The 57,671-nt window shown below is 61.6% G+C and carries 40 protein-coding genes (2 of these 40 cut by a window edge); 23 read left to right on the forward strand and 17 right to left on the reverse strand.

All coding sequences use genetic code 11. The annotated features are described in order from the left end of the window. On the reverse strand, positions 1-1,015 hold the 5' portion of the coding sequence (locus tag HS122_15710) for an acetylxylan esterase (protein ID MBE7539841.1). The gene continues 908 nt to the left of window position 1, outside the view; only the first 1,015 of its 1,923 coding nucleotides appear in the window; its start codon is at positions 1,013-1,015; its stop codon lies beyond the left edge, outside the window. 312 nt (positions 1,016-1,327) lie between these two features. Between HS122_15710 and HS122_15715 the strand changes: the two genes are divergently transcribed. The 8 genes from HS122_15715 (at position 1,328) to HS122_15750 (ending at position 12,167) form a co-directional block, all read left to right on the forward strand. Beyond that, the gene (locus HS122_15715) at positions 1,328-4,582 is read left to right on the forward strand and encodes a DUF1553 domain-containing protein (protein ID MBE7539842.1); all 3,255 of its coding nucleotides are present in this window, start codon (positions 1,328-1,330) and stop codon (positions 4,580-4,582) included. A gap of 21 nt (positions 4,583-4,603) precedes the next feature. Beyond that, positions 4,604-6,151 (forward strand): DUF1501 domain-containing protein, encoded by a 1,548-nt coding sequence (locus HS122_15720; protein MBE7539843.1) that lies wholly within the window; start codon positions 4,604-4,606, stop codon positions 6,149-6,151. Between the two features lie 48 nt (positions 6,152-6,199). After that, a complete protein-coding gene (locus HS122_15725) occupies positions 6,200-7,726 on the forward strand; it encodes a hypothetical protein (protein MBE7539844.1) in 1,527 nt (508 codons plus the stop codon). Between the two features lie 9 nt (positions 7,727-7,735). Next, positions 7,736-8,653 (forward strand): ABC transporter ATP-binding protein, encoded by a 918-nt coding sequence (locus HS122_15730; GenBank protein MBE7539845.1) that lies wholly within the window; start codon positions 7,736-7,738, stop codon positions 8,651-8,653. Continuing rightward, positions 8,650-10,110, forward strand: a complete 1,461-nt coding sequence (locus HS122_15735) for an ABC transporter permease (GenBank protein MBE7539846.1) — start codon at positions 8,650-8,652, stop codon at positions 10,108-10,110. Before HS122_15730 ends, HS122_15735 begins: the two co-directional genes overlap by 4 nt. Before the next feature lie 33 nt (positions 10,111-10,143). Further along, positions 10,144-10,797 carry a hypothetical protein gene (locus HS122_15740; protein ID MBE7539847.1) on the forward strand — a complete coding sequence of 218 codons (654 nt, stop codon included), beginning with the start codon at positions 10,144-10,146 and terminating at the stop codon, positions 10,795-10,797. 128 nt (positions 10,798-10,925) lie between these two features. Beyond that, positions 10,926-11,099: a hypothetical protein gene (locus HS122_15745; protein ID MBE7539848.1), complete on the forward strand. Its 174-nt coding sequence runs from the start codon at positions 10,926-10,928 to the stop codon at positions 11,097-11,099. A 99-nt stretch (positions 11,100-11,198) separates the two neighbouring features. Beyond that, positions 11,199-12,167: an RluA family pseudouridine synthase gene (locus HS122_15750; protein MBE7539849.1), complete on the forward strand. Its 969-nt coding sequence runs from the start codon at positions 11,199-11,201 to the stop codon at positions 12,165-12,167. A gap of 42 nt (positions 12,168-12,209) precedes the next feature. On the opposite strand, the gene HS122_15755 is transcribed toward HS122_15750, so the two are convergent. Next, positions 12,210-13,847 carry an alkaline phosphatase family protein gene (locus HS122_15755; GenBank protein MBE7539850.1) on the reverse strand — a complete coding sequence of 546 codons (1,638 nt, stop codon included), beginning with the start codon at positions 13,845-13,847 and terminating at the stop codon, positions 12,210-12,212. 196 nt (positions 13,848-14,043) lie between these two features. Here HS122_15755 and HS122_15760 point away from each other — a divergent pair, with 196 nt between their 5' ends. Further along, positions 14,044-15,234, forward strand: coding sequence for a metallophosphoesterase (locus HS122_15760; GenBank protein MBE7539851.1), 1,191 nt, complete (start codon positions 14,044-14,046; stop codon positions 15,232-15,234). Positions 15,235-15,302: 68 nt separating this feature from the next. Continuing rightward, a complete protein-coding gene (ndk, locus tag HS122_15765; GenBank protein ID MBE7539852.1) occupies positions 15,303-15,719 on the forward strand; it encodes a nucleoside-diphosphate kinase in 417 nt (138 codons plus the stop codon). 34 nt (positions 15,720-15,753) lie between these two features. On the opposite strand, the gene HS122_15770 is transcribed toward ndk, so the two are convergent. From HS122_15770 to HS122_15785, 4 genes are all read right to left on the reverse strand, one after another. Beyond that, positions 15,754-16,941, reverse strand: coding sequence for a trans-2-enoyl-CoA reductase family protein (locus HS122_15770; GenBank protein ID MBE7539853.1), 1,188 nt, complete (start codon positions 16,939-16,941; stop codon positions 15,754-15,756). Between the two features lie 59 nt (positions 16,942-17,000). Further along, positions 17,001-18,341, reverse strand: a complete 1,341-nt coding sequence (locus HS122_15775) for a sulfatase (GenBank protein MBE7539854.1) — start codon at positions 18,339-18,341, stop codon at positions 17,001-17,003. 171 nt (positions 18,342-18,512) lie between these two features. Continuing rightward, positions 18,513-19,886: a sulfatase gene (locus HS122_15780; GenBank protein ID MBE7539855.1), complete on the reverse strand. Its 1,374-nt coding sequence runs from the start codon at positions 19,884-19,886 to the stop codon at positions 18,513-18,515. 23 nt (positions 19,887-19,909) lie between these two features. Next, complete coding sequence (locus HS122_15785; protein ID MBE7539856.1) at positions 19,910-22,978, reverse strand: sugar lyase; 3,069 nt, start codon at positions 22,976-22,978, stop codon at positions 19,910-19,912. Between the two features lie 234 nt (positions 22,979-23,212). Here HS122_15785 and HS122_15790 point away from each other — a divergent pair, with 234 nt between their 5' ends. The 4 genes from HS122_15790 to HS122_15805 all read left to right on the forward strand — a co-directional run bounded on the left by HS122_15790 (position 23,213) and on the right by HS122_15805 (position 28,351). After that, complete coding sequence (locus HS122_15790; protein ID MBE7539857.1) at positions 23,213-24,355, forward strand: aminoglycoside phosphotransferase family protein; 1,143 nt, start codon at positions 23,213-23,215, stop codon at positions 24,353-24,355. A 1-nt stretch (position 24,356) separates the two neighbouring features. Beyond that, positions 24,357-25,292 carry an NAD-dependent epimerase/dehydratase family protein gene (locus HS122_15795; GenBank protein MBE7539858.1) on the forward strand — a complete coding sequence of 312 codons (936 nt, stop codon included), beginning with the start codon at positions 24,357-24,359 and terminating at the stop codon, positions 25,290-25,292. Positions 25,293-25,433: 141 nt separating this feature from the next. Then, entirely contained in the window at positions 25,434-27,320 is a 1,887-nt protein-coding gene (locus HS122_15800; protein MBE7539859.1) for a Na+:solute symporter, read from the forward strand. A 140-nt stretch (positions 27,321-27,460) separates the two neighbouring features. Further along, entirely contained in the window at positions 27,461-28,351 is an 891-nt protein-coding gene (locus HS122_15805; protein ID MBE7539860.1) for a helix-turn-helix transcriptional regulator, read from the forward strand. 48 nt (positions 28,352-28,399) lie between these two features. Here the strand turns inward: HS122_15805 and HS122_15810 are convergent, their stop codons facing one another. Further along, positions 28,400-29,467, reverse strand: a complete 1,068-nt coding sequence (locus HS122_15810) for a hydroxyacid dehydrogenase (GenBank protein ID MBE7539861.1) — start codon at positions 29,465-29,467, stop codon at positions 28,400-28,402. Positions 29,468-29,532: 65 nt separating this feature from the next. Between HS122_15810 and HS122_15815 the strand changes: the two genes are divergently transcribed. Further along, positions 29,533-30,570 carry a LacI family DNA-binding transcriptional regulator gene (locus tag HS122_15815; GenBank protein ID MBE7539862.1) on the forward strand — a complete coding sequence of 346 codons (1,038 nt, stop codon included), beginning with the start codon at positions 29,533-29,535 and terminating at the stop codon, positions 30,568-30,570. Between the two features lie 112 nt (positions 30,571-30,682). Beyond that, positions 30,683-33,364, forward strand: coding sequence for a TonB-dependent receptor plug domain-containing protein (locus HS122_15820; protein MBE7539863.1), 2,682 nt, complete (start codon positions 30,683-30,685; stop codon positions 33,362-33,364). Here the strand turns inward: HS122_15820 and HS122_15825 are convergent. From HS122_15825 to HS122_15835, 3 genes are all read right to left on the reverse strand, one after another. Further along, positions 33,283-33,783, reverse strand: a complete 501-nt coding sequence (locus HS122_15825) for a hypothetical protein (protein MBE7539864.1) — start codon at positions 33,781-33,783, stop codon at positions 33,283-33,285. The genes HS122_15820 and HS122_15825 overlap by 82 nt on opposite strands. A gap of 96 nt (positions 33,784-33,879) precedes the next feature. Further along, complete coding sequence (metH, locus tag HS122_15830) at positions 33,880-36,582, reverse strand: methionine synthase (GenBank protein ID MBE7539865.1); 2,703 nt, start codon at positions 36,580-36,582, stop codon at positions 33,880-33,882. Positions 36,583-36,617: 35 nt separating this feature from the next. Next, on the reverse strand, positions 36,618-37,694 hold the full coding sequence (locus HS122_15835; protein ID MBE7539866.1) for a homocysteine S-methyltransferase family protein: 1,077 nt from the start codon (positions 37,692-37,694) through the stop codon (positions 36,618-36,620). A 467-nt stretch (positions 37,695-38,161) separates the two neighbouring features. Here HS122_15835 and HS122_15840 point away from each other — a divergent pair, with 467 nt between their 5' ends. Next, on the forward strand, positions 38,162-40,060 hold the full coding sequence (locus HS122_15840; GenBank protein ID MBE7539867.1) for a TonB-dependent receptor: 1,899 nt from the start codon (positions 38,162-38,164) through the stop codon (positions 40,058-40,060). Positions 40,061-40,079: 19 nt separating this feature from the next. Here HS122_15840 and recQ read toward each other — a convergent pair whose 3' ends face one another. The 4 genes from recQ to HS122_15860 form a co-directional block, all read right to left on the reverse strand. Further along, positions 40,080-41,912 carry a DNA helicase RecQ gene (gene recQ, locus HS122_15845; protein ID MBE7539868.1) on the reverse strand — a complete coding sequence of 611 codons (1,833 nt, stop codon included), beginning with the start codon at positions 41,910-41,912 and terminating at the stop codon, positions 40,080-40,082. 126 nt (positions 41,913-42,038) lie between these two features. Continuing rightward, a complete protein-coding gene (locus HS122_15850; GenBank protein MBE7539869.1) occupies positions 42,039-42,875 on the reverse strand; it encodes a sigma-70 family RNA polymerase sigma factor in 837 nt (278 codons plus the stop codon). Between the two features lie 221 nt (positions 42,876-43,096). Further along, positions 43,097-44,572 (reverse strand): peptide ABC transporter substrate-binding protein, encoded by a 1,476-nt coding sequence (locus HS122_15855; protein MBE7539870.1) that lies wholly within the window; start codon positions 44,570-44,572, stop codon positions 43,097-43,099. 200 nt (positions 44,573-44,772) lie between these two features. Next, positions 44,773-45,588 carry a hypothetical protein gene (locus HS122_15860; GenBank protein MBE7539871.1) on the reverse strand — a complete coding sequence of 272 codons (816 nt, stop codon included), beginning with the start codon at positions 45,586-45,588 and terminating at the stop codon, positions 44,773-44,775. Between the two features lie 110 nt (positions 45,589-45,698). On the opposite strand from HS122_15860, the gene HS122_15865 reads away from it, so the two are divergent. Continuing rightward, on the forward strand, positions 45,699-46,025 hold the full coding sequence (locus tag HS122_15865) for a hypothetical protein (GenBank protein ID MBE7539872.1): 327 nt from the start codon (positions 45,699-45,701) through the stop codon (positions 46,023-46,025). 451 nt (positions 46,026-46,476) lie between these two features. Next, positions 46,477-48,015: a PhoH family protein gene (locus HS122_15870; protein MBE7539873.1), complete on the forward strand. Its 1,539-nt coding sequence runs from the start codon at positions 46,477-46,479 to the stop codon at positions 48,013-48,015. Positions 48,016-48,047: 32 nt separating this feature from the next. On the opposite strand, the gene HS122_15875 is transcribed toward HS122_15870, so the two are convergent. From HS122_15875 to def, 3 genes are read right to left on the reverse strand one after another with little or no spacing between them, the layout of a single operon-like run. Continuing rightward, positions 48,048-48,587: a cob(I)yrinic acid a,c-diamide adenosyltransferase gene (locus HS122_15875; protein ID MBE7539874.1), complete on the reverse strand. Its 540-nt coding sequence runs from the start codon at positions 48,585-48,587 to the stop codon at positions 48,048-48,050. Positions 48,588-48,646: 59 nt separating this feature from the next. Next, entirely contained in the window at positions 48,647-49,726 is a 1,080-nt protein-coding gene (locus HS122_15880; protein ID MBE7539875.1) for a Gfo/Idh/MocA family oxidoreductase, read from the reverse strand. A 46-nt stretch (positions 49,727-49,772) separates the two neighbouring features. After that, complete coding sequence (def, locus tag HS122_15885; GenBank protein MBE7539876.1) at positions 49,773-50,342, reverse strand: peptide deformylase; 570 nt, start codon at positions 50,340-50,342, stop codon at positions 49,773-49,775. A gap of 61 nt (positions 50,343-50,403) precedes the next feature. Between def and HS122_15890 the strand changes: the two genes are divergently transcribed. From HS122_15890 to HS122_15905, 4 genes are all read left to right on the forward strand, one after another. Then, entirely contained in the window at positions 50,404-52,089 is a 1,686-nt protein-coding gene (locus HS122_15890; GenBank protein MBE7539877.1) for a hypothetical protein, read from the forward strand. Continuing rightward, positions 52,086-53,423, forward strand: a complete 1,338-nt coding sequence (locus HS122_15895; GenBank protein ID MBE7539878.1) for a hypothetical protein — start codon at positions 52,086-52,088, stop codon at positions 53,421-53,423. The genes HS122_15890 and HS122_15895 overlap by 4 nt, the downstream gene beginning before the upstream one ends. A gap of 225 nt (positions 53,424-53,648) precedes the next feature. Beyond that, a complete protein-coding gene (locus tag HS122_15900; GenBank protein MBE7539879.1) occupies positions 53,649-56,633 on the forward strand; it encodes a TonB-dependent receptor in 2,985 nt (994 codons plus the stop codon). 27 nt (positions 56,634-56,660) lie between these two features. Continuing rightward, positions 56,661-57,671, forward strand: partial view of a VCBS repeat-containing protein gene (locus HS122_15905; protein MBE7539880.1) — the 5' portion only. The gene runs 978 nt beyond the window's last position; only the first 1,011 of its 1,989 coding nucleotides appear in the window; its start codon is at positions 56,661-56,663; the stop codon falls past the right edge of the window.

A 57,671-nucleotide genomic window follows, 5' to 3' on the forward strand; every position in this document is an offset into this window, starting at 1 on the left:
GTTTCGACCAACCGTGGGTGTCGTCGAACTCAAAGAAGGCGACGCGTTCCGCGGCGCCGAGGGCGGTGTAGATGCGCTGGGCTTCCGCAAACGTGGCCTTTGCGCCGGCGATGGGAAAATAGTCGCGCGTGGCGGTCGCCATCTGCAGGGGCTTTGGTGCAAAGGAAATCAGGAAATCCCCGAAGTTGAAGCCGTCCGCAATGAAGCCTGGAAAGACTTGCTCCGCGTCCTGCGGTCCACGCGTGGGCCACAGCGTTTCCCAGGAGGTGAGATAGCAGGAAGGAGCCGCCACGGCGATTCGTGGTTCGAAAGCGGCCAGGTAGCTCGTCATGGTGCCGCCCCCTGAGTTGCCCGCAGCGCCGATCCGGGCGGGGTCCACGTCGCCTCGCGTCAGCAGATAGTCCAGCGCGCGCATCCCGTCCCAGATAAAGTACCGCGCGACGCTTGTTCCCGTCAGCAGGCATTGGATGCCGGCCATGGTGTGCTCACCCGGGCCGCCTCCCTCGTACAGGGATTTTTTCCCGCTGGCATCCAGATATTGGAATCGCTCCCCCTGGCCGGGCGGATCCCAGGCAAGGACCAGGATGCCACGCTTGACCATTCCGACCCAGGCCCGCTGGTAGACTTCAGCCGCCTTGCCCGAGCCGCTGTGACCCGCCGCACCGAGTACGGCCGGAAACGGTGGACGCGCGTTTTTGGGCACGTAGACATTTGCCGTCACGTAGTATCGGGGCAGGCTTTCAAAAACGACTTTTTCCACGGTGTAGTCACCGCCATCCAGAACTCCGGTCACTTTTGCACGAAGCGGGGTCCGCTCGTTCGGCAAACCGCCGATCTCGGCCAGGAGCCGCTCGCGGATGTATTGCTGCCGGGCCTCGATGGCCGCCGGTGTTTCCAGGGATTTGACCTCCGCAGCGCGCCGGGCCAGTTGTTGCTCGGCGATCGGCGTGAGGTAGCGGTCGATCATCCTACTGTAATCGGGTTCAGGGGCCGCGCCCGACGCGGCTGCTGCCATGGCCAACAACGGCAGCATTAGGCGGGAGATTCTGTCTGCTCCTTGCCGGAAGCCTGATCGTAGGTCGACGGCTGAGCCGCAAGATGTCCTGGTGTGGGCTGTGTGAGCGGGCGGGTGCATGGGGGAATGGGAGAATGGTTGTGCTTCCGTTGGATCAAGAACGAACTACATTGAGGAGGAAAGGCTCCCGTTGGGCAGCAGCTTGTCGATGAAATTTCATCACTGTGCAGTTTTCTTGGAGTTACGAGGGATAGCGCTTGGCCTTGGACTTGACGACGGTAGGTTTTCCCCGGTTCCTGCCGGCTTGTTTTCATGAGTGATACCCGCTTTTCAGCATCGAATTTTCAACGCGTGCGCGACCCGATTCATGCAGCGTTTGTTTTTCTGGCGATCTTTGCGGTCAGGGGCAGCGGTGCTGCGGAGACCAGTGATGTCAAAGGCAGGCTTGCCTTCAATGAGCACATTCAGCCGATCCTGGCTGAAAACTGCTACCAATGTCACGGGCCGGATCCGGGGTCGCGCAAGGCGGGGCTGAGGTTGGACCGCCGCGAGTCCGCGTACGCGCCGGGCAAGGATCGTGGTCCCGCGATCGTTCCCGGCGACACGGAAAAGAGCGCCTTGGTGCAGCGAATTGAGTCGGAGGATGAGGATGAGCGGATGCCTCCGCTTGAGGCGCACAAGACCCTCAAACCTGCCGAGATCGCGCTGTTGCGCCAGTGGGTCAAGGAAGGCGCCGAGTATCAGGAGCACTGGGCGTTCATCGCGCCGGTTCGACCCAAGGTGCCGGCGGGGACTGCGGTTGCCGGAGCGCGTTCAGCTGTGGATGCGTTCATTCTCGAACGACTCGCCAAGGCTGGCCTCAAGCCGTCGCCCGAGGCCGATCGCTCCAGCCTGTTGCGCCGGGTCACCTTTGACCTCACGGGACTGCCGCCGACACCGGGTGAGGTCGCCGCGTTCGCGGCCGACACGGCGCCCAACGCCTATGAGCGCGCGGTCGATCGCCTGCTGGCGAGCCCGCACTATGGAGAGCATCGCGCCCGCTACTGGCTCGACTATATCCGCTACGCGGATACGCACGGCCTGCATTTCGACAACCTGCGATCGATCTGGCCCTATCGCGACTATGTCATCCGGGCTTTCAACGCCAACAAGCCGTTCGATCGTTTTGTCCGCGAGCAGCTGGCGGGCGATCTCATGCCCGCGAAATCGATCGAGGAGATCGTGGCCACGGGGTTCATGCGCTGCAATCTGACTACCAATGAAGGCGGCACGATTCCCGAGGAAGTTTTTGTCAACCAGACCCGCGACCGCGTGGAGTCCTTTGGGGTCACGTTTCTCGGTCTGACCACAGGTTGCGCGGCGTGTCACGATCACAAATTCGATCCCATCACCCAGAAGGACTTTTACGGCCTTGCCGCATTTCTTGGAAACACGGCTGAAAAGGCGTGGGATCTCAATGTGGCGGATCCGGATCCCGTCATCTGGCTGCCGGATGCCAAGTCCCGCGCCGCGATGGACGGTGCAGTGGCTTGGCGTGGCAGGCTCCAGGCCCGATTGGATGATTTGCGGCGCACCGCTGACGGGCGCTTCGCCGCCTGGCTTGCGGCGGGCAACAAGCTCCATTCGGTTTCAGACGATCAGCTCGAGCTGCGCCTGCGCCTCGATGAAGGCAAGGGTGATGTTGTCGCAAACTCCGCACCCAACGCCGGCACCGCGAGTTTCAAGGCTGACACCAATCCGCTGGTGTGGGGGGAGAACGCACTTTTCTGGCCGAGCATGCGCATGGATATCGCGAGTCAGCTCCCGCTGGGACAGGTCGGCGCGGTGGACGGATCGCAGGCATTTTCCGGTGGAGGCTGGGTGCTGCGGCGCCAGAAGGTCGGCGGAGGCAGCACGGGCTCGGGCGCGCTGATTTCCCGCATGCGCGAAACCGGATCGAAGCAGACCCAGGGGTGGGAATTGTACCAGAATGATCAGCGACTGACGCTCACGCTTTCCCACGGGGAGGGCGAAAAATCCATCGAGGTGACCACCATGGAGCGCGTCATCGCCTTCGACTGGGCGCATGTCTTTTTCACCTACGACGGGTCGGGCAGGGCGGCGGGCGTGCGCATTTACGTGAATGGCAAGCCGGTCGCCATGGAGATTCGAAGGGACAGCCTGGCCGGTGCGAGCATCGCCACACAGGCGACGACGCAACTGGGCCGGCGGGATGATGGGGAACCCCTGCGTGAAACGTCCTTTCAGGATGTGAGGATCTATCGCCGCGAACTCACTCCGGACGAGGTCACCCGCCTGCCCCTTGAGGCTGTCGCCGCGGAAATCGTGGCCCGCAGTCCTGACATGTCCACCTGGACGCCCGAGGAGAAGGACATGCTCGTCGACCGTTTCTTTGAGGGCACGATCGACACGGAGGCGATGGAGACGGCGTCGGAGATCGCTCTGTTGGACGATGCAATCGGGCAGTACGGCAAGGACGGAGTGCCGACTTTGATTGCGCGCGAGAAACCGACACCGGGGTCGTCGGACATCCTCAAGCGCGGCGACTACTATGCAAGAATGGGCCGCGTGCCGCCGCTGACCCCCCACTTCCTGCCGCCGCTCGCCGCCGGCGAGCGCGATGACCGGGCCGGTCTGGCTGACTGGCTTCTGACGGACGAACAGCCTCTCTTTGCGCGCGTCACGGTGAACCGGATGTGGCAGGAGATCTTCGGTACTGGATTGGTGGATACACCCGGCGATTTCGGGGTGATGGGATCCAAGCCCTCGCATCCGGAGCTGCTGGACTGGCTCGCGGTGGAATTTCGCGAAAGTGGGTGGGACGTGAAGCGCATGTACCGCCTGCTTGTGGCATCGGCCACGTACCGGCAGACGTCCCGGGTGACGCCGGAACAGCTTCTGAAGGACCCGGCCAACAGGCTTCTTTCGCGCGGCCCCCGCTTCCGCATGGATGGTGAGATCCTGCGCGACGCGGCGCTCGCCACATCGGGTCTTCTCGTTGACAAGCTGGGGGGCCCTCCCGTGAAGCCGTACCAGCCGCCGGGAGTCTGGGAAGAGGTGGCAATGCCGGAATCGAACACGAAGTCGTATGTCGACGACCAGGGGGCGGGCCTGTACCGGCGCAGCCTCTACTCGTTCTGGAAGCGGGCATCGCCGCCGCCGAGCATGGAAACGTTTGATGCACCGTCGCGCGAGACCGTTTGTGTGCGGCGCGCGCGGAGCAACACGCCCCTCCAGGCCTTTGTGACCATGAACGACACGCAGTGGGTTGAGGCCGCGCGCACAATGGCCGGGCGGGCCATGCATGCACAAACGGGTGCGGAGGCGCGCATCGACATGCTGGCGATGCTGACACTCGGCCGGCGCCTCGACGCTGGCGAGCGCGCGGTGATTGCGAAGTCGCTCGACGGATTCATGCGCTACTTCCGCGAGTCCAAGGGAGCGTCCGGAGAGTTTCTTGCGGTGGGCGAGAGCGTGGCCGACTCCGGGCTCGATCCCGTCGAACTTGCCAGTTGGACGATGGTGGCGAGCCAGTTCTACAATCTCGATGAATTCCTGACAAAGTAATCCTTGGAATTTTCACGGCACATGCACCTGCACGATCAACACGACCCCCATGCCCATCTCTGCTCGGACCATGCCGGGGAGGGGCCGACGGTCTGGGATCTTCCCATTCCTCTTTCCCTGAAGCGGGAGTGGCTGCAACTGGAGACGCGGCGCCATTTTCTCGGGCGCACGGGCAAGGCGCTGGCGTGGGCCGGGCTGGCGAGCATCCTCGGCAGGAGCATGCCCCAGGCCTTTGCGAACATGACCTCGCGGCAGAGCGTCGTGCCCCACTTTGCGCCGAGGGCGAAGCGCGCGATTTATCTTTTCATGGCCGGTGCGCCGTCGCAGATCGAAACGTGGGACTACAAGCCGATGCTGTCGGACCTCTTCGACAAGGACCTTCCGGAGTCCGTGCGCGGCGGGCAGGTGCTGACGGGCATGACCGCGAGCCAGGCGCGGCTGCCGATCGCCCCGAGTCCGTTTGGATTCAAGCAATACGGCAAGTCCGGGATGTGGGTGTCCGATCTCTTTCCCTGGACGGCGAAGGTGGCGGATGAGCTGACGGTCATCAAGTCGCTGCACACCGAGGCGATCAATCACGAGCCGGCGATCCTGCAGATCACCACGGGAAACATGTTTGCGGGCAAGCCCTCGCTGGGATCGTGGCTCTCATATGGCCTCGGAGCGATCAATGACGAACTGCCGTCCTTTGTCGTGCTGACATCGAAGATGCCTGTGACGAAGAACGTGCAGGCCCTTTCAAATCGTCTGTGGTCCTCCGGGTTTCTATCGCCCGAGCATGCGGCGGTGACTTTGCGGCCGGGCGGCGACCCCGTGCTTTATCTGCAGAACCCGGCCGGGATCGATGGGGAGGCCAGGCGGACGATGATCGATGGAGTCAATGCGCTCAACCGCGATCTCTTCGAGCGTGTCGGCGACCCCGAGATCAACGCGCGCATTGCCCAGTATGAAATGGCGTTCCGCATGCAGACGTCGGTGCCGGAGCTGACCGACGTCTCGAAGGTGCCGAAGTCGACCTGGGATCTGTACGGAGAGAAGGCGAAGGAGCGCGGCACGTTTGCGTACAACTGCCTCATGGCGCGCCGGCTGGCGGAGCGCGGCGTGCGGTTCACGCAGATATTCCTGCGGAGCTGGGACACCCACGGCGAGGTGCCCAGCCGCCTCACGGCGCTGTGCGAGGACTGCGACCGGCCCACCTACGGGCTCATCACGGACCTCAGGCGGCGCGGGCTGCTTGACGACACGCTGGTCATCTGGGGCGGTGAGTTCGGGCGCACGGTGTATTCGCAGGGCGGGCTCAAGCGCGACAATTACGGCCGCGATCATCACCCGCGCTGTTTCAGCATGTGGATGGCGGGAGCCGGGGTGAAGCGTGGATTCACGTACGGGGAAACCGATGACTTTTCCTACAACATCACGAAGGATCCCGTCCACATCCGCGATCTGCATGCAACGATCCTCCATCAGTTCGGACTTGATCACAACAAGTTGACTTTCAAGTTCCAGGGGCTCGACCAGCGCATGACCGGCGTTTTGCCGGCTGAAGTGATTTACGATTTGCTGGCGTGACGCCGCGCGGGAAAACGGCAGGGTAGTTGGACTATCCCGTCCTGACGCATGCCCGAGACAGCAGAAATTTCCAAACGTGTTTCCCGCGGAAGCTCCCACCGTCCCCTTGCCGGCGTCTTCTGGTTCTCAGCGATCGTGCTGCTTGCGCTGCTTTCGCTCGCTTTCCCTCCAGACGGCGCGCAACGCTCCACGCTCCCGCAGTTCATCGGACGATTTCATCCGCTTGTCGTTCATTTCCCCATCGCCCTTCTTTTTCTCCTTCCCGTGATCGAAGTCTGCGCACTCTTCCGCCGCGGCCACGCCCTTAGAGGCGCACCCGCATTCCTGCTCTGGATCGCCACCGCGACGGCGATTCTTGGGACCGCACTTGGCTGGCTGCTGGCGCGCTTTGGCGGCTACAAGGGGGACCTTGTCATTGCGCACATGTGGAGCGGGTGCGCACTCTCCCTGATCTGCCTGCTCGCGCTGCTCCTTCGCAGACGGTGGCAGATCGACGGCTTCTGGGGTTTTGGCATTCTTTATGCGCCTGTGCTCATGCTCGCGGTAGGAGTCATGGCGTTCACGGCGCATCAGGGCGGGCAGTTGATCTATGGCGACAAGTACCTGACCGAATACATGCCATCCGCACTGCGATCGCTGCTTGGTCTGCCGGTCGGAGCGCCGTTCCTGAAGTCCGCGCCCGGCCCCTCCGTTCCGCCCGGCGCGTCGGATGGAGCGCCCGTGGTGGAGAAAGCGGACAAAGAGGACATCTCGTTCTACAATGCGCGGATTGAACCTGCCTTGGAGCGGACCTGTCGGTCCTGCCACGGTCCCAAGAAGACGAAGGGAGGACTGCGGTTGGACACCTATGCGCTCATGCTGCAGGGCGGCGACAGCGGCCCTGCGGTAGTCGCGGGAAAGCTGGACGACAGCGAGCTATATCGTCGCATCACACTTCCGCACGACGACGAGGAGTTCATGCCTGGCGGGAACAAGAAGCCGCTCACGGCGACGGAGACCAAGTGGATTGAGCTCTGGATTGCAGCGGGTGCGTCTGAAACCGCTCCGTTGAGCAGCTTCAGCCAGGCGCCGTCTCCGCCGGAGGAAAAACAGAACGAAGCCGTGGCTTGGGCGCCTGACTATCGACCCAGGCTGGAAGTGGCGAAAGCGCTGGCAGAGCGGCTTGGGATCCGGGTCGTCGCCAGGTCGCAACAGCCGGGTGATGGCCTTGTCGTCCGCACGGCGAGCGCACCGGCTCATTGCACTGATGACGCAATCGCGGCGCTGGCTCCGCTGTCGGATGTGATCGTCGAGGCTGAACTCGCGCGCACCCGGGTCACTGACAAGGGGCTCGCCTCGATTTCAACCTGGAAGAATCTGCGCCACCTCGATCTCACGGCGACCGCTGTCACCGCCGAGGGGCTCCGTCCTGTCGCGGCGCTTGACAAGCTTGAGATTCTGAACGTCACGGATTCGCAGGTTGATCCAGCGGGCCTGCCGCCGGGGCTTGTGCGACGCGATGGACTGACGATCTACGGTGCCACGCCCATTTCTGAAGAGACCGCCGGCTCCCAGCCCGCGCCCGCCACGCACTGAGCTGAAATGATGAGTGCGCCGGCAGTGGAGGTGAGGGGGCTGCGCAAACGCTACGGCGCGGTCGAGGCGGTTCGCGGAGTCAGTTTCACGGTTCTACCCAACGAGATCTTCGGACTGCTCGGACCGAACGGCGCGGGAAAAACCTCGACACTGGAGTGCCTGGTCGGACTGCGCGAACCTGACGCCGGGGAATTCTCGATATCGGGAGTCGATGCACGGAAAGATCCCCGGGCCGTGAAGGAAAGGATCGGGGTGGCGCTGCAGAGCACGTCGCTTCAGGACAAGCTGACTTCGCGGGAGGCGCTGACGCTGTTTGGTGCGTTTTACCGTGAGCAGGAGGAGGTGCAGGCCCTGCTTTCGCGCTTCGGACTGGAGGAGAAGGCTGACATGCCCTTCGACGCGCTATCTGGCGGGCAGCGCCAGCGGCTGGCCCTGGCGATGGCGTTTGTGAACCGACCGCAGGTGCTGATCCTTGACGAGCCGACGGTGGGGCTCGATCCGCACGCAAGGCAGGAGCTTCATGAGGAGATCCTGCGCATGAAGGCGGAGGGTCGCACGATACTGCTGAGCACGCATCATCTTGAAGAGGCAGAAAAACTTTGCGACAGGATCGCCATCATCGATCGCGGCGTGGTGATTGCCAGTGGCACACCGGGAGAACTGATGGCGGGTCTGGATACGGCGCAGACAGTTGCCTTGAAGTGTGACCGCCCCGTGCCGAAAGCATGGATCGAGGCGCTTCCGGGGGTTGGCGAGATAACCGGATCGGATGTGGAGTATCGTTTTCTCACGGCGTCAGCGAGTGAGGCAGTGGCCGGACTGGCGGAGAAACTCGTGCGCGAGCGCGTGGAAATTGTCGAACTGCAGGTTCGAAGGTCCTCGCTTGAGGATGTCTTCCTGAAACTCACCGCCCGGGGAAAATCATGAGCGGATTCCTTCAACACCTGAACGTGTGCATCCGCCTGCATTTTCGGAATCGCATGGCGCTGATCTACGGCTACCTGTTTCCGCTTGTTTTCCTGCTGGCATTCTGGGTTCTCTATCGGCACGAGAAGATTCCCCTGCTTCATCACATGGGCGAACTGCTGACTGTGAGTGTGCTGGGCGGGGCGTGCTTCGGACTGCCGACCACACTGGTCAGCGAACGTGAGCGTGGGGTCTGGAAGCGGTATCGCCTGGCTCCGATGTCGACGGGGCTTTTTGTGGCAAGCACGGTCCTTGCGCGATTCGTGATCATTGCAACAGCCGGGCTGGTGCAGCTTGGCGCGGCGCTCGCCGTGGGCATGACCGCGCCGGGGCACCCGCTGGCCCTGGCCGTGGTGTTTTCCTGCGTGACGCTCTCGTTCATCGGGCTGGGTCTGGTGCTTGCGATGATGGCCGACACCGTTCCCGCGGTTCAGGCGCTGGGACAGTGCATCTTTCTGCCGATGCTCATCATTGGTGGTGTTGCGGTGCAGCTTGTGAGTCTGCCGGAATGGGCGCAGCACCTCTCCGCATTTTTCCCCGGACGTTATGCGGTGGGAGCGATCCAGCAGTGCGTGACCGGTGGCGGTTTTTCAGCCGTCGGTTTTTCCCTGATCGTCCTCACGCTGATGGGCGTGGCCGGATTTCTAACTGGTGCGAAGCTCTTCCGCTGGGACACCCAGCAGCGCTTTTCGCGGATGCCTGGAAAGTCATGGCTGCTCGTTCCGCTGGCTGCGTGGATGGCTTCGGGTGCGCTTGCGGAATGGAAGGGTGTGGCTGTTCTGTCAAAGGACGGGCCGGACACGGCGTCCGACGTGGTCCGAAAGCCGGAGCCGGCATCAACACCCGCGCCGGCGCCGGTCCCGGTCCCGACGCTCGCGCCGAGCCCGATCCCCATGCCCACACCCACACCTTCGCCCACGCCACGTCCAACTCCGAAGCCAGTGTGGGCCTCGATCACCCCGGAGCAGACAGCCGGGCTCGATTTCAACGTGCCGCCGGACCGCGGAGTTGTCGCGCCATTTGCCGCAAGCGACGAGCAGCCTGATGACTACTCGGCGCCGGAGATTGAGGCGGTGCGACGCAACATCGCGACCTGGAAACCTGGTCTGGTTCCGGACGAGATTCAGGCGATTCGAAACTATCTCTACATTGCCGCGGTTCCCGATGCGATCCAGATGCCCGTTGAGCGTTATGTTCCGGTCGTTGTATTCGAGTTCCTCTCGGAAACGTATCCGAAGGACGAGCTCATCAAGATCCTCACCTGGATAGCGCTGCATCCGGACGAAGGCACGGTCATGTCAGGTGTGAGTGACATTGGAATTTCAGGAACCGTGGGCGACACTTGGGTCGTGCGGGAGCGGGCGTATCTTTACGCGATCAAGTTCATCGCGCGTTTGACCGGGAGAACGACCGACTAGCGTGCGGTCGGACGCGGTCGGCCTGGAAAATTCATGAAGTCACCTTCCTTTCGTCTGGTCAGAATGGTACTGTTTGTCCTGTTTGTGATGGCGCTGGTGTGCGCGCCCTTTGTGATCTGGGGGGAGGATTTTGTGATGCCGCTGCTCAATGCACAGGAGCACAGGGTGGAGTGGCTGGTGGCGATTGCGATCATCCTGCTTGCGGCGGATTCGGTGGCTCCCGTGCCGGCGACGCTCGTCATCATGTTTCTGGCCGCGAAGGCGGGGACGATCGCCGGCATTGTTGGCGGCACCCTGGGCATGACAGCGGGCGTGCTGGCCGCCGGCTGGTTCGGCCGCGTTGCCGTGGGCCGCATTGCGCCGCGCTTTTTTCCCGACCAGGAGCTCGTTCGCCTGCGCGAGGCATTGCAGACCAGGCTTGCGCTCACGCTTGCGTGTCTTCGCAGCGTGCCGGTGCTGGCTGAGACGTCGGTCATCGTGGCTGCGGCCATGGGCATTCCACTGAAACGGATCGTGCTGCTCACGCTGCTGCCGAACCTCGCGGTGTCGCTGATCTATTCGGTTTCGGCCGACGATTCTTTCCAAACGGCGGTGTTCGCCTTTCTTGGAACAATGCTGGCGTCGGCAATCCTCTGGCTCTGGCTGAGGAAAAAGCACCGGCCTGACGGGGTGAATCACCCGGTGTGATTCCGGGACGACGTCAGGTGGCGTGCGGCGGTTACGCAGGACCGCAGGAATTTTCCTGGGTAATGTGTGCGGGTGTTGTTACCAAACGGGCGGGTTGTGCCGTCATGGACCCTGTAACCAATCATTCCATGAACTACTCAATTCTTCACAACCTTGTGGCCGTAACCCTGTTTGCAGGCATCGTTGCTGCATTCATGGATCACTCGACTCCGACAGCGCAGAATGACGCGGGCGACTATGCCGCCACGGTTCAGGTGCCTGCGATTGATTCGGTGGCCAATCCTGACGCGATGCCGCGTTGATCGGACGGCGCTTGCCCTTGGGTGCATGCATGAGCATGACCATGGGGCTGCGTGTCAAATGACGTAAGAGCCTACCGGCATCCACCCGACGCCCGCCGCATGCGGGCCGACAAGGCGCTCGCGGCCGCCTTTCCCGAGTTCAGCCGCGCCGCGATCCAGCGAACCTTTGACGCGGGACTAGTGAGGCGAGGGGAGAGCGTGCTCTCGAAGGACACGATGCTTCTTCCCGAAGATGCGCTGGCATTCTCGTTCCCTGAAAATCGAACGCTGGAGCTGCGGCCGGTTGAGATTCCGCTGGAGATCCTCTTTGAGGATGAGCACATCCTTGCGATCAACAAGGCAGCGGGCATGGTGGTGCACCCGGGTGCGGGCACGGGGGAGGACACGCTTGTGCATGCGCTGCTCGCACATTGCGCGGGCTCGCTGAGCGGGATTGGCGGGGTGGAGCGTCCCGGCATTGTTCACCGCCTCGATCGTGAGACCTCGGGAGTGATGCTTGTGGCGAAGACCGACGCCGCGCACCGTGCGCTGAGCGCCCAGTTTTCAGAGAGGGCGCTGCGGAAGGAATACCTCGCGCTCGTGCAGGGTGTGCCGCCGCTGCTCAGCGGCGGCATTGTCAAACCGATTGGACGGAATCCCCAGCATCGTCACAAGATGGCGATCCGGGAAACATCCGAGGGAGGACGCGATGCCCACACGGATTGGGAGCGGGTGGAGGCGTTTGGCGGGCACGCGGCTCTGCTTCGTTGCATCATACACACGGGCCGCACGCACCAGATCCGCGTGCATCTCAAGCATCTCGGACATGTCATCGTCGGCGATGCGGTGTACGGGTGGAAACCCGATCTGCGACATCCTGAGCTCGCGGCGGAGCGAGTGATGCTGCATGCGGAGCACCTGGTGGTGACCCATCCCCACACCGGGCGGAAACTGGATTTGAGGGCTCCGTTTCCGAAGGATTTTCAGGCATTGCTTAGGAAGCTTCGAGCCGGGGCGAAAGCGGTTGACAAGTCACCTGGGCCCGTGGGTGCCGGGCGGAAAGCAAAGCAAACCCGAAGACCTGCGTAGCCGAATGCCCCTCGCCATTGGCTGACGACGCGCAATGGTCGGTCAGAAGAGCACCCTGCCGTTTGCTTTGGGAGGCGCGGGGAGCCCGAGCAGATGCGAAAGAGTTGGAGCCAGATCATCGACGCCAACGCGTTCGGTGTGCTCGCCGCGCGGCACGCCCACGCCGTACCAGAGCAATGGCACGTGCGTGTCGTAGTTGTACGGCGAACCATGTGAAATGCCCATGCCGGATTTCTGGAAGTAGTAGGGTTTCACAATGACGAGCAGGTTGCCGCTGCGCTCCTTGTTGAAGCTCAGCAGCACCTGGTGTCCGATCCGGTCATGCACCTCGCCTTGTTCGAGTTGGGTTCTCGTGTAGGCGGCCTGGACCCATGGCAGCGTGAGCGCCGCATCGCGCATCACCGCCTCGACTTCCGCGGCATGAAGATTTTTTTCCTTCAACGCCGAAGGCTGGATCAGCCCGTAGTCGACGAGCCATGCCCCGTTGTCGGCGAGAGGGCCGAAACGCGCGTTGAGCGCTGCCTCCTCCGCGCGGGCGACATCGCGAAAGCGAATGCGACCGCTCGGCACGGGACGTCCGGACGCCTGAATGTATTCGGGCAGGGGCGCGGCTCCGTGATCGGCGGTGAGAATGATTGTGCAACGGTTCAATCCCACCCAGCCGTCGAGGAATTCAAAGAGCTCCGCGAGTATCCGGTCGGTGCGCACCGCGTTGTCCATGACTTCCTGGCTGTTTGGTCCGTAGTTGTGTCCGATTGCGTCGGGAACGGAGAAGCCGAGGCAGAGGATGTCGGTGACACCGCGCTTGCCGAGGTTCTCGCGCGTGATGGCGGTCCTGGCAAAGTCGGCAAGCAGCTCGCTGGCGAACGGCGTTGATCCGAGGGCTGAGTAGAACGCGCCGCCGGGTTTCGAGTCTCCACCATTGACCGTTTTGGGAAATGTGCGGCCAAGTCCGGCTCCCGTGAATTCGCCTTCCATGTCATCCGGTCCCTGGATTTCGTAGGCGGCGGGCGGAAGAATACGGTCCCACACCCTGCCGAAATAGGCATCCGCTTTCGCGGCGCGGTTCCAGTTGGCGACCCAGCCGGGCACCGTGTTCATGTAGTAGGTTGAGGAGACAAACGAGCCCTCCTGCATGAAGTACGCGGCGTCGGCGAGGTGCCCGGCCATGAGGATTGCGGCGCGATCCTTGTTGGCGATTCCGATGACCTTCCGCCTGCCGCCGCGCGCGAGCTTGTACTCGTCGCCCACTGTGGTGACCATCAGGTTGCGCGGTGACCGGCCTTCCGGCGGCTTGCCGGAGAAGGTGCGTCCGACGATCGACACAGAAGGATCCGAGACGCAATTTGTGCCGAGCAGCGTGGTGCGGTCGATCCAGTCGTTGTCGATGATGCCGTGAGTGTTTGGGTACGTGCCGCTGAGCATGACTGCGTGGCCGGGTCCCGTGATTGTGTACGCATGCTTGAAATGGCAGTCCGAATAGACAGCGCCTTCATTGAGCAGCAGGTTGAAACCCCGCGGGCCGAAGAACGGGCGGAATCGTTTCAGGTAGTCGGCGCGGAACTGATCGAGGCTGATCACGACGACGAGCGCGCGGTCGGTCTGTTCAGCAGCAATTGCCGCGATCGGGGAACCGATGACGGCCAGTCCGATCAGGAGGGTGCGAAGCTTGGATTGCATGGGTGAAAGGCGGCGTCAGACGACGCAGAGGGTTCACCATTGTTCCTTTTGCAAACGATGCAAGGCCCTGCCGGGATATTGGAGAAATCGGGTGAATGTCAGCAAGGGTATGAAGCTGCACAGACAGAGCGCATCTCAGCGTGGCGCGGATTGTCGCGTGCTTGAAGTCGCTGGATGGAACCGCTTCCCTTTTCGCATGAAACGCCGTCACTTCATCAGTCAGGTTGCGGGCGGAGCCGTTGGCGCCGCCTTGATTTCGGGTTCGGCACGCGCCCAGTCCGCCGCAGCAGCCGGACGTTTGACGCGGACCCCGATGGTGCTGATGGCACCGCGTCCGGATGGCTTCGAGGCGGTCTGGGGTGTCACGACACTATGCCGCGGGCGCATTGAATGGCTCGATGCGGATGGCGGAAAAGGCGTGGCGGGCACCGATGCATTTGGATTTGTGCCGCAGGGAGACAAGGTGCTGCGTGTCCGGGTCGCAGGTCTGAAGCCGGGCCGGACTTATCGGGTCCGCGCGGTGACGTCCGCAGCCGAAAGCGATCTTGTGGAGACGACGGATTGGAAGCCGTTCCGCACGCTGGATCCTGCAGCGGGTGCGACGTCATTTGTCGTCTGGAACGACACCCACATCAACAACCCTACCATCAAGGCGCTGCACGAGAAGACACCGTCTGCGGATTTTCTCCTGTGGAATGGCGACACCTGCAATGACTGGAAGACGGAGGATCTGCTCGTGCCAACACTGCTGCATCCCGGCGAGTGCGACATCACCGACGGCAGGCCGCTGCTGCTGACCTGGGGGAATCACGATGTTCGCGGCAGGTTTGGTTTTCGGATGCCTGAAATGGTGGCGACGCCGAGTGGGCGGCCGTTCTATGCATTCCGATCGGGTCCGGTCGCTTTCATCTTCATGGACACCGGAGAGGACAAGCCCGACGACCACCCGACATTTGCGGGACGCGTTTCGTTTGACCGCCTGCGCAAGGAACAGGCTCGGTGGCTTGCGAAAACCATCAAGCTTCCGGAGTTCGCCACCGCGCCGTATCGCGTCATGTGCTGTCACATTCCGCTGAGGTGGACTGATGAAAGCCCGCAGGACTATGCCAATCGTGGTTTCGACCGGCACAGCGGTCGCAGTCGGGCCGCATGGCACGACTCCCTTGTGGCGTGGAAAGCGCAGGTGATCATTTCAGGCCACACCCACCGCGCGACCTGGATGCCGGCCACAGCCGAGTTTCCCTATGCGCAATTGATCGGCGGCGGTCCCCAGCCCGAGCGTGCCACCTGGATGGAAGGCGCGGCGGATGCGGACCGACTGCGGATTGTTGTGCGCAATCTCACGGGCGGAACAGCACATGATGTCTCGTTTTCGCCGCTGGTGTGAAAACGACGTGGGTTTGCGGGTAAAATCAGGCTTTCAATGTTGGTCGCCCCGCGCTTGATTGGACGTTTATGCAGAAAACACTCATCATCCTGAAGCCAGACTGCATGCAGCAGAAGCATGTTGGAGACGTGCTGGGCAGATTGGAGAAGGCCGGATTTGAAATTGCTGGCGCGAAGATGATCCGCCTGACACCGGCGGTCCTGCGCGATCACTATGCGCATGTCGCGTCCAAGCCGTTCTATCCGGAGATCGAGCGTTTCATGAGCTCGCGTCCGGTGATCGTCGCGGCGCTGAAAGGCGACAATGTCGTCGCGAAGGTCCGCGACCTTCTGGGACCGACAGACTCCAAGAAGGCGGCGAAGGGGACCATTCGCGGTGACTACGGCACCGACATGATGGTGAATGTCGTGCACGCATCGGACAGCGACGAGAACGCCAGGATCGAACTGGCGCGTTTCTTCAAGCCCGAAGAGCTGTTCGGATAGACTGCGTCCCGGCGAAAAGGCGGGGCGCCGCCTTCTACAGCATCGGTCGATGGGGCTCCACCTCAGCGTCGTAATTGATGCCGGGAAGACCGAATCCGAAAAGCTTGAGGAATTCGGCGCGGTAGCCGGCGATGTCCGTCAATTCATTCAGATTTTCAGTTGTCACGGCTGGCCAGATGCGTGCGACCTCGGCCTGGACCGACGGCCTCATCTCCCAATCGTCGACGCGGACCCGGCCCGCGTCGTCAAACTGTGCGCCCCGACCGCCGAAGAGCTGGGTGGCAAACAGACGCTGCATCTGCTCGATGCAGCCCTCGTGCGTGCCCTGCGCCTTCATGATCTTGTAGAGGATCGAGATGTAGAGCGGCACGACGGGGATGGCGGAGCTGGCCTGCGTGACCAGGGCCTTGTTGACGGAGATGAATGCGCGGCCGTAGCCGTTGGATTTTAGAATTGCATCGATCTTCCGCGCCGACTTCTCGAGGTCGTTCTTCGCAATGCCGATCGTGCCGTTCTTGTAGATCGGCCAGGTGACCTCGGGTCCGATGTAACTGTAGGCCACGGAAGTTGCGCCCGGCGCGACAACACCCGCGGCCATGAGTGCGTCGATCCACATTTCCCAATCCTCGCCACCCATGACGGCAACGGTGTCGGCGACCTCGGCGTCGGAAGCCGGCTCGATAGTCACCTGACTGACAACGCCCTTGTCGGTGTCGACCGTCTTGTTGGTGAAAGTCTGGCTGATCGGCTTGAGGGTTGATTTGTGAACGACGCCGGTTTTCGGATGCGTGCGACGCGGGGAAGCGAGGGAATAGACGATGAGGTCCACCGGGGCGAACTCCCGCTTCAGGAGGTCGATCGTCTGGGCCTTTATTTCGTCGGAAAAGGCGTCGCCATTGATGTTGAAAGCCTTGAGGCCCGCGTTGCGGGCCGCCTGCGTGAACGCGATCGTGTTGTACCAGCCAGGCGTTGCCGGTCGTCCGTCGTCGGACGGGCGTTCAAAAAACACGCCCAGCGTGTTGGCATTTGAGCCGAAGGCGGCGGCAATGCGCGAGGCCAGGCCATAGCCCGTGGATGCGCCGATGACCAGAACGCTCCGAGGTCCCTTGGTCAGGGGCCCCTTCGATTTCACGTAGGCGATCTGCTCGTTTACATGCGCCGCGCACCCCTCGGGATGGGACGTAATGCACACAAAACCGCGAACCTTTGGCTTGATGACCATGGGGGCTTAGATTTTAGGCTGCGCCCATAAGTGCAAGAGCCGAAAAGAACGGGACGCCTTCAACGCGGGCTCGCGGGCGGGGGTGTTGAAGGGCTCCAGCGGTCACCGATATGATCGAGCCAGCGTTGAACCTCCATGGTCAGCTCAGTGACAAGCTTTGGATTGGCGGCTGAAATATCATGAAGTTGGAACGGATCCGCCTTGTCGTCGAAAAGGCGCACGGGGGGTTCACCATCGCGGCCCTGGCTGAGTATCAGAGTATGTAGGTTGGTGCGGATTCCCCGGTGTCCACCATTGGTCTCATCCATGTAGAGCGATGATTTCGGCCTTGCTGTGAAGGGCTGCCCGAGGAGCACGGAGGAATAGTCCGCGCCCTCGACCTGCGTGGGAATGGCGGTCTTGAGCCCCATGAGGCCGAGCACGGTTGGCATCAGGTCAGCGGTGCCGATGAGCAGGTCGTCCGAGGCGCCCGGGGCGATGTGTCCCGGCCAGCGGAAGATCAGGGGAATTTCAAACGCCTCCCTGAAGGCGTAGGGTTTGCTCATCAGGCCGTGACTGCCCATCATGTCGCCATGGTCGCTGGTGAAGACGACAACCGTGTCTTTCGCCAGATTGAGGCGGTCCAGCAGCTCCAGGATGCGGCCGAGCTGTTCATCCACTCCTGAAATGGCGGCGAAATAGTCGAGCACCGCTGCGCGTGCCGCGGAGCCTGTGCCTTCCAGTCGCACATTGTCGCGGTTCAAGAGCTCGCGCCAGGTCCTGCCGTGATAGCGCTCGCGCAGGTGGGGTGGAATCTGCGCGTAGGGCGAATGCGGCGGATTGAGCGACATCCAAAGCGCGAAGGGCTTCGTTGCATCACGCATCCTGCCGTCCCGGTTCTCCAGGTAGCGGAGGGCAAGGTCCGTTTCGTGCGCGGGGGACCATTCGTCGACGTAGTGAAAATCATTTCGCCCGGCATCGGTTGTCCAGTATCGCGGGCGAAGGTGTTCGTCGTAGGCGTTGTAGGCGTACCAGAAATCGATGTGATGCCGATCCTGCTTCGGAGTGAATTCGTCCCATTTGACATCATTCTCCCGTTGGTCCTGGGGCAGGTAGGGCTCATGCGGATGCGTGAGATGCCATTTGCCGATGTAGCCGATGTTGTAGCCGGCCCGATGAAGCACGTCGGTGATGCAGTCTTCGTTTCGCCGCAGGTACACGCTGGGTCGCGTGGAGTTGGCGTTGTGCACGATGCCTGTGGCTGGAGGGTAGCGTCCGGTCATCATCATGCCCCGCCATGGCGTGCACAACGGATAGGTTGACGTCGCTTGCGGCAGGTAGATGCCCTCCCGCGCAAGGCGGTCGATGTTCGGCGTATGGACGGGATCTTCTCCAACAAATCCCATGGCCTGACGGCGCATCTGATCCGGAAAGATAAAAAGCAGGTTTGGGCGCCTGGGGGGAGGGGCGGAGGAATCGTTTCCCGCGCCGAGACCTGAGGGCGCCAAGAACCCCACCGCCAGCAAAAGCACGATGGTGGATGGCGTATATCGTTGGAAGAATTCCTGCATCGGAGGAGGCGTTGTTGTCGGTTATCGTGGTGGGTTCATCTGTGCTCCGACGTCCTTCAGCCAGCGATCAAGACGCGTACCCAGTGCTCGGCGTTTTTCGGAGTGAGTGCGGGCAAGATCCTCCTTCTCGGAGGGGTCATCCCGCAGATTGTAGAGCTCTTCATGATTGTCCTCGTAGAATCGAATGAGTTTCCAGTCGCCCACGTGCGCCACGCTGTAGGGGGACACCTTGCCGCCGAACCAGTAGTGGGGGTAGTGCCAGAAGAGGGCGTCGCGCGACAGGTCGCTGTGTCCTCGAAGCACAGATGCGAAACTCATGCCGTCAATGGCATGGGAGACGGGCGGCAGACCGGCCAGCTCCAGGAGCGTTGGCAGAAAATCATGGCTGATGACGGGCGTGTCGCAGACCGTGCCGCGTTTCACACCGGGCGCCCACATGAGCAGGGGAACGCGCAGCCCGCCTTCGTAGGGGTAGCCTTTCCCCAGGCGGAGAGCGCCATTGGCCGTGGCCGGGGGATTTCCGAAATGCACCGCACCGCCGTTGTCCGAGGTGAAGACGACAATGGTGTTCTCCTCGAGGTGTAAGTCCCGCAGCTTCTGGCGCAGGCGTCCCACGCTGTCATCCACGCTTCGAAGCATCGCGGCATAGACCGCGTTGCCCTGGCCATCGGCAGGCGCGTGCTTGGATGCGTTCTCAATATCCTCCGGCTTGCCCATGAGCGGGCCGTGCACGGCATAGTGAGGCAGGTAGAGGAAGAAGGGCCGGGTGCGATGATCCTCGATGAAACGAAGTGCCTCATTCGTAAGCCGGTCAGTGAGGTATTCGCCTGGACTGCCGCCTCGCTCCGCGAGGCCCGGGACCTCATGGGCCTGGCCTTTCCTTCCGTATGGCCAGAAGTAGGATGCGGGCTGGCCAGTGTCTCCGCCGCCGATGTTGATGTCGAAGCCGTAGTCCCTGGGTGAGTGACCGCCTCCCAGATGCCACTTGCCGATGCTCGCGGTCGCGTAGCCGTGCGCCTTCAAAACCTCAGCCAGTGTGACCTCTGAAAGCGGCAGCGATTTCTGCCAGGCCGGCAGCAGCAGGCGGCTGCCGGCCGGTTCCTTCTCACCCGGAATCCAGTCCGTCAGATGAAGTCTTGCCGGCGCCTTTCCAGTTAGAATCGCCGCTCGGGAGGGTGAGCAGACTGCGCAGGATGCGTAGGCCCGGGTGAATTTGACTCCATCGGCGGCGAGTTGGTCGAGATTCGGAGTCTGATAGTAGCGGCTGCCAAAGCATCCGCCGTCGGCGGCACCCATGTCATCGATGAGAATGAAGATGATGTTCGGCGGCGCGGCCTTCGCGGCTCCAGGAGAAAGCAGCAGCAGGCAGGCAAGTGCGGCGATGGAAGTTTTCATGAAGTTTGGAGATTGAACCATTCTCAGGGCTGTGCGGCGAGTTTGACTTCGACGGGCAGTCCATCCCTGCAGGTGAATTCGAGAGTCGTGCGGCCGGATTCGTGGGAAACGACATGCACGCGGTTTTCTGGTTGAACGACAACGAAGCGGCCGGCGAGTTTCACCTGCACGCGCGAGGGCGAACTGGCGGCATGAAACCACTTTCTCGAGTAGATGCTGACCTCCCGCTGGCTCCCGTCCGGTGTCACCTGATCAGACTCGCGTCCGGCATAGAGGTGAAGATCCGGGTCGCAGACGCTGAGTGTGAGGCCGCTTTCATTTGAACGCACCATGACCAGCGCGGGTGTATCGACCGCTTCCACGGCGAGCCCGGTGTCGGTGACGGGTTCGAAGCAGGCCATCGCAAGTATGCCTGTTTCGAGATCCCTGACGATGTGGGCGTGATTGTCCCGGCGGAGTATTTGGACGGGCGCGCCGCCCTTCTGATGAAGAGACTCGCCGAAATCGCGCAGGCGCTGGGCAGACGGCTGGATAAGAATGGCGTAGGCGTATCCAGCGTCCTGGGGAGCTGTGCCGTGGTCCAGCCAGGCGAGGACGAAATCGCCGGAGGTGGCCTGCTTGTCGTTGTTGCTGCGCGAGGTCTGGTTCGACTTGGCGATGCGGAGGGTGCTGTCCGAGAGGACAAAGTAGGCGTTGCCGATGGTGTCGGCGAGCCGGGTCCCGTATGCGTTGTTCTTTTCGAATCGGGAGGGAAAGTCGGCCATGACCGACTGGTCGTTGACGGGCACCGGTGAGTTTCGCTGCCGGAGGTGATGCTGGAAAAGGGTGGTCCGGGTGTCATGGTTCGCATCGCTGTTTGTGATGCCCGTGCCGAGGAGCACGATGTGGTCCTCAAGGAGGAAGACGGATTTGCGGGCGCGATGCGATCCGTCGTACTTCGCGTGCTCGTGCAGCTTCATGGCGAAGAGTCCGTTGGAATGCTCCAGGCTGCAGCCGCCGGCGAACGCCTCGTCGCTGAGCAGCATTTCCTCGAAGCCGCTGTAAGCATCGACATTCCTGACGCGGGCGCGGAGGAGGTCGAGCGGCAGGTGGATCGTGGTTGTGCCGGGCCAGCAGTTCCAGTCCCAGCCGTTTTCAGAAAAGCCGCTGTCATGGAGGTTCACGGGACTGCCGCCTGCGAGAATTTCAACCTGGCCGTAGGCGAGGTACCGTCCGAAGACGTTGGCGGTGGGATAGATTTCCGAACCCCAGAGGTAGCGGTTGAAGCCGCGCGCGGTGACGAGCCAGTGGGCGCGGCGATGCGCCGCCGTCGTGGCGTAGCTCAGTGTGAGGTGTCCGGTCGGCGCAGGCTCCGGATCGACAGGAGGAAGATTTGGGAAGATGGCGGACGATTCACCTGCGGGGACGGAGTCGGATGCATTGGCGAGGCGACGCCAGACGGCGCCGATCTCCGCATCGAAGGGTTCTCGGCCGTCCGGTGTGCCGGCGTTCGCGAGAAAACGGTAGGGGTCCGGAGACAGGGTGAACGTGGCGTTAGGATGCCGCCCGGAGAGGCTGAGAGGCCACTGCAGAACGTTGCTGTGAAACCGCAGATTGAGCATCGCCTGCCGGAGGCTCGCGTGGCCGGGTTCCGGCACGCGCAGGGAGGTGTTCCCGAAAAGCCAGAGCGCCTGCGCCGCTCCGAGGATTCCGCCCTCGGCGTAGGCGGGGTAGTGATTGGCGTGGTGAAGGATTGATCCGTCGATCTTGATTCCACCGGCGAGTCCGATGCAGGGCTCAAGAGAGCGGCCAAGCCACCGCGAGGTGGCATGCAGCGCACGCGCGCGCTCGTTTTCGTCCCCGATCATCAACTGGGCGGCGATCTGGCCGAGGAGCGTTGTATTCAGAGTGTCGATACTGACACCGTTGACTTCATCGAGCGGACCATAGGCCTTGCCGACGCCGCTGAGCCACGCCATCGCCTTGCGGACTTCGGTGAGACGTCCCGATGCGCTCAGTTCGTCACGCATGAGAAAGAGGGCCGGGTAGTAGAGCCGGTTGTTGTAGCCGAGGTGGTGGAGCGTGCCCATGCCGCTTCCGTCGGCCCAGCCCTGGTCCAGCAGGTGATCGCTGAGGTCCATGAACATTCCGAGCAGTTCCGCGCGGAACCCGGAGTCGCCCGTGCTTCGATGGGCCTGGGCCAGATCGAAAAGAAGCCGGGAGCAGGTCTGCAGCCCGTTCCCTCGACTCGATTCGGTGCGCTCCAATGATCCCGCGGGGTAGGCGGCGTATTCATGGGGATAGGACACGGCGCGCCCGATGATGCCGTCCGGGGTGCGGCGGATTCCCCATTCCTTGAAACGCGCGCGCAATCTGGTCATGGCGGTGGAATCGACTCGTGTCGGGCGTGAGAAGAGCTGCTCGTAGCGCTGGGCAAGGGTGCGTGCGGCATTGACCGCATCGGACGGAAGCGGAAGGGAGGGAATGGGTTCACGGTCGAAGCGGTACAGGCCGAGCCAGTGGTCGTTGGCATCGGTGGGCAGGCAGGAATTGACAAAGGGCACCTGTCTGTCGCGGGTGTGGTGTCGCGCGTCGATCGGCTGCGAGAAGACCATCGAATCGAGGAACAGGGTGCCGCCGTTTCCCCCTTCGGGAGCGACGATTCGCAGGGTGTCCATGCCGTCGACCGGTTTGCCCTGCATGTCGCGTTCGAAGGCGACCCAGCAGGTGCGCCAGCCTGTGAAGTCGAGTCCGAAGTCGAACCAGCAGTTGCGTTCCGAACCGCGTCCGAATTCAAACCTCAGGACGTTGCCGGGCCTTTGAGCGGGATTGTAGACCCAGACTATGAATGTGCTGAGCGCGTTGTTTGCCGCACCGGGCGCATAGGGCGTGAATGCGATGGGGTGGGAAAAGGTAAGGGCGGCGCCGGCCCGCCAGTCCCACCGCAGACTCTGCCGACCGTACTTGGCGTGTTCGGTCGTGACGCGCACCGAGGCCCCTGCATGAAGCGAGGCGGGCGGTGTGGAGTCCTCAAATGAGAGGACCGAAGTGGAGGCGGAGGCCATCCCTGTGCAGGAAATGGCGGCGAGGGCTCCCAGGGCGCGGGGAGGCATCCGAAAAAATCCGGCGGGCATGATCCTCCTGAGTCCTCAATCGGGCGCGGAGTCAAACCTTGCACGACTTGCGCCGTTGAGCCGGCGAATTCCGCGGGATTGGAGCGAAGGGAGCTCGCGGCATGCGGGGTCGCGGGTCCGCTTGTCTCTGCGATGCACCCGATGAACGGAATCTATTATGATAAAAAATATGATAACTTGACATAATCGATTATTTCCCCCGAAGCTAGGCCCATGAGCCACCCCTCCAGCCTTCCGACCGTTGAGCTCGCACGCGTTGCCGGCGCGTTTCAGCTTCACGGTCGTTTTGTCGAGGGTGCGCCCTATGGAAGCGGTCACATCAATGACACCTTCGTCATCTCGATGAACCAGGCGGGGCGGACGGTGCGCTACCTGTTTCAGCGCATCAATCACAGGATATTCAAGGATGTGCCGGCGCTCATGGAGAACATCCAGCGCGTGACCGACCACGCGGCTCGCGGAGCTGAAAAGGGAGGCGGCGACTCGCGCAGCGTGCTGACGCTCGTCCGTGCGCGGGACGGCGCCGCCTGGCATCGCGACCAGCACGGGGCGTTCTGGCGGTGCTACCTTTTCATAGAAAACGCGCGGACCTACGACCTGGTCGGGAATTCCCGGCAGGCGTTTGAGGCGGCGCGCGCCTTCGGGGAGTTTCAGCGAATGCTGGTCGACCTCCCGGGAGCCAGGTTGCACGAAACCATACCGGGATTTCACGACACGCGCGCCCGCCTTGCGCTGCTCAAACGGGCGGTCGCTGCAGACCGGGCGGGGCGGGTGCGCTCGGTTCAGAAGGAGATTGATTTCGCGCTGGCGCGCGAGCCGGTCGCCGGGGTGATCCTGGACCTGATGGCCCGGGGGGAGATGCCGGAGCGCATCACCCACAATGACACAAAGTTCAACAATGTGATGCTGGATGATGCGACCTCGCACGCTGTGTGCGTGATCGACCTGGACACCGTCATGCCGGGATCAGCCCTCTATGATTTTGGCGACATGGTGCGCTCGGCCACCAACGCGGCGGCGGAGGATGAGCGCGATGTCGCCAAGGTCGCGATGCGCATGGAAATCTATGAAGGCCTCGTCGCCGGTTACGCAGCCTCGGCCGGATCATTTCTCAACGCCGCGGAGCGCGCTCATCTGGCGTTCGCGGGAAAACTCATCACCTACGAGATCGGACTGCGGTTTCTCACCGATCACCTCGAGGGGGATGTGTATTTCAAGACGAAGCGTCCGGAGCACAATCTCGACAGGTGCCGGACGCAGTTTGCGCTCGTGGCCAGCATCGAGCGGCAGGAGGCGGAGATGCAGGCGCTGGCGGACCGCGTGTTGAAGGCGGCGGCGGGCGGCGGGGGACGCTGACATGAAGGCGCTCATCACAGGCGGCGCGGGGTTCATTGGCAGCCATATCGCACAGGCGCTCCAGGGGCGCGCCGAGGTGCGCGTGCTGGACAATCTGAGAAGCGGCCACCGGCGCAATCTCGCGGGTTTGAAGGTGGAGTTTGTGGAAGGATCGATTCTTGACCGCGAGGCGGTGCGTGCGGCCGTGCGTGGGGTTGACCACGTGTTTCATCTGGCGGCGATGGTCAGCGTGCCGGAATCGGTGGGGAAGATTCACGAGTGCGTGGCTCTCAATGTAACCGGGCTGCTCAATGTGCTGGAGGCCTCCGCGGATGCGGGTGTTCGCAAACTGTGCTTCAGTTCCTCCGCCGCGGTCTATGGCAACAATCCGATCGTGCCCAAGGTGGAGAACATGCTCCCCGAGCCGCGGAGTCCCTATGCCGTGACGAAGCTGGACGGAGAATACTACTGCCGCCAGTTCGCCGAGGACGGCCGGCTTGAGACCGTGGCGTTGCGCTTCTTCAATGTCTTCGGGCCGCGGCAGGATCCCGGCAGCGCCTATGCGGCCGCAGTGCCGATCTTCATGCAGAAGGCGCTCAGGGATGAACCGCTCACCATTTATGGCGACGGCGGGCAGACGCGGGATTTCGTTTACGTGAAGGATATTGCCGCGGCGAATATTTTTGCGGCGACGACCCCGGGGCTGACGGGGGTATTCAACGCCGGCTATGGCGGCCAAATCACCGTGCTGGAGCTGGCCCGTCAGATCATCGCCTGCGCGGGATCGCGTTCGGAAATCCATCACGCGCCGGAGCGAGCGGGGGATGTGCGGCACTCCCGGGCCAGCGTCGACGCCCTGCATGCCGCCGGTTTTCGACCGGTCAGCTCCTTTGAAGAGGGCCTTGCGGAGACACTGGCGTACTTTCGCGATCGGAGTACGGCCGGGCAAGGGTCATGATTGCGCCTGCGCCATCCCACTCCAAGCTCTGCGTTGACTTCGCGCGCGCCAATTCCGCCCCGCCTTTGGAAACAGAAGAAGTGCATTGAATGACAAGATGGCGCGGCCGTCATTGGACCTCGCTCAAACCCCGGATTACCCATGAAGCTGCTCCTCCTTGACTGGATCATTGTGCTGCTGACCCTGGCCGTTTGTTTCATTCCGGCGCTCTTTTTCGGCAAGCGTGCGGGGAAAAACACGTCGGAGTTTTTTGCCTCGGGGCGATCGGTGCCCTGGTGGCTCGCGGGCCTGTCCATGGTGGCGACCACCTTCAGCAGCGACACGCCCAACTGGGTGACGCAGCAGGTCCGGCAGTATGGCGTGGCGGGAAACTGGCAGTGGTGGGCGTTTGTGCTCACGGGCGTTTCGACGGTGTTTTTCTTCGCCCGGCTCTGGCGGCGGTCCGGTGTGATGACTGACCTGGAGTTCTACGAGCTGCGCTATTCCGGAAAAGCCGCATCGGTCGTGCGCGGATTTCGGGCGGTCTATCTGGGGCTTTTCTTCAACTGCTTCATCATGGCGATGGTCACGCTGGCTGCGTGCAAGATCGCCAACATTCTCTTCGGCCTGCCGCCCTGGCAGACGATCGTTATCTGCGGCGTGCTCAACGTTGCGTTTGCCGCGCATTCGGGGCTGTGGGGAGTGCTGGTCATCGACATGGTCCAGTTCTTCATCAAGATGACGGCGGTTGTCGCCGCTGCATACTATGGGCTCGTGGCGGTGGCGCGGCAGACAGGGGTGGGGGAGGGTGCGCTTGCGGGGCTCAGGAAGCTGGTGGACGTGCTTGGCGCGCAGCAGGTCAACCTTGCCCCGGGCGGACAACCCGTTTTGTCCGCCATCGACGGCCATGGCCAGCCGATGCTGGACATCCTGCCGAACTTCGCGATGAGCGAACTCGCCCTCATGATATTCATCGTGCCGATGGCAATCGGCTGGTGGGCCAACTGGTATCCCGGCGCCGAGCCGGGTGGCGGCAGCTACATCGCTCAGCGCATGCTGGCATCCAAGTCGGAGAAGGATGCGCTGGGCGCCACGCTGTTTTTCAACTTCGCGCACTACGTGCTGCGTCCGTGGCCGTGGATCATCACGGCGCTCTGCTCCATCATCATCTTTCCGGAGTTGAAGGACATCCAGGCGGCTTTTCCGGACGCAGATCCGGCACTGATCGGACATGACAGCGCATTTCCCGCCATGCTGAAGTTTCTGCCGGTGGGCATGGTTGGGCTGATGGTTGGCGGTCTCATTTCCGCCAACTCATCGACCATCCTCACGCACTTGAACTGGGGGGCCTCCTACCTCGTTCACGATTTCTACCGGCGGTTCATAAAGCCGACGGCCAGCGAGGCGCACTATGTGAAGGCGGGGCGCGTCTGCACCGTCGCCCTGTATGTGTTTGCGGCGCTGCTGAGCGGCGTCCTGAACACGGCGCAGGATGCGTTCGAGGTGCTCATTTCGATCGGTGCGGGCACGGGGCTGCTGTATCTGCTTCGCTGGTTCTGGTGGCGCATCAATGCGTGGTGCGAGGTGGTGGCGATGCTGGCGTCCTTTCTGATCACGGTGGTTTTCTTTTTGATGAAGAAGGCGGGTCATGCGCAGCCGTTTGCCCACACCGTCCTGTATTCGGTCGCGTTCACGACCGTCTGCTGGCTAGTCACCGCCTTCGTGAGCAGGCCCACGAGCGAGCAGCGCCTGATTGATTTTTATCGCAAGGTGCACCCCGCTGGGCCGGGCTGGCGCAGGATCCGGCGCGCGGCGGGTGTGAGCGAGTCGGACCCAGCGACGCATGGCGATCACATGGGGAAGGCCGCGATCGGGTGGATTGCCGGATGCCTGGCGATCTGGTCGTCACTCTTTGCGATCGGAAACTTCGTGTACGGTCGCACGCAGCATGCCGTGCTCCTCCTGGGGGTCTTTGTGGTCACCGGCGGGACACTGATCCACGTTACCAGCCGCCTTTGGGACCGAAACACGGGGAGTTCCCGAAACTGAGGCTGTCATTGCATGTGCATCACGCGCGCCATGTTTGAGCGGAACGACGGTTGACGCAGGATCCCATGCAGCGAGTCCCAGGCAAAGCCAGCAGACGAACCGCAATCCCCGAAGCAGACCGCCGCGCCATCAGTTCGGCCATGGAGCGGATCAGCAACCCGGTGGATCTCTTTTCAGGAGTGCGGATCGGGGATGTGCTGCTTGCGGACAACATCGTCGTCTTCAAGCGCACGTCGACGGAGATGCTGAAACCGCATGGGGTGACCCACAACTATCATCATCGCTTCGAGCTTGTTCTTCCGATTGTGAAGGGTGGACAGATTCATGCTGACGGCCTCTCGTTCCGATTGAACCCCGGGCATGCGGCGTTGATTTTTCCGCATCAGTTTCATCATTACCTCGATGTTGAGGCCGGCCCCATCCGATGGCTCTTCATCACCTTCGAATCGGCGCATGAGCGCCTGCTGCAGCCGCTGAGAAATTCTCCGCGTGTGCTTGCGCCTGGAGATTTTGGGGTTCTCCGCGGGATTGTGGACGATCTGTTGAAGTCAAAGCGGATGGTCGAAAGGAAGCTGGACTTGATGCTGAAAGTTTCCGCTTTCCTCCGGCGCATGCTTGATTCCCCTCGGGCCGGGGGTCCAACCCAGCGGAAAGTTGATGACGGTGACGCCTGCGGAGCCCTGCTGGAGTCGATCAACGCCCACGTCCGGGCCCATTTGAACCAGCCGCTCCGGATTGCGGACCTCGCGCGTCATACGGGCTATTCGGTGAGTTATCTGCGGGCGGTGTTCCGGAAGCAGTACGGCGTGAGTCTGGGCGGCTATATGCGCGATTCGCGTCTTTCCGTGGCGGCGTCGATGCTCGCCGGCGACGGACGTCCGCGCATCGAGGACATCGCAAAGGCGTGCGGTTTTGACTCCATATTCGCCTTCAGCCGCGCCTTCAAGAAGGCGATGGGGATCTCTCCGCGGGGATACGGCAGGCTGGTCAATGACAAGGCCGGCAGGAGCAGTGTGAAGTCAGACGCGTGACCTGGAGGAGCGGCGGGGACGCATTTCCCAGGCCTTTTGGTTTGGCGGTCACGTCTGGGCTTCCGCGGCTTCGCGGCTCAAGGCATGCTGCAGGGGTTCACCCTTCACGAAGCGCTTGAACTCCTCGACCATCGACCAGCCGAGCCGGCGGCATTCCGGGCCGAGCGAGCCGGCGATGTGAGGAGTCAGGAAGACATTGGGCAGGTCGTAGAGCGGGCTGTCCACCGGCGGGGGTTCCGGGAAGGTGACATCAAGCACCGCCTGAACATCCGTCCTTTCGCGCAGGAATGTGATCAACTCGGGTTCACGCAACAGACCGCCGCGCGCCGTGTTGATCAAGGTGGCGCCGTGCTTCAGCCGGCGCAGCAGCGGACCGCCGATGAATCCGGTGGTTGCCGCGTTCAAGGGGGTGTGCAGCGAGACGACATCGCTGCGTGCCATCAGGTCCTCCAGTGTGACGGACTCGACTCCGAGCTCTTGAAAGCGTCCCGCAGGCAGGTGCGGGTCGTGGGCGATGATCCTCACGTCGAACGGGCGGAGCAGCCTGAGGACTTCCCGGCCTATCAGACCGAGGGAGACAAGGCCTACCGTGGAGCCGTGCACGCCGGCGACCCTTGGAAAGGTTGCCGGAAAGGCACGCTCCCGGCAGGCCCTCCTGTTCAGGATCCAGGCCTGTTTGAGGGAAAGCAGAATGGCGCCCAGCGTGAACTCAGCGACCGGCACGGCGTTGGCGGCGGCGGCCGTGCTGATGGTGATGCCGCGTTCCCAGAACCCCGCCGTGACCAGGGGGCGAACTGTGCCCCCTCCATGAAAAACCGCTCGCAGCCGTGGCAGTCGACTCAACAGGTTCGCATCCAGTCGCGGACTATGCCAGCCGGTGAAGATCGCCTCCACTTCGCCCAGAAGATCAATCCAGTCCCGGTGCGGCTCGTGCGGGCCGAGCGGCCTGTCGGCGAGCAGGGTGGATTGCGCGCCGACGGCCTTCAGGCATTCCTCGCCATAGACGAGTTCAAACATGTCCGGGGGCAGCAGGAACGCGGCTGCGGGTCTGGTCGCGGATGCCGTGTTGACGGCGCCGGAGCCTGTGGGGCCGGGCAAAACGCTTTGGGCGGGCATGCGCCGACGCTGGGAGACATGAATTTCGCTGACAACACCGCTGCTACTGACACGGTTGAGTGGAAATGAAGCCGAAGCCGACGATGGAGGAGGTGGCACGCGCGTCCGGCTTCTCGCGGGCCGCGGTATCGCTCGCGCTTCGGGGTGACCCCAGCATTCCTGAGAAAACGCGTGAACGGATTGCGTCGATTGCGCGGAAAATGGGCTACAGCACGAATCCGCTGATATCCGCGCTCATGACCCTGCAGCGCCAAAGACGGCCCGTGATGGATGTGACGACCTCGGTCGCCTATCTCACGCACACGCCGTCCGACCTCTGGCGGAGGGCGGCGTTCTACCTCAGCATGTTCAACGGGGCCGCTGAACGACTGTCCGAGATGGGGTGCAGGCTCGAGGAGTTTGGATTGAGGTCCGAGGGAATGACGGCGGCCCGGATGCGCGAGATCTGGCGGACGCGCAACATCCATGCGGTGATCGTTGCCCCCATGCCGCATGGCGAGACGAGGGTGAATTTTGACTTTTCCGGCCTGGCCACGGTTGGCCTTGGCATGAGCGTCAGTTCTCCGGTCATCGAGCGCGTCTCCAGCGATCACTTCCAGTCGGCGGTCCTTGCGGTTCAGGAATGTGCGGCGCTCGGCTACCGCCGGATCGGCCTGGTGCTCAGCCGGGAAACTTCGAGACGCCTCGATCACCGGTGGCTCGGGGGATACCGCTTTGCGATCGAGGAGTGCAACCTGGAGGAGCGCATGCCTCCGCTGGCGACGGAACTGCAGTCGGAGCTTGGCGCCGCGTTGCCGCAATGGCTGCGCAATCACCGCCCGGATGTCGTGATTCTTGGCAATGCCGAGCGCGAGCTGCAGGTGAAACTGCCGGTTTCAATCGGCCTGGTTTCGCTGGGCGTGGACGGGCCGGATGGCCCGACGACCGGGATCTACCAGAATTATTCCCTGATAGGGCGGGTGGCGGCGGAACGCGCGCTGGCGAAACTCTATACCAACAGCTTTGGCCCTTTGGACGAAGCGCATCTGCATCTGGTGGCGGGAACATGGGTCCCAGGGGCGACGGCACCGGGACCGAAGCGCCGGCGATCAGCCTTGGCGTAAGCGTTTGTCACGGTGCACTGAACGGCGTCAGCTACCGGTTGCTTGGCGCGCGGAACGGATGAGCGTAGGTCATGCCTGTCTTCGCAAAACCGGCAATGTGCCACCCCGCCCTATGAAAAAGAATCCGATTCGTTTGAGCGTCCTCAACTGGCTCGCTTCCCTCACCATCCTTGTGCTCGGCTGCCTGGGCCTCCCGGCTGCGCACGCCCAGACCACCGCAGCGACACCGCAGACCGAAGGAGCCGAATCCGACCAGGTCGTCTTTCTTTCAAAGTTCACCGTCACCGGGGAACGCGACACGGGGTATGAGTCCATGCAGACAACCTCCGGCATGCGCACCGTGCAGGAGCTCAAGAACGTGGCGAACTCCATCTCGGTCGTGAACAACCAGATGATCCAGGACCTCGGTGCGCTGACGATCGAGGACATGACGCGGTGGACCGTCACGGGCGAAGTCAATCCGGACCCCCAGGTGGCGGGTGGAACCTCGCGGCTCATTTTTCGCGGAATCCAGAACAACTATTCTATACGCAACGGCTGGATCTGGTATTCGCCCATCGACTCCTACAGCACGGAGCGCGTCGAACTCCTGCGCGGTCCCAATGCCTTTCTCTACGGAGAGGCGGACCTAGGCGGAGCGCAGAACCAGATCACCAAGCGTGGAATTTTCACGCGCAACATCACGCGGGCTAAGCTCTACGTCGGCAGCAACGACCTCCGCCGCGGCGAGATCGATCTCAACCGTCGTTTCAACGACCAGGTGGCTGTCAGGGTTGCGGCCGTGCAGTCGAACAACGACACCTGGTGGGATCACGGCCGGCGTGACTTCCGCGGCGTCTATGGCGCCGTCACCTACCGGCCGTTTCGCAGAACGACGATCAGTGTGATGAGCGAGTATGCCAAGAACACCGAGGTCCGCTCCCAGGGATTGTTTGCCGACGCCTTCACTTACACGACGACATCGACGTACAACAATGCGAACGGAGTGGTTTTTCTCCCGATTGACGGCACCACCTACCGCCTGAACGGACGGAGGCGCAGCCAGGGTCCGAATGTTTCCATAGCGAATGCGCAGATTGTGCCGCGGGAGTATCAATTCAACGGCCCGAACGCCACCAACAAGACGAACCAGAAGTCGCTGGTGCTCGAGATCGAGCAGCAGATCGGGGAGAATTGGAACCTGCTGCTCTCGGCAAACTACTACTCGAGCGACAACGAGATCTGGAATGCGACCACGCGCAGTGTGACGCGCGACCTGAATCCGCTTCTGCCAAATGGCGCGAGCAATCCCTACTACAATGAACTCTACACGGAGTACCAGCGCACCAATCAGCTCAGCGGCAACATCGTGCGCGACATCCGGCTTTCCTCGGTCTATGACTTGAACGTCGGCTGGATGAGGCAGCAGATCGCGGTGAACGTCCAGCAGCACCAGGACAATCCCGGACAGAAGCGCCCGAAGATGGCGGAGTTCGTGTCACCCACGAGCGGTGCCTTCGTTGGAACAATCAATCCCGATGCAACACAGGCGGCGCTTAATGCGAATCGGACGGTGTTTGCGAACAACAAGTTCATTCGCCGCTACTACCTCAAGGATGGAGATGGCGCGCGCCTGACGGGTTCACTGGGCCCGGTCTCAGGCATGTCCGACTACTTTCCCGATCTCGGTTCCGGCGCCCAGGGAGTCGTCGGTGCGACGGGAGCCGTTCTGGACCGGCGGTTTTACACACCATCGATCGGCGTCGGTGCGGCCGGCACGTACTTCAACGGCCACCTCTACACGCTGCTCGGCTATCGGCGCGATGAGTTCAAGATGAAGACCATAAACGGAGTGCCGCGGCCTCTCGCGAACACCTGGGTTGTCGATCCCATCCCGGGAGGTTTTTCGGATCCGCAATACGTGGACTACAAGTTCGATGGGTCCAACTATGGTGCCGTGTATCGCGTGAACGACATGCTTGCATTCACCTTCAATCGCGCGCAATCGTTCCGGCTCTCGCTGGGTGACGGAAGCGACGGCTTCCGCGTGGGTACCAAGCAGGGCATTCCCTACGGCGAAGGCACGGACATGGGCATCCGCCTCACCATGCTGGGCGGCCGTCTCGAGCTCAACAGCACCTACTACAAGAACTATCAGCCCAACTCGCGCATCACACCCCTGGGGGCGGCCCAGCAGGCCGTCACGAGTGAACTGGCGGCGATCTTTCCGACGACGTTCGACGTCAATGGAAGGGACATTGAGAAAGTCACGACTTCCGGCGTTGAGTTCGAGCTCGTGGCGAACCTGACGCGCAACTGGCGATTGATGGCCAACTATGCGACGAACAAGGTCGTGACTCGCGACCGCCTGCCCCAGCTTCATGCATTTCAGCAGGAGGCAAAGGGCCTGAACAAGCCGACACCGTTCCTTGACGCCTTTCTGCCGACGCTGCCCGATGGCGTTCCGAATGCGGGTTACACGAAGGATCGATTCAACCTGTTCACCCGTTACGATGTGAAGCAGGGCGCGTTGAAGGGATTCTATTTCGGCGGAGGCGCGAACTGGCGCAGCGAAACGTTCCGCGGCAATGCCGACTTGGATCGCGATGGAGTTGCCGAGAAGCTGTGGTCACCGTCGTATGCGTTGGTTAGCGTGCTCGCCGGGTATCAGACGAAGGTCTTTGAGCGTCGTGTCACGTACGCCCTGAACATCGACAACATCCTCGACAAGGATTATTTCCGCTCCGGCGCAACCGCCTCGGGCATGTGGGGAGAGCCCCGCTCATTCAAGCTGTCCGCGACCGTGGATTTCTGAGCCTGGCCCGATTGAGGCAGGCTTCGACCTGCCTCTCCGCCTCTGACGTTGCTGAAGCCATCTGCGTCCCGGGCATTGTCGGGTCCGGCGCCGCGCTGTTTCAATCGTTCCTCGAGATCTCGCAGATCCTGCGTCAGGTGCGTCGATACGACGCGCTCGGCCTCGAGGTCATTCTTCAGCGCCAGCGAGTTTGCGCGTTCGAGTTCCGAGGCAATGCGCAGCGCATTGAGTTCATGTTGGCTGGTCCACAGCTTCATGCCCAGCCAGGCGGCGATCATTGCAAAAACAGCAGCGCATGCCCAGGCGAGCGGGGAGTTCAGGGCAAACACAGTGTTCGATCCTGGCCGACCACCCTCCTCGTCCGCTGATCCGGAGCGGCGAGTATCGGCAGGGTCGGCGGGATTGGTGTCTTGGCCCATGGTCTTGCCGTTTTCTCGTCGAGGACCCGCGTTTAGGCAAGCGTCGGAAGCGCGGGAAACGGGTCTTGCGCCTCTGCGGACACCGGCTGGCTCCTCTCAGGATGTCTCGTAGTCGAGGTAGGGCCCCAGCCAGTGCTCCATATCCGGGACAGTCCGGCCTTTTCGTTTTGCGTAGTCGACGACCTGGTCGCGCCCCAGTTTGCCCACTCCGAAATACTTTGAATCAGGATGATTGAAATACCAGCCGCTGACGCTGCTGGCCGGCTGCATGGCGCAGCTTTCGGTGAGAACAATTCCAGCCGTGGCGGTCGCACCAAGGAGCGCGAAGAGGCCGGGCTTTTCCGTATGGTCCGGACAGGCCGGGTAGCCTGGAGCCGGCCGGATGCCGCGATAGCGCTCGCGGATGAGATCCTCATGGCTCAGGTTCTCGGTTCGGCCGAATCCACAGGCTTCGCGTGCGCGCTTGTGAAACATCTCGGCCATCGCCTCGGCAAGTCGATCGCCCAGCGCCTGCGTCATGATCGCCGAGTAGTCGTCGTTGTTCGCCCTGAATTCCGCCGCGAATTCCGCGACACCGTGGCCGGCGGTGACGGCGAAACCGCCGCAGTAATCGATCCGTCCGCATTCCCTCGGAGCGATGTAATCCGCCAGACAGTGATTGAACTGGTCGGCGGGTTTTTCAAGCTGCTGGCGGAGCTGGTGAAAGGTTGTCAGGACCGTCCCGCGGGACTCGTCGTCGTAGACTTCGATGTCGTCACCCACGGCGTTGCAGGGCCAGAAGCCAATGACCGCCTTGGCGGTGAACCGCCGCTCCCTGACAATGCGCGTCAGCAGGGCCTGCGCGTCGTCGAACAGCCGCCTCGCCTCCGTCCCCACCGATGGATCCTCAAAAATGCGTGGATAGCGTCCGTGAATTTCCCAGGCGCTGAAGAAGGGACTCCAGTCGATGAAGGGAAGGATTTCGTCGAGCGGAACATCATTGAAAGCACGGGTTCCGAGAGAATCCGGTTTCGGAATGTCGACGGTTTTCCAATCGAAAATGGGACGACGCGAGCGTGCGACCTCGAGTGACAGAAGCGGTTTGCGGGCCCGTCGGGCGGCAAAGTCCTCGCGCTGTTTCTGCTGTTTCGCCCGCACATCCCCCATGAAGGCGGGCTTGCGCTCGGGCGACAGCAGCGCGCTGACAACATTGACGACTCGCGAAGCGTCGAGCACGTGGATGACGTCGCCCGAATATTCGGGGGCGATCTTCACCGCGGTGTGCGCCGGACTCGTTGTTGCGCCCCCGATAAGCAGCGGGGTGGTGAAGCCTTCGCGCTGAAATTCCCTGGCAACGTGCACCATTTCATCGAGCGAGGGAGTGATCAGGCCGGAGACTCCGATGACATCCGCCTGAATTTCACGCGCCTTGGCCATGATCTTGTCGCAGGGCACCATGACGCCGAGGTCCACAACCTCGTAGTTGTTGCACGCCAGAACGACGCCGACGATATTTTTGCCGATGTCATGGACGTCGCCCTTCACCGTTGCGGTGAGGATCCTGCCCTGGGATCGAGTCGATTCGCCGCGGGCGGCCGCCGCCTGTTTCTCCGCCTCCATGAATGGCGTCAGGTAGGCGACGGACTTTTTCATCACTCGCGCCGACTTCACGACCTGTGGGAGAAACATTTTTCCTGCGCCGAAAAGATCGCCAACGACGCGCATGCCATCCATCAACGGCCCTTCGATGATGTCCAGCGGCCTCGCGTAGCGGGTGCGGCACTCCTCGGTGTCCTTCTCGACGTAGGCATCGATGCCCTTCACCAGAGCGTGCTTCAGGCGCTCCTCGACCGGGGCGTCTCGCCAGGCGAGGTCCTCCCTGGCTTCCGTCCGGGATCCGCCCCCCTGCCTGGCCTTCATTTCATCCGCGAGACGGACGAGGCGTTCCGTCGCATCGGGCCGGCGGTTGAACAGCACATCGTCCACCCTTTCGCGAAGCCCGGGATCGATCTCGTCGTAGACTCCGAGCATGCCCGCATTTACGATGGCCATGTCCAGTCCCTCGCGGATCGCGTGGTAGAGGAAGGCGGTGTGCATTGCCTCGCGCACCGGGTTGTTGCCTCTGAACGAGAACGAGACGTTGGAGACGCCGCCTGACACCCTGGCGTGGGGGAGCGTCTCCTTGATCATCCGGGTGGCCTCGAAGAAATCGACGGCGTAGTTGCAGTGCTCCTCGATACCGGTGGCGACAGTGAGAATGTTCGGGTCGAAAACGATGTCCTCCGGCGGAAATCCGACCTGGTCGACGAGAAGCCGGTAGGCGCGCGTGCAGATGCGAACCTTGTCGTCCCGGGTGGCGGCCTGGCCCTGCTCGTCGAAGGCCATCACGACGGCTGCCGCACCGTAGCGCATCAGCAGACGCGCGCGGCGGAGGAATTCGGCCTCGCCATCCTTGAGCGAAATCGAATTGACGATTCCCTTGCCCTGCAGGCACTGCAGGCCCGCCTCCAGCACCGACCATTTCGACGAATCGAGCATCACTGGGATGCGTGCGATGTCGGGCTCCGAGGCGATGAGGTTGAGAAACTTCACCATCGTCGCCTCGCCGTCGATCAGCGCCTCGTCGACATTGATGTCGAGAATGTTGGCCCCGCTTTCAACCTGCTGGCGTGCGATGTCGAGCGCGGCTGACCAGTCGCCGGACTTGATCGCCTTGGCGAACTTTGGCGACCCCGTCAGGTTTGTGCGTTCACCGATGACAAGAAAACCGGAGGCGTTGCGGGAAGGTGAGGACGACACTGGGAGGGAAAGGGCGTTGATGGATGCCTGTGCGGACGAGCAAATGCGCGGGCAGCCTAGGCGGCGGTGAGCGGTTCAAGTCCGCTCAAGCGCATGGCGGTCTCGGGTGTCGGCGCCCTGCGGGCGGGAATTCCCCTGACCGCCGCGGCTATTGCGGCGATGTGGTCGGGAGTCGAGCCGCAGCAGCCGCCCACGAGGTTGACAAGTCCGGACGATGCGAAATCGCGCATGATGGAGGCCATGTCGGCGGGGGTCTCGTCGTATCCGCCAAAGGCGTTGGGAAGTCCTGCGTTTGGGTAGCAGGAGACATGACAGGTGGCGATGCGGGAGAGTTCCTCGATGTAGGGGCGCATGGCGCGCCCGCCGAGTGCGCAGTTGATGCCGACGCAGAAGGGATTCGCGTGCCGGATGCTGTTGTAGAATGCCTCGGTCGTCTGGCCTGAGAGTGTTCGACCGGAGGCGTCGGTGATGGTGACGCTGATCATCACGGGAAGCCGTGCACCGATTTCGTCGAAGACACTCTCGATGGCAAAAAGGGCGGCTTTTGCGTTCAAGGTGTCGAAGATCGTTTCCACCAGGAGGGCGTCGACTCCGCCCTGAACGAGAGCACGGACCTGTCCGGTGTAGGCGGCGACCACCTGACTCCATGTCACGGCGCGATAGTCGGGTCTATTGACATCGGGCGACAGGGAAAGTGTGCGATTCAAGGGACCGATGGCGCCGGCAACGAAACATTGGCGAGCGGGATTCTCTTTTTCCACGTTCGCAGCCGCGCGGCGGGCGCAGGCGACTGCGGCGAGATTGATGTCGGAGACCCTCGGTTCGAGATGGTAGTCGGCCTGTGCGATTGTTGTCGCGCTGAAGGAATTGGTTTCGACGATGTCGGCACCCGCTTCGAAATAGCGTCGATGTATGTCTTCGATCACGTCGGGACGTGTGATCGAAAGAAGGTCGTTGTTGCCCTTGAGATCGTGCCCGTGACTCGCGAGGGAGGCGTCGCGAAAGTCCTTTTCCTGCAGGTTGAATCCCTGGATGAGGGATCCCATGGCACCATCGAGGATCACGATCCTTTGGGCAAAGAGCGCGCGAAATGCGGCGTCGCGTTCGCGATTGAGTGGAGGAAGCGAGGCCATGGCTGAAGTTGGCGAGAAGATGAATGATCATCCGCCTTATGGCAAGATAACATATCAATATATCCGGATGTGTTGATATGATTTTTTTGTTGATTGATGAGCGGGATGGTCCATGCCTGTGCGCCGTTTGTGTTCTTTGCATCGCTGGAGACCAGGGGAAGGCCGTGAGAATCGGCCACAGTTGCGCTGCGGTATCGCATCACAAACCTCCACCGCGCCCGTCGAGGGCGTGGGCAGAGCCAATCGATTCAGATCGATGAAGGCGGAGGCGAGGCGCTGGCGGTTGCTGAACAAGCATTCGCCGGCACATATGCGGAGTCCGAACATCCTGCCTCCGGCGCTCACGCAGCCGGTGCGAAAATGCGCGGATCGGCTGTGACTCCTTCATCGCATCAATGAAGCGTGAGAGTTCGAGGGAATCCGTTTTATCCGGAGGCCTCTGCTCTTGCCATAGAAAGCAGTCCTCCATGCACCATCAGACGGGTGCCCGCCTTGCGGGCATTTTCCGTGCCGGCGTGCCGGCACTTTTCCCAATCGCGTTTGCGGCGTCGACCGTGAATGCCGCCAATGCGGGTGTTTCAGCCGCCCAGCGCGTCGCCTGGCTTGACCCCTATGTTGTCACGGCCACCAGGACGCCGGCTTCACCCCGGTCCATTGGAAGCGTCGTCGATGTGATCAGTGCGGCGGATCTCGAACGCCGCCAGGTCTCCTCATTTGCGGAGGCGCTTGCCGCCGCGAACGTTCCCGTGCTGGCGTCGGGTCAGCGGGGGGCATCAACCTCCATTTTCCTCCGCGGGGCGAATTCCAATCAGACGCTCTTCCTCGTGGACGGCCTGCGCTTCAACGATCCAAACACCGATTACGCGGTGACGCTTGGCGGGAGCTGCGTGTCCGCATGCGACAGCCTTGAGATTTCGCATGGCCCGCAGAGCACGCTTTATGGCGGCGAGGCGGTGGGCGGAGTAATCTCCCTGCGCAGCCAGCGTGGCGCCGGTCAGGGCAGCTCAAAGGTTGCCGTCGAGGGAGGCAGCTTTGGCACGATTCAGGGGGCCTTGTCCTCGCAGGGCGAACGGGCGGACGGATGGGCGTACAATGTCGCCGTCCAGGGCGGCGTCACGGAAAACGACCGCATCAACAATGATTTCAGGAGCGGCAATCTCACCGCCCGGGTGGACCGCACGGTCTCGGAATCGCTGGCCCTGGGTGCGACCCTGCGCGGATTTCAGGGAGTCTACGGGTCCCCGGGAAGCCGGTTCACGGACGATCCGGACAATGAGGAGCGCGAGTCGAACTGGCTTGGGACTGTATTTGCTGATTGGATACACAGCCGGAGGCTGCGCACGCATGTCGTTGCGGGCGGACAAGACCGACGCTTTGTTTCGGAGAATCCAACGGCCGGGCGGCCGACCTCGACGACGATCGTCAAGAACCGCCGCGCGGTGATCGACTGGCAGACGACCTTTGACGGACTGAATGCGCATCGCATCACGGGAGGTTTCACCGGGGAGGCGAATCACACGCTGAACACGGGTTTTGGCGCGATTGACGACAGCCAGCACCTGCTCGCCTTTTTTCTGCAGGACGAGTTCACGCCCGTCGAGAAACTGCACCTCACGGCGGGATTGAGGCACGACGATTTCGACACCTTTGGACGGCACACGACCGGAAAGGCATCGGCCGCCTGGCTCGTGCTGGATGGAAGGCTGAAGCTGCGGGGAAGCTGGGGGACGGCGTTTCGGTCGCCGAGTTTCCTGGACCTCTATGGACAGAGCGCCTTCTACGTGGGAAATCCGCATCTTCGGCCGGAGCGCGCGCGGGGAGGGGATGTCGGCCTCGACTGGTACCTGGCTGACGATCGGGGAACGGTGAGTGTCACGTGGTTTCAGACACGATTTCGCGATCTGATTGTATCGGACTTTTCCCAGATGCCCAGTTCCGTGGCGAACGTCGGCAGGGCTGAGACGCGCGGAGCTGAGCTGTCGATGAAGTGGGCGGTGTCCGAAGGTGCGCAGCTTCAGTTGGGCTACACCTATCTCGAGGCGGACAATGAGTCGAGCGGACGACGCCTGCTCCGGCGTCCACGCCACAGCGGCAACATTGATCTCTGGCGCGATTTCGGCGGCGGTTTCAGCGCGGGGGCCGGACTGCGCGTCGTGAGCGGACGGGAGGACGTTCATGCCGCGACGTTTGCCACGATCGATGGCGAGGATTACTCAGTCGCCCGAATCTACGCGGCATGGGAGGTGACCGAACGCCTGACGATCAAGGCGCGAGTCGAGAACGTGTTCGACGAACGCTACGAGGAGGTTCACGGCTATCCGCAGCTGCCGGTGGGAGGCTTTGCGGGCGTTGAATGGCGGTTCTGATTGATTGCGCGTGGCGGGATCAGTCGGCGAAACTCAGCCTGCTGTTGCTGCTCAGGTAGTCGGTGATCGCCTGCGCGAAAATCAGGCCGAACTCGGCCCGCTTCTTTTCGCCCATTCCAGAGATGCCTTTCATGGCGTCGACGGTCGCTGGGTAGAGGCGGGCCATTTGTCGCAGGGTGGCGTCCCCGAAAATCACGTAGGCGGGAACTTTTTTCTCGTCCGCAAGACGCTTCCTCAGGGCCCGCAACTGCGAGAAGAGGATGTCGTCGCAGGCAATCTCACCCTGTCGCGGCACGGTGATGCGCGTGACCTTGGGGGCCGCCGGAGCCTGGCTCAGCAGGATTGTCTGCCGGGATTTCAGTGCCTCGCGACCCGGGGCGCTGAGCTCCAGCGTGGCGAATTCGCCCGCGCTCCGCTCGAGGTAGCCTCGTCTGAGGAGCTCCCGGCCGACGCGTGTCCATTCGCTTCGCGGGAGCTCGCTGCCTATGCCGTAGGTGGAGAGCTGGCGGTGATTCCAACGCTGGATCTTTTCAGTGTCGGCGCCGGAAAGCACGTCGGCGATGTGGTTGATGCCAACCCCGAATCCGCTGGCCTGATGAATGCGGTAGACGCATGAGAGGAATTTCTGTGCTACCAGCGTGCCGTCGTAGGTGGAAGGGGGATCCTGGCAGTTGTCGCAGGCGGCGCAGGTTTCGAGGGAAAAAGTCTCCCCAAAATAGGAGAGAATGTCGCGGCGGCGGCAGGTGGTGGACTCGGCGAAGGACACCATCTGGCGCAATTGTGCCCTTGCGACCTGCTGCTCTATGGGATCGGTGATCGCCTCTATGAAATGATTCTGACGGGCGATGTCGCCTGCGCTGAAAAGCAGCAGGCAGTCGCCGGGAAGTCCATCGCGCCCGGCCCGCCCTGTTTCCTGATAGTAGCTTTCGAGGTTTTTCGGAAGATCGTGGTGAACGACCCAGCGGACGTTCGGTTTGTTGATGCCCATGCCGAAGGCGATGGTCGCGCAGATTATCGTCACCTCGTCGCGGAGGAATTTTTCCTGGTTGCGAGTCCGCTCCTCCGCGCTGAGACCCGCGTGATACGGGCGGGCATTGAGTCCGCGGCCGTTGAGCGAATCGGCGAGGCGCTCGCAGGTGGCGCGACTGCCGCAGTAGACGATGCCGCTTTCGCCCTGCCGCTTGCGGATGAAATCGACGACCTGTCGGGTCGGCTCATCCTTCGGAATCACCCGGTAGGTCAGGTTGGGTCGGTTGAAACTTGCGACAAAGACGTCCGGCGAACGCAGGCGCAGGTGATTGATGATGTCAGCCCGAACGCGCTCCGTGGCGGTCGCGGTGAGCGCCATGAATGGGGTGTCGGGCACAAGGTCGCGCAGCCGCGAAACCTGCCGGTAGTCGGGACGAAAATCATGACCCCATTCCGAGATGCAATGGGCTTCGTCGATTGCGATGAATTCAACGTTCCAGGTCCGGAGGTTTTCCTGCCAGTTGTCGAGCATGAGGCGTTCTGGCGAGACGTAGAGCAGCCGCCACTCGTTGCGATGGAGCCCCGCGAGCCGCGACCGCGCCTCGTCGGCGCCCAGGGTGGAATTGAGAAAGGTCGCGGGCACACCCATGGCCTGCAGTTGATCGACCTGATCCTTCATCAGTGCGATCAATGGTGAAACCACCACGGTCAGACCGGGGCGGACGAGTGCGGGAAGCTGAAAGCAAAGCGACTTGCCACCTCCGGTGGGAAGCAGGGCGAACACATCGCGGCCAGCGAGCGAGGCCTCGATGATTTCGCGCTGCAGGGGGCGGAAGCGATTGTAACCAAATGTGGTGGCGAGAGTGTGAAGCAGTTCGGGCACGATGAAGTCCGCGTATGAAACGCGGCCTTGAGCACGGCACAAAGAAGACAGCAGTCGAGCACGCAAATTGGCCGAATCGGGGCGGCCGCCGGCTGCATCGGCCGGCCTGTCGTTGCCTGCGGAAGGTCAGGCGTACGCGATCGACTCGCAGCCGTACACGGGTCTCGATGAGACAAAATAGTCCCTGCCGACATCCGTTTGACTCTGACGGTCAAATTCCGGGGCGCATTCAGCGATGAGTTTGCGAAGGTTTTCCCGGGCCCGGGCGATGCGGCTCTTGACTGTGCCGACATTGATTCCGAGCGTGCGCGCGATGTCCTCGTAGGGCAGATGCAGCGTATTGCGCATCGTGAGGATTTCGCGTTGGCGTGCATCGAGCTTCTCCATGCAGGAGGCGATCAGGTCGGCGAATTCATTGGTCACCGTCTCCTGCGCGGGATCGCCGCGGTCAGCGGCTATGAAGTCGCCCAACGTCGCCCCAGTTTCCTCACCGAAAGGTCGATCGATGGAAATGCTGTCCTGCCGGCGTCGTCGGAAGAAATACCAATAGCGATTGCGGGCGAGATTGAGGGCGATGCGGTAGAGCCAGGTGGCCAGTGAAGAGTCACCGCGAAAGTTTGCGAGTCCGCGGTGCACTCGGAGGAAGGTGTCCTGGGCGATTTCCTCGGCGTCGGCGCGGTTCCGCAGCAGATTCAAAGCGAGACCCATGATCCTGCCATAGTAGCGGTTCATGATTTCGGTGAACGCCGTTTCGTCGCCCGTGGTGAAGCGTTTGACAAGAGCAGCGTCGAAGGCGGCCTCGGCCTTCGTCTCAGGCTGGGTGCGTTCGCGGTCTGCGGTTGCGACTTTGGCACCGGGCGTTGGATGTGCGATGGATGCCTGTCGGTTGGGCTCCGGATTGGAGAATATCTGACGTGCGGAGCGTGAAGGCTTCTGAGGCTGATTTGTGAGTGTGGCGGACATGGCGTGGCGCGCTGCGGATTGAAGCGGAAATGGGCTCGGAATGCCCAACGCGCCTGTAACTCAATCCGTGCCATCACCCATCGCGCATGCGTAAATATACCGCCTCAAAACGCTTACCGAGCTGCCTGTGATTATTCAGTGCGCAGAAAGCGTGCAATCTGAGCGACGCTTGCGCGCCGTTCTTGCAGAATGCATGACGGGGCGCCCAACAACCCGCGCAATCAGCCTTTGGGCTCACCAGCTCCGGGCGCACCTGTCTTTTCCGGCTGGAGGAAAATGCCCTTGAGTGGATGGAGATCCAGAAGGTTGCTATGCCAGCCCTTCACCTCGGGTCGCTGCAGATTGTTCCGCACGTAGAAGTAGATCGGCAATATGGGATTTTCCGCGGCGATGATTTCCTCGCAGCGCTGGAATGCGGCAAAACGTTCGGTGTCGTTCGGCGCCAATTCCGCCGCGGCAATCAGGCGGTCATATTCGGCGTTCGACCATCCGGTCTGATTGTTGCCGTTGTCCGTGGTCATTGTGTCGAGGAAGGTGCTGGGATCCAGGTAGTCGCCCACCCAGGCGTAGCGGGCGATCTGATACGACAGGGTCCGCATGGTTTCCACGTAGACCTTGGCTTCCTGATTGAAGAGGGAGACTTCTATGCCCAATTCGCGGCGCCACATCTGCTGGATGGCCTCGGCGATCTGCCGGTGCCCCTCGCTGGTGTTGTACAACAACTCCATGCGTGGGAAGCCCCTGCCGCCAGGAAAGCCCGCGTCGGCAAGAAGCTGGCGAGCCTGCACGGGATCGTACGGGACATCGGCCCTGGCCGTGAAACCTGCAATATTTGGTGGTGTGAGATGACCCGCGGGAATCTGCCCTCCCTTTGTGACGTGCTCGACGATCTGCCGGCGATTCACCGCCAGCGTGAGCGCGCGGCGCACGCGGGCATCATTGAGGGGAGGCTTCGTGACATTGAACCTGTAGAAGTAGGTGGCCAGCATCGGGTCCTGATTGAGCATCAGCCGGAGAGCGGGATCGTTTCGATACACGGCGATCTTTTCGATGGGTATGCTGGAGGTGATGTGCAACTGGCCGGCGCGGAACATGGATTCCTCGGTCGAGGTGTTCTCGATGGGAAAAAAGACGACGGACTCCAGCTTGACCCGATCCCGATCCCAGTAGGTCGCGGATTTTTTCATGCGGATCAGCTTGTTCGGCATCCATTCGGCGAGCGTGAAATAACCGTTGCCGATGAAATTTCCGGGTCGCGTCCACGCCGAGCCTCGTTCGTAGGTCCGCCCAAATTTCTCCAGTGTGGGCCGATGCACCGGGTACCATGCCGCATGGCAGACGAGCTTGGGAAGATACGGCACGGGATGCGTCAGCGTCAGGACGAGCGTGTGCGGATCGGGCGCCTTTGCGCCCACAGTTGAGAAGTCGGATGTCTCCCGTTTGTAGTAGGCCTCTCCATTCTTGAGAATGAAGAGCATGCCAGCGTACTCCGCGCCCAGGCTGGGCGTGAGCATGCGCTGATACGACCAGACAAAATCATTTGCGGTGACGGGGTCGCCGTTTGACCAGACGGCGTTTTGGCGAAGGTGAAACGTCCAGGTCAGCTTGTCGTCGGAAACATTCCAGCCTTCAGCGACGGCCGGCACGGGCTCGCAGGTGCGTGCGTCGTATTGCGCGAGCCCCTCGATCAATGCCATGATCAGATTGAAAGTCTGCTGGCTGTCGGCGATCTGCGGATCAAGATCGTTGGGCTCGCTGAAATTGCCGACGAGAAGGGTCTGCGTGCGGTTGCCGAGTTCGACAGCGGATTCGCGTGGCGCGCACCCCAAAAACAGGAGCGGGAATGCGCCGATGGCGATTCCCGCAGCCAGAAACCCAGACGAGAAGCTCCGGTGCCTCACGGTGCCGGGCTGGCGGAGGGGACCTCTCGAAGTCTTGATTCAATCGTGTTCATGCGCGCGACGAGATCAGCCTCGATCTTCTTTCGGTCGGTGCTGTTGACGATGCTCATCTTGGAGACATCCTTGATGACATTCGCGGGAAGCGTCAGCAGCCGGGTCAGCACACCCTGGTCCTTGAAGGTGCTGAGGTAGAGGGCGGTGACCTCATGTGAGAGCGAAAGCGATTCCCTCGCGACGGCCTGTGTGGCTGCGAGGTCGTTGTGCAGCTTCTGATTCTTTGCCAGTTCGGCGGTGAGAAGATTGCCGACTTGATCGGAAATCCGCTGGCTGTAGCCGCTGATGGCGTCGCGCGTGAGCGATTGATCGGAAGCCATCTGCTCGAGGATGGGCTGGATGCGCGTGGCAAGGCGGTCGCCTACCTTGTCGACCTGTTCATTCTGCTGAGCTTCCGCCTCCTCGGGAGTCTTGGGGAGCGCATTGTAAGGTTGGATCTTCACCGCGATGGCCTCGGCGAGCTTGTTGACGCGCTCCTCGGCGGCCTTGGACATTTCCGCATCGGTCATGAAAACATCGGCGGAGCGTTTCGAGATGGCATCCTTGAGGATGCCGTTCACGGCATCGATCTGCCGCCGGCTTTCATCGGCCGCGGCACGGATTTCCGCGTTGGTTTGTTCCCGCACGACCGCGAGTTCGCGCTGCTGTGCTGCAATGGTTTCTGAAATCGTGCGTTTATGCAGCCAGTAGGCTGCGCCGCCGATGATCAACACGGTGATGATCACGGCCGGAAGTTGTTCTTTAAGTTTTTGCCACATGGAGGTTTGGAGGGGACTATCGGAGTTTAGCGCAGACCGAAGCGAATGCAATGCCGCGGTGCATGCGGAAAAGGCGTTGTTTTTGGAACCGCAAACCACACCTTCGCCGCATGGGTCTCAATCGGGCAGAGCAAACGCTTTCTGATTACGTTCTGACACATGTGGATGAGAGACAGTATTGGCAGGAGAAGGTTCGAGAGGTCTGTCGAAATTTTTCTGATGAGCACGAAGCAGCCCGCCGGTTGGAGGCAGCAATCAAGGTCTATTTTCGCGAACGAGCGTCAGTGGTGAGGGAATTGGGAGAGGTTGCCGCCCGAGAAGGGTTGACGGCAGTCAGCCTGCGCACGCTTGCCGAATACTGGATTCGCGTCTGGACGGTTCCGCGCAAGAAAGTCGTCCGAAGTCGATCGATTATGGATCGAATTGATCTACAATGATTAACGGTGAAAAGCCAACGGGCAAACCGCGATCGGGCGTGCCTCCTATGCACGACGGGTTGAATCGGTGTTTGCTGCAGCGACGGACGAAAAATGTCATAGGGCGCTTACCAAGAGCTAGTTGTGTATATCGCGCAGAAATCTTAAAACACTTCGAACGTTTCTGAGGCACCAGCGTCTTTCTTTATGGTTCTGGTTATAACTTCTCCCGCTTAGCGGGAGATTTGGGGTAACAAAGAAAGCAATGGGCGGACTGCTTAGGGGTAGGCAGCCCGCCCTCTTTTTTTGTCCGAATAGCGGGATGTCTTCGCGAGAAGATGGGATGCGCATGCCGCGCTGACGCGTCGATTTTTCGTGTAAACCGTTGCTGCTTCAAATTCCTGCATCGTTGGTGAAGTCGAACATCGACACTCCCCTGGCGGCAGGATATCCCCATGTTATTCACAAAGCGATGGAACACTTGAGCGGGACTCCTGCCCTTGAATCGCAACCTGAGGTTTCCACGAAGATCAAGACCTTCGTCCTGGATACCAATGTTCTCCTCCATGATCCTCAATCGATCTTCAATTTTGAGGACAACAACCTCGCCATACCGGTCGAGGTGCTCGAGGAATTGGATGCCATCAAGACTGAGCAGTCGACCGAGCGCGGGAGGAATGCGCGTCGCGTGCATCGCATCCTGCAGGAACTTCTTCCCGATTCGCGTTCGATGCTGGAGGGGGTGCGGCTTCCCAACGGCGGCACGCTTTCGGTCATCATCAATCGCTATTTGATCGAGAATCGAAATGACACGCCGGCGATGCTGCGACTCCGCGCGATCCTGCCGGATCTGACGAAGAAGGACAATCGCATCATTGCCTGCGCGCTGTTCGTTCAGGAGCAGTTTCCTCCTCCAACGATACTCGTGACGAAGGATGTCAATGTTCAGCTCAAGGCGCGTGCCGTCGGTCTGGAATCCGAGGATTACCTGAACGACAAGGTGCCGGAGGTCGATGAACAGTCCTATCGGGAGATTCCCGTCAGCATTTATGAGATGCAGCGTTTCTGTTCCGAGGGTGAGCTCGACATTGGAATCGGATCGACGGAAGGACTGCACTTGAATGAATACGTCCTGCTGCGATCGGACCAGGACAAGACGATGCCCGCCCGCTGGTTCGGAGATGGGCTCGTGCGGCGATTGAAGATTCCCGAATTCGTGAAGGCGCCGGGCGGCATACCAATCCGCGCGCGCAATCTTGAGCAGCAGTTCTTCATGGATGCCCTGCTTGATGACAGCATTTCACTGATCACCTGCTTTGGTAAGGCCGGCACGGGCAAGACGCTGCTTTCAACAGCCTGCGCCCTGCATCAGACCTGCGATGAAAGTGGACGGTATGACGGCCTGTCGATTTCCCGTCCGGTCTTTGCCCTGGGGAAGGATATTGGCTACCTGCCGGGCTCCCTGGAGGAGAAGATGAAGCCCTGGCTGCAGCCCTATCACGACGCCCTTGAAGTGCTGATTCCTTCAAAGCCCCTGAAGGAACCTCAGTTCGCAACCAAGAAGGTCGCAAAGAAGAAGGCGAAGAAACGCGAGTCGGTGATGGCCATGATGGCCGCGCAGTCATCTACGAACGGGAGCCAGCCCAGCACTCTTTCGACGCCGGCCACGCCAATGAAGCCCTATGAACGGCTTCTTCGCTCCGGGATAGTTGAGATTGAGGCGCTGGCGTTCATCCGAGGACGGTCGATCGCGCGCCGCTTCTTCATTCTCGACGAGGCGCAGCAACTGACGCCGCACGAGGTCAAGACCGTGATCACGCGCATAAGCGAGGGTTCGAAAATTGTCCTGATCGGCGATCCGGCGCAGATTGACAATCCGTATGTCGATGCGCGCAGCAACGGGCTGGTCTATGCCCACAATCGCATGAAGGGACAGGCCCTTCATGCGCATGTGCAGCTCACGAAGGGCGAGCGATCGAAACTGGCGGAGCTTGCGGCGGACCTGCTCTGACAACGGAAGTGCGCGCCCGCCAGCTGGCGCCATCAAGCGTCCGCTTCCGCTTCCCGCGCCATGAGCCAGAGCAGATCGGCAAGCCGGTTTGCAATCTGGAGCAGCAGCGGCCTGACTGCGTCACCGCGTTCATCCACCAGCGCGACGAGCCTGCGTTCGGCCCGACGAGCCGTCACGCGAGCCATCTCAAGGGCAGCCGAATGCGGGTTGGCACCGGGGGACGCCCAGCCGTCGAAGCGAAGATTGCGCGCCTCAATGGCTGCAATGTCCGCATCAATGCGGGCGAGCGTGCCTTCATTGACCTTGGGAAAATTCGACGAGGCATACCGCGCCGCGTCAGCGGGATCGCAGGCGATTTCCCCCATGAGCGCGATGAGATCCGATTGCAGCGCGATCAGGTTGTTCCGGCGGCTCTGCACGGCGCAGTTCGCCTTCGCCACGCCGAGAGCGACATTCAGTTCATCGAATGCCCCCACTGCTTCAATGCGTGGATGCGATTTCGAGACACGCTGCCCGTAGATGAGTCGTGTCCTGCCGTCGTCGCCGGTGCGTGTTGCGATCGATGCCGCCATTGTTGGATTGGGAAATTGCCGCGAACCGCCTTCCGATGCGGCTGGTCCCGCGGCTGCAATCAGGCGATCCTTCTCGCGGCCAGCTGGGCGCGCAGACAGAGTTCCGCCGCCTTGAACGTGTGCGCCTGGGTCATCGCCTTGTCAGTGCGATTCAGACAGTCCAGGATCAGTTCACCAAAGAAGCGGAATCCAACCTTCCCGGCAACGTTGAGGTACCGTTCCCCGGAATCATCGACGATGTACACGTTGTCGCCCGTCTTGTCGCGACCGACGTCGACGTACTTGCGAAGCTCGATGTATCCTTTTGTGCCGAGGATGGTCGTGCGCCCGTCGCCCCAGGTGCTCAATCCCTTGGGGGTGAACCAGTCGACCCGAATGTAGTTCGACGTGCCGTTGTCCCCGAGCAGGGATGCCTCCCCGAAATCCTCGAGCTCCGGCGTGTCCGGGTTGTTGAAATTTGCAACCGCGGCCTGGGTGACCGTTGCGTCTGTCGCGGCGGAGAATGTGAGAAACTGTTCAAACTGATGGCTGCCGATGTCGCAGAGTATGCCTCCATACTTTGCCTTTTCGTAGAACCATCGCGGGCGGCTCTCCTTGGCTCCGATGCGATGCGGCCCCAGTCCGATTACCTGGATGACGCGCCCGATGGCGCCCTGGCTGACAAGGTCGGTGGCGAACATAGCGGATTCGACGTGCAGCCGTTCGCTGTAATAAACGGCGTATTTCCGGCCGGTTCTGGCCACGACCGCCTTGGCTTGGTCGAGCTGATTGAGCGAGGTGAACGGAGTCTTGTCGGTGAAATAGTCCTTGCCCGCCTCCATGACCCGGCAGCCGATCGGGCCGCGTTCGCAGGGAATGGCCGCGGCAGCGACAAGGCGCACGGATGGGTTGTCGAGAATCTCATCCAGCGAGCGCGCGGCCCTGGCCTGGGGATAGCGCTCGATGAACGTCTTGACCTTGGCGGGATCGGGATCGAACACGAGCGCGAGACTTCCGCCGGCCTCGATCAGTCCGTTGCATTGTCCATAGATGTGACCGTGATCCAGATGCGCGGCGGCGAAGGTGAACTCGCCGGGTTTGACAACCGGACTTGGCTTCCCCTGCGGGGCGTAATTCATGCCGTCGGATTTCTGGCTCATGCGTTTGGTTCTGGCAGGTGTGGGTGATGCAGGGAAGCGAAGTCAATCAAGTCCGGGTTGCGGAAGCGCGGGTCTCGGCGGCAAGCGCCTTGATTTCCGTGTCGAGGGTCTGGCGGAGCTTCTTGTCCATGCGGTCGATGAACAGGACTCCGTTCAGGTGATCGACCTCGTGCAGGATGCAGCGGGCAAGCAGGCCGTTGCAGACCATGGTGTGAGCGACGCCGTTAAGGTCCTGAAAGGCGACGCTTATCCGGTCGGGTCGAATCACATCGCCCCGGATCCCCGGAAATGAGAGACAGCCCTCCTCGTAGGCGAGGTTCTCCGAGGCCTGGATGCTGATCGAAGGATTGACGAGGGTCATGGGCATGATCAGCTCCAAGGGAGTGGCCACCCCGTCCAGCGACCAGGTGAAATTGCGTTTGGCCGATGCGAGATCGACCACGCAAAGCTGCAGGGCGAGTCCGATCTGCTGGGCTGCCAGCCCTATGCCTTCGGCCACATTCATGGCTGCGACCATTTCACTGGCCAATCTGGCGAGGTCGGCGTCGAAGACCGTGACATTGCGGCCTTTCTGCCTCAGGATCGGGTCGTTGTAATGAACTATTCGCAAGGGCATCGGTCGATGAGTGAAGCAGCGTGGATCTGAGATCAATTCCCGCAAACCAATAGTTGTCCCGATGACATCGAAACGTCGCTCCATCCCTTTGCGAGTAGCGGTGGCCGCATGGATGCTTCTTGCCTTGATGGTGCTCGCGATTTCCTGGGCCTTTCCGATCAATCTGCGGTCCGTCCCTCCCTCATTGCTTGCGGTGGCGGGAGAGGGAGGCCCCTCGATTTCCGAGGCGGGCAGGCAGCTGCTCGAGCGCGAGAAACTCGGCCCCGCGGCCTTGTTTGCCGCCGCTGCCAAACGTGCGGGCGATCCGGGGCTGCCCGCATTTGCCTCCCGACTGGCGGAGGCGAATGCACGCCAGCCGACGCTTGTGCCGTGGGGAGGATGGGATCCGTTTCTCGAGCCGATTTTCAAGCTCGATGAAAACAAGGGGCAGGCGGCGAGCACGCCGGTTCTCACATTCTTCATTGCGGAGAAAGCGCGTGTGGCGCTGCGAACCTACCTTCAGAACTCGCGCTCGCTTGGCGTGCAGGCGCTGCTGCGCACCCGCGAGACTGGCGTCACTTCACAGTTCGTGCCGGTGAAAAGCCCCGGCGGGCAGACGCTGGACGCCGTCATCCTGCTCGCGGCGCTCCTGTATCAGGGCGAGCACTTTTCCGCGCCCCTTCAGCGCGACCTGCGCAACCTTGCCGAGATTGCATCCGGAAGAATGGACATGGGTGATCTCGAGGATGTTTTTCTCGACCTGCTCTCGCTGGGCAAAAGGCTCAATTGGGTTCAGCTTTGTGAGCTGGTGCGGCTGACGGATGACCGCAAGACGTTGAGTGAGTACGCGCATCTTGCGCGCGTGGCGCCGGATGACTTTGCGCTGATTTATGCCGCGGCGATGTTCTCCGGTTCGGCGGACCGGGTCGCCTCCTACCTGCTTCAGTTTGGGAAATCCGGACTCGGCGATCTCGCGCTTGCGGCCCGCGACGGGCAGGGCGCCGTGAAGCTCCTGCTCCGGCTGCAGGTTCCGGTGAATCACGCACGCAGGCCGGCCCTGCCTCCGGTTGCGCGTGTGGCGCTCGCATTTCCCAATGCCGCTCTGGTTGCAAAATGGCTCGGTTTCTTCCTCGGATCCTATGTCCTGCTGCGTGCGATGAGGCTGGCCGCTGTGGGGCGCGCAGCCGGACCGCGACCGTCCGTGACCACGGCGGTCCTCGGTGCGCTGTGCGCGGCGCTGATCGTCCTGTTCACGGAACCCACGCTTTTCAAGATTCCCCCTCCGTCTGAATTCGCCGTCAGGCTCGCGGTGCCCGTACTCGCCACACTTTCCGATCCCGCTTCGCTCAAAACTGTTGAACCCACGATCGCCATGGACACGACCACCCTGATTTCCATCGGGCTTTTCGCCCTGCTCCAGATTTTCTGGTTCCTCATATGCCTGCGCAAGATCTCGGAGATTGCCCGGTCCACGGCGACCCCGCAGCTCAAGCTCAAGCTCATGGAGAACGAGGAGAACCTGTTTGATGGCGGGCTTTATCTCGGCATTGCGGGCACGGCGACCGCGCTGGTCCTGCAGGTGCTCGGCCTGATCCAGCCCAATCTGCTCGCGGCGTATTCCTCGAACATGTTTGGCATCGTGTGCGTGGCGCTGGTCAAGATCCGGCACGTGAGGCAGTTCAAGCGCCAGTTGATTCTCGAAGGTCAGGCTGCCGCCGGTGACGCCACGCCGGCGCCGGTAGCCGCCCAGCCGGGTGGAGCGTCATGAACCGGACCCTCCTGCTGATACTCTGCGACTTCCTCCTGCTCAACCTGCTTGCGCTGACGCGGTGGGAGCAGGCTGAGCCGTCGCGCATTGCGCGGACTCCCGCGCCCGCTGCGCAGGGATCCGCGGCGTCGCAGCGTCAGGACATTCTGGAAACGATGAAGCTTTCGCTGGAGGACGAGCAGGCGGCGCGCGAGCTGCTTGCCCGGCGGCTTGAGAAGACGCAGACGGAACTGGAGTCGAGGGAGCAGAACGTGGCGTTGCTTGAGTCGCAGCGCAGCGACCTCTCGGCGCGCATGGCCGCGGCGGAGCAGGATGCCGCGCTGAATCGCGCGCGTCTCGCGCAGACGCAGCGCGAGCTTGAGGAGAAGCGGCGCCAGGCCGAGGACCAGGCGAGGCAGCTGACCTCGCTCAATGAGCAGCAGGTGCAGGCCCGTGCGAGGATTGAAGGCCTCAGCGTGGCGGTGAAGGTTGCGGAGCGGGAGAAGGAGCTCCTGCGGGAGACAACCGTGACACTGCGGACCCAGGTGGACACTGAGCGCAAGGAGCGGATCCGGGTGCAGGAAACCGCCACGCAGCTGGCGCAGGGGGTGGGGCAGCTTGCCGAGCAGTCCACTTCGCTGACCAAGGAGATTCGCGACAACCGCCCCGTGAGTGCGAACACGCTTTTCAGTGAGTTCCTGGCGGGCCGCGTGCAGATGTCCTTCACCGCCTCCCGCAGGAACCTGCTGGGACCGGTCCAGCGGGACAAGACCGCGGGCACGGTGCTGGTCACGGACGGCCGCGCGACATACGCCGTCCTTCATGTTGAGGACACTGCATTGAGCCTGCGGGAAGTGCCCGAGAACTGGGAGGGATTGACGGCCACATTCAGAAAGGGCGGCTACTCGGCGGGCGCCCCGGAGATGACATTCCTTTCGGTGGATCCCCGGGTGGTCGCGATTCCGGTGACACCCGCGCAGGTCGAGGCGTTGGGAGCCAAGGTCTACCAGGTGGCGCTGGATCCCTTTAAATTTCCCGAGGCGGTGCTGATTTCCAGCGGCGGCGCTGGATACGGCGAGGTGCCTTTCAAGCTTGAGGCCGGCCATGCGAGCTACGTGCGCATGGACAATCGACTCTTCAGACGCCTGTTCGGCGACTTCTCCCCGTCACGGGGGGACCTGGTGCTGAGCAAGACCGGTGAGTTTCTCGGCATCATGGTGAACGCCGAGTACTGCGCCGTCGTGGACAATTTTCTTCCCGCACAAAGCATCCGGATGGGCGAGACGACACCCACGGCAGCCAAACTGAGGGAGTTGAACCGGCGCTACCGGTCGCTGCCACTGCGCCTGCAGTAGGCGCGTTCCCCAACAGGACATCTGCGACCCGGCTCAAACCTGCTTGTTGACCTCCGGGTGCCGAAGGGAATGTTTTCATTTATGCTAAAACGTTTTTAGTTGACGCGGAAACGCCTCCTCCTACAAGGAACCGCAATCCGGGCCGTCGTGGCTCCTCCAAATGGATTTGAGCGGCCCTGCGATTTCACGATTCAACCCCCCCCTGACGCATCTATGCCAAATAACATGAGAACCACACTGCCACCCCATCCCCTTCGCTTCCGAGCCATACTCCTGGGCCTTGGATTTCTGCTGACTTTTGTTGGAGCGGTCGTCGCCCAAACGTCGACAGGCACGATTTCGGGTGCCGTGAACAATTCCGACACCGGAATGTTTCTCAAGGATGTGCTGGTCGAGCTGCCTGAGCTGCATCGTCAGGCGCTCACTGATGACTCCGGCACATACCGGCTCTTTGACGTGCCTGCGGGCACGCACACCGCAAGAGTGTCCTATATCGGTCTCGACACAATCACCCGCCCGGTGACGGTCGTAGCCGGACAGCGCGTGTCCCTGGACTTCAGCATGGGAACGCAGGTCTACAAGCTTCAGGCGTTCACGGTGACAGGCGAACGCGAGGGCAATGCCGCATCCATTACACGCCAGCGCAACGCACCGAACGTGAAGAATGTTCTCGCGCTCGATGCCCTCGGCAACCTGCCCAATGATTCGGCGGGGGAGCTGCTCATCCGGCTCCCCGGAGTCGCCGGCGCGTATGATGATGAGGGAAATGTCACGGGAGTCAGAATCCGCGGCGCGGATACGGGGCTCAACACCGTGAGTGTCGATGGAAACATCCAGGCCAGCGCAGGCGGATTCAACCGCGATTTCCGCACTCACAACATTTCCGGAGCGCTTTTCGAGGAGATCGAAGTGATCAAGGCGCCGACGCCCGACATGCCGGGCGATTCCCTGGGTGGGGCGGTCAATCTCAAGACGCGCTCTCCGCTTGCAATGAAAGAGAAGCGCCGGATCGAATATGGCGCCTCCGCGCGCTGGGCACCCGCCTTCCTCGACAACATCCCGCTGCGTTCCGGGCATCGCATCCACCCGATGCTGAGCATGGGCTACCAGGAAGTGTTCGATGTGATGGGCGAAAGCCGCAATCTCGGTGTCTCCCTCAAGGCGTTTTACAGCGAGAACGTCAACACGGTTGACCAGACGCTTCTCGACTACCAGTCGAACTCGATCAATGCCCCGGCCTATGTCTGGGACTACCGCAGGCAGAATGCCTACAACAATCGTGTGCAGCAGAGCATCAATGCGAAGGTGGAGTTCAAGCTCTCAGATCGATCGCGCTTCTTTCTGGGAAGCATATTGAACGAGGCTCCCGAGAAGTTCAATCGCCTGTACACCGTGCGCGCCTACACCGGCTCGCAGACTGTTGCGGCGATAGGAGCAAACGGCCAGCCCACCGGAAGCAATCCCATTCTTCCCGGGTGGACCGCAGACAGGACTGAAATCCGGGCGGTGCCCAACAGCATTGTCCAAATGAACTCAACCCTGTACAGCTTCTTCGACCGGCAGCGTCAGGTGAATGGCGGAGGCGTGCATGAGTTTGACCGGTTGAAAATCGACTACGACGCGGCCTACAGCCACTCCAAGCCTCTTTTGCAAAGCAGCCGCCGGGCAGGCAATGCTGGAGGCGGTATTTTTACAATGGATACGCGAAACGTGGGATGGATCTTCGACAAGTCGCAGTCAGCAACCGAACCGTCGTTCAAGACTACGGGAACGGTTGATATCCATGATCCGGCTTCCTATTCCAATGGACAGCTCGTCAATCGCGACAACAAGCGCTATACCACGTACACGAATGCCAGCGCCAATGCGACCTACGTGCTTCCGACAAATTTTGCGGCCTCCATCAAGACCGGGTTCCGGTTTCGTGGAGGGAAATTCGAGGAGGAGAGGAACCAGCAGCAATTCACCTACATCGGCAGCAGCTTGGGCTCCCTGGCCGACCGCAGCCTGAAGCTTTCCTATTTCGATGACTTTGGCGGCTACCTTCCGTTCATCGACTCCGCGGCTGCCGGACAGGATATCCGCGCCAATCCGCAGAGCTGGAGGGAGGATCTCTACTACCAGCGCTCGCAATGGTACCAAGGGACACGTGCCGCCGACGAAGACGTCACGGCCGGATATGTACAGGCGAGCGCCCGTTTCGAGAATCTGAGCCTGCTCGGCGGTGTGCGCGTTGAACGGACTGAAGTCAACACGTGGGGCTATGTGCGCTCGCGTGTGCTTTCGACCACCGCCCAGCGAAATGCCGATCCGATTGGATCAGCCGATCGCGACTACAACAATTACACGGAGCTGAACGGCAGCTATACCGACTGGTTCCCTGGGCTGCATGCGGTGTACAAGTTCACCACCAATCTTCAGGCTCGTGCAAGCTGGTCCAACAGCATCGGCCGTCCGACAATCACGAGTCTGCTGCCGTCCCTGTCCTTCAGCGATGCCGCGCAAACGGTGACTATCAGCAATCCGTCCCTCAAGCCGCAGTATGCGGAGAACTGGGATCTCGGGCTGGAATACTATTTCGAGCCCGTGGGACAGGTTTCCCTGGGATGGTTCAGAAAGGATATCAGCGATTTCATCGTCAATGGCACCGCCGGAATTGTGGGGTCGGGACCTGACAACGGCTTCAATGGCGACTATGCGGGATACGAAATCCGCACCACAGCCAACGGAGGGAACGCAAAGATCGACGGGTGGGAGTTCAACTATCAGCAGCAGTTCACCTTCCTTCCCGGCTTCTGGCGCGGCTTGTCCTTCAGCGCCAACTATACGAAGCTGGAGACCAGCGGCGACTACGGTGAGGCAGGGCCTCGCACAACCACGACCGATGTCGCGCGGTTTGTGCCGGAGACGGCGAACATCCGCCTGGCCTATTCCTACGGGAAACTTGGGTTCAACATCCTCTACAATTACCAGAGCGCGTATCTGCAGGACTACAGTGCGACCGACGCCGCGCGCCTGCGCTACAGGAGTGCGCGCGAACTCATCAATGTCGGCGTGTCCTACCGCATCCATCGCAATGCGAGTCTCTCCGTCGATGTGGCCAATATCTTCAACGAACCACAGGAATACTATCGCGGCCTGGCTGACCGGCTCGAGCGCTCGACCACAAACGGAGTTGCCGTGGTGGTCGGAGTGCGCGGTCGCTTCTAGGACGATTCAACCTGCATGCGCTGCATCATGAAACGCCACTTACTACGGGTACTTGTCTTGGCATTGATCGGCGGTGTGCTTTCAGCTGCGCCGGAGATGCCGCGTCTCAAGCACAACAATCCAGGCCTGCTGGTGGAGCTGGGGGTTGGACTCTGGGCGTGGCCCCTGCCCATGGATCATGATGGGGACGGCCTAATGGATCTCGTCGTGGTTTGCACCGACAAGCCTTCGAACGGCATCTATGTTTTCCGGAATTCAGGCCAGACGGACCCGCAGAACCACCTTCCTGTCTTTCTTCCCGCGAAACGCATCGGTTCCGCAGTGGGGAATCCGCAGGTTTCGTATATTGACGGCAAGGTGATCGTCACGAGTCCGAATCACGTCTATCCTGATTTTAGGGAGCGCGGCTTCCAGGGCGGAGTGAAGATTCCCGCGCCAAGCAAGATCCACGTGGCACCGGGCAATATCCGGGCGAACCAGTGGCGCTTTGTCGACTACGATGGCGACGGCCGGCTGGATCTGATCGTTGGCATCGGTTGGTGGGGCGACTATGGCTGGGACAACGCCTACGATGCCAGTGGCAAATGGACCAACGGTCCGCTGCATGGATATGTCTATCTTCTCCGAAACACCGGCACCTCCGCCAAGCCGGTGTATTCCCCCGCGGTCAAGCTTCATGCGGGTGAAAAGGAGATCGATGTCTACGGCATGCCATCGCCGAACTTTGCCGACTTCGATGGCGATGGTGACCTCGACCTGGTCTGCGGAGAGTTTCGCGATGGTTTCACCTACTTCGAGAATGTGGGAAGTCGCACCGCACCCCGATACTCGGCGGGTCGCCGCCTGACGAACGGAGGACGCTCGATTTCCATGGACCTCTGCATGATCACGCCCGTGGCCTATGATTTCAACGGCGATGGGCATATGGATCTGATCGTGGGTGATGAGGATGGCCGCGTGGCGTTCATCGAGCACACGGGCAAGGTGCTGGACGGCATGCCGCAGTTTCTTCCTCCGCGCTATGCGCGCCAGTATGCG

The organism is Opitutaceae bacterium (assembly GCA_015075305.1).
Taxonomy (GTDB): Bacteria; Verrucomicrobiota; Verrucomicrobiia; order Opitutales; family Opitutaceae; genus UBA6669.

Excerpts from the sequence above, each read along its gene's own strand:
- HS122_15790 (MBE7539857.1), top strand. The coding sequence starts at position 23,213 with ATGAGCCACCCCTCCAGCCTTCCGACCGTTGAGCTCGCACGCGTTGCC.
- HS122_15815 (MBE7539862.1), top strand. The coding sequence starts at position 29,533 with ATGAAGCCGAAGCCGACGATGGAGGAGGTGGCACGCGCGTCCGGCTTC.
- HS122_15715 (MBE7539842.1), top strand. The coding sequence starts at position 1,328 with ATGAGTGATACCCGCTTTTCAGCATCGAATTTTCAACGCGTGCGCGAC.
- HS122_15835 (MBE7539866.1), bottom strand. The coding sequence starts at position 37,694 with ATGGCCTCGCTTCCTCCACTCAATCGCGAACGCGACGCCGCATTTCGC.
- HS122_15725 (MBE7539844.1), top strand. The coding sequence starts at position 6,200 with ATGCCCGAGACAGCAGAAATTTCCAAACGTGTTTCCCGCGGAAGCTCC.
- HS122_15770 (MBE7539853.1), bottom strand. The coding sequence starts at position 16,941 with ATGGTCATCAAGCCAAAGGTTCGCGGTTTTGTGTGCATTACGTCCCAT.
- HS122_15730 (MBE7539845.1), top strand. The coding sequence starts at position 7,736 with ATGAGTGCGCCGGCAGTGGAGGTGAGGGGGCTGCGCAAACGCTACGGC.
- def (MBE7539876.1), bottom strand. The coding sequence starts at position 50,342 with ATGCCCTTGCGAATAGTTCATTACAACGACCCGATCCTGAGGCAGAAA.
- HS122_15875 (MBE7539874.1), bottom strand. The coding sequence starts at position 48,587 with ATGGCGGCATCGATCGCAACACGCACCGGCGACGACGGCAGGACACGA.
- HS122_15810 (MBE7539861.1), bottom strand. The coding sequence starts at position 29,467 with ATGCCCGCCCAAAGCGTTTTGCCCGGCCCCACAGGCTCCGGCGCCGTC.
- ndk (MBE7539852.1), top strand. The coding sequence starts at position 15,303 with ATGCAGAAAACACTCATCATCCTGAAGCCAGACTGCATGCAGCAGAAG.
- HS122_15820 (MBE7539863.1), top strand. The coding sequence starts at position 30,683 with ATGAAAAAGAATCCGATTCGTTTGAGCGTCCTCAACTGGCTCGCTTCC.
- HS122_15795 (MBE7539858.1), top strand. The coding sequence starts at position 24,357 with ATGAAGGCGCTCATCACAGGCGGCGCGGGGTTCATTGGCAGCCATATC.
- HS122_15775 (MBE7539854.1), bottom strand. The coding sequence starts at position 18,341 with ATGCGCCGTCAGGCCATGGGATTTGTTGGAGAAGATCCCGTCCATACG.
- HS122_15745 (MBE7539848.1), top strand. The coding sequence starts at position 10,926 with ATGAACTACTCAATTCTTCACAACCTTGTGGCCGTAACCCTGTTTGCA.
- HS122_15895 (MBE7539878.1), top strand. The coding sequence starts at position 52,086 with ATGAACCGGACCCTCCTGCTGATACTCTGCGACTTCCTCCTGCTCAAC.
- HS122_15900 (MBE7539879.1), top strand. The coding sequence starts at position 53,649 with ATGAGAACCACACTGCCACCCCATCCCCTTCGCTTCCGAGCCATACTC.
- HS122_15735 (MBE7539846.1), top strand. The coding sequence starts at position 8,650 with ATGAGCGGATTCCTTCAACACCTGAACGTGTGCATCCGCCTGCATTTT.
- HS122_15750 (MBE7539849.1), top strand. The coding sequence starts at position 11,199 with ATGCGGGCCGACAAGGCGCTCGCGGCCGCCTTTCCCGAGTTCAGCCGC.
- HS122_15755 (MBE7539850.1), bottom strand. The coding sequence starts at position 13,847 with ATGCAATCCAAGCTTCGCACCCTCCTGATCGGACTGGCCGTCATCGGT.
- HS122_15855 (MBE7539870.1), bottom strand. The coding sequence starts at position 44,572 with ATGGCATTGATCGAGGGGCTCGCGCAATACGACGCACGCACCTGCGAG.
- HS122_15850 (MBE7539869.1), bottom strand. The coding sequence starts at position 42,875 with ATGTCCGCCACACTCACAAATCAGCCTCAGAAGCCTTCACGCTCCGCA.
- HS122_15740 (MBE7539847.1), top strand. The coding sequence starts at position 10,144 with ATGAAGTCACCTTCCTTTCGTCTGGTCAGAATGGTACTGTTTGTCCTG.
- HS122_15785 (MBE7539856.1), bottom strand. The coding sequence starts at position 22,978 with ATGCCTCCCCGCGCCCTGGGAGCCCTCGCCGCCATTTCCTGCACAGGG.
- HS122_15825 (MBE7539864.1), bottom strand. The coding sequence starts at position 33,783 with ATGGGCCAAGACACCAATCCCGCCGACCCTGCCGATACTCGCCGCTCC.
- HS122_15840 (MBE7539867.1), top strand. The coding sequence starts at position 38,162 with ATGCACCATCAGACGGGTGCCCGCCTTGCGGGCATTTTCCGTGCCGGC.
- HS122_15720 (MBE7539843.1), top strand. The coding sequence starts at position 4,604 with ATGCACCTGCACGATCAACACGACCCCCATGCCCATCTCTGCTCGGAC.
- HS122_15760 (MBE7539851.1), top strand. The coding sequence starts at position 14,044 with ATGAAACGCCGTCACTTCATCAGTCAGGTTGCGGGCGGAGCCGTTGGC.
- HS122_15860 (MBE7539871.1), bottom strand. The coding sequence starts at position 45,588 with ATGTGGCAAAAACTTAAAGAACAACTTCCGGCCGTGATCATCACCGTG.
- HS122_15865 (MBE7539872.1), top strand. The coding sequence starts at position 45,699 with ATGGGTCTCAATCGGGCAGAGCAAACGCTTTCTGATTACGTTCTGACA.
- HS122_15890 (MBE7539877.1), top strand. The coding sequence starts at position 50,404 with ATGACATCGAAACGTCGCTCCATCCCTTTGCGAGTAGCGGTGGCCGCA.
- HS122_15780 (MBE7539855.1), bottom strand. The coding sequence starts at position 19,886 with ATGAAAACTTCCATCGCCGCACTTGCCTGCCTGCTGCTGCTTTCTCCT.
- HS122_15805 (MBE7539860.1), top strand. The coding sequence starts at position 27,461 with ATGGAGCGGATCAGCAACCCGGTGGATCTCTTTTCAGGAGTGCGGATC.
- HS122_15800 (MBE7539859.1), top strand. The coding sequence starts at position 25,434 with ATGAAGCTGCTCCTCCTTGACTGGATCATTGTGCTGCTGACCCTGGCC.
- HS122_15880 (MBE7539875.1), bottom strand. The coding sequence starts at position 49,726 with ATGAGCCAGAAATCCGACGGCATGAATTACGCCCCGCAGGGGAAGCCA.
- HS122_15870 (MBE7539873.1), top strand. The coding sequence starts at position 46,477 with ATGGAACACTTGAGCGGGACTCCTGCCCTTGAATCGCAACCTGAGGTT.